The sequence below is a fragment of the Pseudomonadota bacterium genome, assembly GCA_026390555.1.
Taxonomy (GTDB): Bacteria; Bdellovibrionota_C; UBA2361; order UBA2361; family OMII01; genus OMII01.
On the sequence record JAPLFS010000025.1, the window covers coordinates 1 to 57201 of the forward strand.

Genomic DNA, 57201 nt, shown 5'->3' on the forward strand with positions numbered 1-57201 from the left:
CCTCCGGACTCTCCGGCCCTTGAATCACTCTCTGCCGCACTACAGGCCGTCGATGGGTGTCATCATATGGGACAACAGCTCATGATGGTTGGACGTGGAGGCAATTTCAAGCCGGGTCCGATTAAAATCCTACAGGTTATTCAAGATTCGCTGCGACTAGTAAGGTATCTACTTCCAGCACGTATCTCCCTTCACTTCGATCCTACCCCAGACGACATTACGGTATGGGCTGATGCCGTGCAGCTCCAACAGGCATTCATTAATCTAATACTAAATGCGCGTGATGCGATTAGTGCTGCGGGTACGATTCAGATTGCGTGGGAGCGGGTCTCTTATCAACACTCCTCGCAGGCCTCGCAGGCCTTGCAGGCATCACATGCCTCGGGATCGTTTGTGCGGATATCGATTGCAGACACAGGGGCTGGGATCGCTATCGATGATAAAATCGATAGTCGAGGCGCACGACGGCAGCATCTCATTTAAGAGTAGCGCTGCGGGAGGAACAACATTCTTCGTGTTCTTGCCCATATTTCCCAATCAAATCGAGGCGATTCATGTTGATGATATTCACAAATCTATGCAGGGCTCTTCCTCACCAGGGGGGCTTGATTTAGTTATAGCCGAGGATGACGACGCGATACGCTCAATGCTGTTGAGCGTTCTTACATCTATGGGACACCGAGTTGTGGTGGTTCCTAACGTCAGTTCGTTACGTTCTTACCTATTCAACTGCGGCATAACGCCGCATCTAATTCTGCTTGACGATACGATGCCGGATGAGTGTGGTAGCGATCTACTTCCAGAGCTTATCGTCACCTATCCGGAACTACCGATCATCATGATGAGTGGTAGCTCGGAGATTAAAAACTTAATTTCGAGCTATGGTAATAGAGTTAGATTTTTAGCAAAGCCCTTTGCCATTCATGAACTACAGGAGCTCTTCTGCTCACTACTTAAGCGAGATCCTATCGGTTAAGGCTGCTCGATTCCTCGCGACGCTGAAGCTCCTTCTCCTCTTTACGCCGCTCAAGTTCATACTCCCTCTGTCGATTTAGAGCTTCACGCTTTTTTTCATGCTGCTCCCTTAATTTGCGATTGGCCTCCTCTTTATTTCTCCGTTGGAGATCGGCTAACCCTTTTTTATCGAGTACAGGGGTAGGAGTTGCAGGATATATCTGCTCTCTGTACTGACGGGGGACCTGCGCGATACTATCTACAAAGCGAAGGTTTCCAGAGTTGTCCATATAACGGATCTGATCTGCATAGACCGAGGAGGTCACTAACACGCAGCCAGCCACAAAGATCCCTACTCTAAATATTGTCTTAATCATCATCATATCCATGGTTATGCAGGAAACAGCGCGCTAGGCTACATTTTTTATTTTAGCGCCCTCTTAGCTATCTACGTTCTCTCCCTAAGCTTGCTCTGGATCTTCTTTGCAAGCAATACTGAGATCTTACCCGTTGCCGCGACCGCAGCCAGCTCGGCGCTACGTATCCCCTCAACCGTCTTAAAGTGTCGGATTAGCCGATTTCTGCTCTCTGGTGAGACCCCTAGTACGGTATCTAGCACAGAACGAAAAACCCGACGCGAGCGGGTCTGGCGGTGGAATGTAATAACGAAGCGGTGCACCTCATCCCTAATCCTAGAGAGGAAGCTAGTCACCAGATGGCCCTCTTCGAGCGCTAGCGGCTCCTCTCTGCCGGGTATATAGAGCCGCTCAGGCTTACGTTCGACCTCGCGCGCCTGTAGCTCCCCCTCAGTTCGCATCTTTGCAAGTGCTATAATCTCAACGGATAAATTCAACTCATCCCGTGCCTGAAGCGCACTTGAAAGTTGCCCTGCCCCTCCATCGATAACCAAAAGGTCCGGAAGATCTTCCTCACTTATACCGCGCTTGAGGCGCCGCGAAACCACCTCGTAGATCGATGCAAAGTCGTCCGGCTTGCCCTGCTGAGACAGTTTGTACCGCCGGTAAGCCCCCTTGTCGGCGACCCCATCAAAGAAAGCAACCGAGGCCCCAACGGTGTCTGAGCCCTGGAAATTAGAGATATCAACACACTCAACCCGTCGCGGCACCTGCTTAAGCCCTACCATCTGAGCTAGCGCGGAGGCGACCTGTTCCCAGCGCGATTCGTGCGTTAGGGAGCCCTGAAACGCATGCCGCGCATTTAGCTCCGCTATGGAGATAAGGCGTGCCTTTGAGCCACGCTGTGGAAAAGCAACTTCAACCTTATAGCCGGCCCTACCAGCAAGCCCCGCCTCAATCAAAGTTGCGTTCTCAAGCTCGCAGGGTACGAGGATCTCTGATGGAATGTGACGATCGGCCTGATAGAACTGCTGCACAGCCGATTCGAGCAGCTCCTCATCTGAGAGGCGCACATCGTCGAGTATAAAGGACTTCGTCTCTGTGATGCGCCCGTACCTAACCAGGAGCACACACAAAGCGGCCTGAGCACCCTCGCGCACGACACCAAAAACATCGCGGTCCTCGCCACGAAAGGAGGTCAGGGAGCGCCCCTCCTGAAAATTGGTAAGAAGCTCGATCCGGTCGCGCCAAGCGGCAGCCTGCTCAAAATTGAGCCCTGCTGCAGACTCCTCCATCTTTCCGGCTAGCTGTTTAATAGTAGCCGCTGTTTTACCCTGCAGAATTGCGCGCGCCTGCTTTACAAGATCTCGATACTCCTCTGGTTGCACAGGCAAGCAACATGGGGCGCAGCACCGCTTCATCTGATATTCGAGACAGGGGCGCTGGCGATTATAGAGCACAGGGTCCGAGCAGGAACGTAAAGGAACAACTTTCTTAATTACCTCAAGGATATTTCGGAGCTCTCCACTAAAAGCGTACGGCCCATAGTAGGTTGCGCCATCGTTCTCGGGTCTACGAACTAGCTCAATTCGGGGCCACTCTGCGGCTTCATCGATCCTGATAGAGAGGTAGGCCCTGTCGTCCTTAAGACGGATATTATAGCGCGGCTTGTACTTACTAATTAGGTCACGTTCTAGTAAGAACGCCTGCTGCTCCGTCTGTGTAACGATCGTCTCGAAGGCTATCACCCGTTGCAGGAGATATCCGATCTGAAAGCGACCATCACCAGTACCATCACCCGCAAAATATGTTCTTAAGCGCGCGCGCAGGTCCTTGGCCTTTCCAACATAGATTACAACACGCGCGTCATCGCGCATTAGATACACCCCCGGCTCTTCAGGAGCATGGGTTGCCTGAAGCCTTAAATACTCAAGCCGTTCTGCAGTGATGGTTGGATCTATCGCAGTCATCGGATCTTACGCTCTATCTGCACTATAAAAGCATCGGAGGGTACGACCTTGAGCTTTACTCGCATAACAGCACACTGCAATCGCAGCTCTACGCTCATCCCTGCAAGCTTAACGGCATCTTTAGCCGTGCATACCAGGGGAACCCCAGGATGTTGCGCTAGAATTTTTTGCAGATCCACCTCACTAAACGCATGATGATCGGCAAAGGAGGTTTTCCCTAGCAGGGTATAACCGAGTTGCTCTAAGGACTCGAAAAATGTGTCTGGATTCGCTATTCCAGCAAAGGCGTTAACACGACAGGCCCCTAGCGGCTGAGCGCTGGTTAGGTGTTGCACCTCACTAGCTTCAAAAAACGATCGATAGACCGTTGCCGCTGCGGGAAGAGTATTCATCAAACGGGTATCAATTGGAGCCAAGCCTTTGCTATCTAGCACCACACGTCGTTCGGCGATAACGATCATCGCTGCGCGCTTTAGAGCAACCTCGCGAACCTCCCGAAATAGCCCGAGTGGCAATAGCTCTCCCTTTACGAACTCCGTAACAGCGCGCTCATTGCCAGCAAATATAGAGATTATATCAAGATTACGTGCCAGAGCGCGGTGCTGTAGCCCATCATCAAGTAGGATTACATCTCCACTCGCATCGCTCTCTATTAAGCGCGCGCCGGCTGCCCGTGAACGGGCGATATATACCGGAGAGTCCCCTGTTTGGGCCATCAGTAACGGCTCGTCACCGACATCTTCTGCTCTATTCGTAGCGCTTACACGCTGTGGCCCCTTGACGCGCCCCCCGTACCCCCTAGAGAGTATCACCGGCCTCCATCCACGCGCAGCCAACTCAGCCGCGAGATAGAGAGCTAGCGGCGTTTTGCCGTTACCACCTACGGTTACGTTTCCTATGCTAATAACAGGGATTCTGGAACGATAACTTCGTAAGATGCCGAGGTCGTACAGAGATCCGCGCAGACGGGTCACCCCCCAGTAGAGCGCAGCCCATAATTTTAATATAAATCTGGCCATAACGTAACTAATCTTCTGCTTTTCCAATAAGTGTCAGCACCCTATCTGCCGAACCGCGGTGCCGCTCCCATACCTGTTGTCCAGCTAGACCAACCCCCTGTAACGAAGAGCTAGCCTCTGAGCATAACCGTTCAACTAGGTCGCACACATCCCTCTTACTAGAGAGCTCTATAATACCGTGCTGCGCTCGCATCTCATTTACAACCTCACGAATAACAGAGGTATATGGACCAACACAGACCGGAACTCCGTACATGGCTGGCTCACACGGATTGTGCCCACCGATATCGACTAACGTAGCTCCGACAAAGGCGAGGTCCGCGATCGAATAAGCCTCTTCAAGTTTTCCCATTAGATCGAGGATAAGAACCTTTGCTTCGACCTGCTCTCTATCAGATCGCTTGCTCCACTGCTCACACGCAACGCCGAGCTTTTGAGCTCCTTGGATAAAATACTCAAAGCGCTCTGCATGTCTCGGGGCTATAATCACACGCAGATCCATCTTAGCCTGCCACATGCGCTGACACGCCTCGAACCACCAGTACTCCTCTCCTGCCCGAATACTCCCGAGCACAAGGATGCGGCTTTGCGGAGTAATTGCGGTAAAAAACCTCTCTCTTGTCTTATCACGAGATTCAGTTCCCTGTAGGGCGGGTATAGTATCGTATTTTGTATGTCCGGTAACGTGCACACGATCTGGAACGGCCCCCAGTTCAATGTAACGGTTCCGTTGTTCGGCATCAGGTACACAGATCGTCGAGAATGAGGCGATAATAGGCTCAAATATCGAGCGCGCTGCACGGTACCACCGTAAGGTATAATCAGAGACCCTGCCGTTTACTACGGACACCGGCAGTCCGGATAAGAGAACCTGCGATAAGAATACGGGCCAGAGCTCCGTCTCACTTATAATCAATTGCTTGGCTCTAACCTTCGCGAGCGCTCGTCGCACCAGGGGGGCGCTATCGATAGGAATAAGTCTGGTAAGATTAGCGTAGGGGGCCCCGCGTTCTAGTCCAGTAGGTGAGGTTGCGGTTAGTAGGATCTGATCCTGAGCGTAGTGTTCCCTAACCCTTTGTAGGATCGGAATAATTCCCTGCACCTCGCCGATTGAAGCCCCATGAAACCACCACGGCGTTTCAGGCAGGGTCCCCCACTCGCCAAAGCGCTCGCCGTACCGCACACGCCCCCGTTTCGCTGCGAGCAGCGTTAGGGCCACGAGCGGTATTAGCGCGCTGCCGGCCAACTGATAGCCCCTAAAGAGGGGTCCAGTGCCTATCTGCTTGCTCGGTAATTTCATGCAATGCTTCCTGAATTCGCAATCGGGCCTGCTCTCGATCTTCCTCCTGAGAGACCGAGATCGGTGCTCCCAGGATAGCAACACCCCGGGAGAACGGTTTCGGTATAATCATCCTATCCCAGGTCGAGAGCTGCCACCTCCTTTCGGTAGAATATGAGAAGGGAAGGACCACAGCCCCGGTTCTTTGAGCGACTAAGGCTATCCCATCCTTACATTCATAGCGGGGCCCCTTTGGACCATCGGGGGTGAATCCAACGTCTGCGCCGGCCTCTACCCATCGGCACATTTTAAGTAGTGCTGCCAATCCACCCCTAGTTGAGGAGCCTGCAACGCAACTGATACTGAGTAGCCTAACGGCGAAGGCGATTAACCGACCATCACCGTGCTGACTCATTAGCATATAACTAGTGCGTGGGAACGCTCCGCGTGCCCGTCTATATATCATCGGCATCATTAACATACGCCCGTGCCAGAAGGCGATCACGACAGGGGCGCTAGCAGGGGGCGGGGCGCTAGCAGGGAATCCGATATATTCCCACCGTATAGTTGTGTGAATCAGGCGGATAAGGAGTGCGGCGATCCCTCCCAACAACCAGGTTTTAATATTAGCTATAAGGTCTCTGCCACGTGACATGGGGGGTAGTGTAACCACCCATCGCCAAGCCGTCAAAAGATGGTCTAAGGATAAAGGGATGCTGCCTAGTTACATAAAAACAAAGACTTACCTTAGCGACAAACCTCACACGTCGCTATTGCAGCGACCCGCCCGGGAGTAACCAGCGGCATCTTGCTTGAGGATGTATAGAGCGCCTTGCCGTGTGCGAGTATGTTTTTGGGGCCCCTTAACGGTATCTCAATGCCCCCTGGAAATTGCGCTATGACCTGAACCTGCGATGCTATTACATCTCCAATGTTCTTCACCGTAACGCTCAAGAAGCTAAGCTCCTCCTGCCCACGTTTAGTGGATCTTACATACGAGAGGTTACTAGTACGGAGCGTTGTAAGAGCTTTTACTGACGCAATCGTGCTCGCCGGTGCGCGCCGCGGAGTAGCTTCTGCTACCCCTGTCACTACTAGCAGGAAAGTTATGACTATAGGTAAGAGCTGCATGATTACGACCATAGCCCCTACTATCGGAACACCGGGCGTAAAGTTGCGGCGGTTCTACTGCACCGACCGTAGACTCCCTGCAGCAGGCTCCTCGTCCCGGAACTGCAAGGCGTGCAGCCGTGAATACTCAGCTCCCTGTTGCAGCAGCTCTTCGTGCGTGCCGCTCTCAACTATTCGTCCTGCACTCATAACAACGATCAGATCAGCGTCCCTGATCGTCGAAAGTCTATGGGCTATAATAACGCTGGTACGCCCCTGCTCAAGTTTCTCAATCGCTAGTTGAACCTCACGCTCGGCTCGATTATCAAGCGATGCCGTTGCCTCATCGAGGATTAGTACCGGTGCATTCTTGAGGATCGCCCGCGCAATCGCCAGTCTTTGCCGCTCACCACCAGAGAGGGTCATCCCACCCTCACCTACTAAGGTCTGAAAACCATCGGGTAGCTTCTGAATAAAGTCTGTAGCGAATGCGGCCTGCGCCGCTGCCATCACCTGTGCCTCTAACGCTTCAGGATTTCCATAAGCTATGTTGTTATACACCGTATCGTTAAAGAGAAAGGTATGTTGCCCAACTATTGCAAGTTTCGAACGTAGCTGCGCAAGCCCGAGTTCTCTACAATCGATCCCTCCAAAGGTAACCACCCCCTCGGTCGGATCGATAAACCTTGGAATTAGATCCACCAGGGTACTCTTTCCAGAGCCTGAGAATCCAACAAGCGCAACTTTCTTCCCCTGTGGAATCGATAAAGAGATATTTTTAAGTGCACTACTGCGCTCATCACCAGTGGCTCGTGTTGGATATTTAAATGTAACGTTATGAAAGGTGATCTCACAGCTATCTGGGAGTGCTACAGGATGCTTAGGCTCCTCAATAGCAGAGCGCGTATCCAGGATCTCAAAGATCCGTTGGGCACCGGCTAATCCCTGCTGAACCGTAGCATTAACTCGGGTTAGCTTCTTAAACGGTTCGTACATAAGAAAAACTGCGACTAGGAACGCGGTAAAGTCGCCAGAGGTTCTGGAACCTGTGATTACCGAATAACCTCCATAGAGCAGCACCCCCGATATCACGAAGCTCGCGAGCACCTCATTGATTGGGCCAGCAAGCGCGCGCACCCGTTCAGCACGGATGAATGTTTTGGTGAGCTCGCGGTTGCCGTTTTGAAATCGCCCCTGCTCAAACTCCTCTCGGCAGAAGATCTTAACTACCCGGTGCCCCTGCATACTCTCCTGAAAGAGCGCTGAAAGCTGACCGATAGCGTCCTGTCCCCGCTTGCTTAACTTACGCATGCGCTTTCCGATACGCGCGATAGGGAGTCCGGCGATAGGAAAGAAGATAACGGATACGAGCGATAGAACCGGATCAAGATAGATACAGGCACACAGGAGTGCCACAACACGGATAGAGTCCCTAATTATAGCGGCGGTCGAATCGGTCAGGAGCGATCTAATAAGAATAACGTCTGAGGTAACCCGCGAAAGAAGCTCGCCGGTTGAGTGCCGCACAAAGAAATCTGGCGATAGTGAGAGCACGTGTCGATTAACATCGTTTCTCATATCCTCAGTAACACGGTGACCTACGGAGGCCATAAGGAACTGCTGCCAGAAGTCGCAGAACGCTCTAATAACGGCAAAGCCGATAATTGAGGCCGGAAGCAACCACAGTAGATCCTTTTTCTCCTGTGTAAAGACCCCATCTAGGAGATACTTGATCAGAAATGGAACAAAGCCATCCGTCGCTCCAAAGGCAACCATACAGACAAGCGCAAGGGTAAAGCCTTTTTTGTGCGGTCGTAAATAGCGAAGTATCCGTCTATACATCTTTGCCTTTACAGCTCTGCCATATTAAATACCATCTGCGCGACCCGCTCGGATACCGTCGATCCCTCTACGCTCCGCTCTGCATCGTACTCGATCAGAGCAGTTCGAACGTACTTAAGATCCGTAAGCATACGATCCCGAACTGGACCATCGTCGTAAATTGCAAGGAGCTCCTGCGCTAACTCAGCGTCATCAAGCTTAACATGCATTAGCTCTCGCACAGCCCCAGCCTTAATTATGTTTACAGGAGAGTACTCCTTTAACGCCACGAAGGTCCAAACTATCACCTTAGAGAGGCGCGAGCCACTGTAGACCGACACGAAGGGCAGCTCTGCTAAGGCCCCCTCTAAATTACACGTTCCAGATTTTAGTGCAGCGACCCTGGCCCGCTGCATCTCTAGCAACGGGGTGCCGTTACTCCAGTCAATAGCAGCAAATGTTTCAGGTTTGACCGCCGTAATCGCTATCTGCTTGGCAAATTCCTCAGACATATTCGCAGCTAATAGCACGGTTCCACGCAGCTGTGGCTTGACGGATCTCATCCGTTCAAAGGCCCTAAGCATCGGAGGAAGCAACCTCTCAACCTCAAACTTCCTACTCCCTGGTAGAAACAACACGCTCTCATTACGCTGCACCTCGCTCGCTAGCGAGCTATTCTGATCAGCCAGGGGGTGCCCAACGTAAGTAACGCTCTGATACCCGTGCCTTTCGTAAAAATCACGCTCAAAGGGGAAAATAGCTGCGATGCGATCAACATAACGCTTAATCTTCTCAACCCGTCCCGTACGCCAGGCCCACACCTTTGGGGGAATATAGTAGAGCACCTTACACCCGGCCTTCTTAGCGACTCGCGCTAGCCGCAGATTAAAGTCGGGATAATCAACCAGGATAACTACATGTGGTCGCCAGCTTTTAATGAGGGATGACAGGCACCGAAACGACCCTAAAATAGAACCAGCTGAGCGTAGCAGCTCTGAGAACCCCATCGCTGCGCCGGACTTATAGCAATCAACTACTAGATCGGCTCCGGCCTCACGGCACTCCTTACCCCCCATGCCACGAACCTCCGCCTCTGGCATGCGCGCCTTAATGGCCTGCACAACCCGCCCGAGGTGTTGGTCACCGGAAACCTCCCCTGCGCTGATAAGGACCCGTAGGGTCATAAGATACTCCTCACTCTCTCCATCTGTCTCTGGGCCTCTGTTTACCCCATTGAGGCTCCCCCGTATAGAAGTGGGGTGTAACGTCCCGAATTAAATGTGGTTTCTTGTGAAATAGGGGGCTTTGCCATATCCTTTCTTTTAGATACCGTTATAGGACTACCGGTAGGGTATCGTAGTCAAAGAGTCTTAAATATGAAGAGAAAGATCTGTATTACCATATTATCGCTACTGGTTTTTGTGCTCGTTATCCTTGGAGCTGGTGTCGGCTACGTTATTATCCAAGCTAACTCCCTCGTTGAATCACACAGAGCAGAGATTGAGCAGCAGATAGCTAGCGCTATCGGTGCTCCTGTTCAGTTTGGCCAGTTAGATGTCTCGCTCTTTCCATCCCTTGAACTATCGATAGCAGACATCGTTGTTAAAGATCTTAGCGACGGGGTACACGGAGTTACATTCAAAAAACTACGCGCTAAAGCTGCACTGCTGCCACTACTGGCAAAAAAGATAGCGATCCATAACATCACCCTTGAGGAGCCGCATATAGTGCTTATAAAGAGTGCGCATGGTGTGGCAGTAAAAGGGATCGTAGCTAAGCCCCCTGCTAGATCTACTCCTGTGGCCTCTAATCAAACTACCACGCCCCCTTCACCTTCAAAGCTAGATCTATCTATCAATAGAGTAATGATTAAGGATGGTACGATTACGATCCATGACCTCGGTACGAATAAAAAAATATTTCTGCAATCAATTAATCTAGACGCGCAGGTTACCCTTGAAGGTTCCCGCATAGGGATTCCGAAGCTCTCGCTCAGTTTAACTCCTCAGGGCGCACACAACCTAGACCTTCAGGGAGATGCTATCTCATTTGCACAGGCCTCTGGAGATCTAGCCATTCGATCTCTTACGCTAAAATCATTAGCCGGTCAGCTACTTGCTAGCGGCAGAATAAAGACCAGCGCAGGTACCGGACAACTCGCTCTCTCCTCCAATGGAATTGATCTAGCGCCCCTTATGGGAGAGTTAAAGGACCTTGTGCCTAACTTAGAGGTTTACAAGCCAACTGGAGTGCTTGCGCTTGACTCAACCGTTACCTTGCAAGGCTCAGGTGAGCCAACATTAGCGCTTACCCTTACTCCCAAAAACGTAGCGGCAACCCTTCCCGGTGCGATCCAACTCTCTAAAATAGCAGGCGCTATAAATGTCTCTGGAAAGCCCTCAGACCTTATGATTGAGAGCAAGGGGCTTGCCCTAGCGCTGCATGAGGCCCCTCTAAGAACGGATCTATCTATGCGGGTCACTCCGACCGGTGTTGAGCTAACCACATTTATCGTGCGTGGTTTTAGCGGTGAGCTGACCTCTCCATCAGCACTTAAACTTGGCCCACCTATATCATTTAACTCTCAGTCCAAGGCCTCGCAGCTTAATCTTACTCAGATCCTGACGGCCTTTAAGCCTGCTCTGGCTAACTCCATAACCGGTACCCTCGCCACCCTAAACTCTGAGCTCTCCGGAGTTTCGCATGAAGATATTGCTCGTTCGCTACATGGACATGGCTCCTTTATACTTGTCAACGGAGCTCTTAAGGGCACTAACTTGCCGATGGTGGTATTATCCGAGATCGGCACCCTGCCCTTTGTGAGCGGTCTTTTGACCAGTCATATCCCAGATAAATACACGCTCAATCTCAACGCAAAGGATACTGTTATTCAGGAGCTGAGTGGGAGCTACTCAATCGCAAACGGAGTGACCACGGTTAAGGATCTAACGCTGGTAAGCGATATCTGTACCTTTACAAGCAATGGGACGATCTCACTTGACGGTGAGCTGAATCTTAATTCAACCTTTACCTTCTCCCCTGATTTCTCGCTGGGATTAGCAAAGGGTGCGAAGGGGTTGGATAAGGCTCTCAACAACGCGCAGCAACTTGTAATACCGGTCATAATTAAGGGTCGATCTCCTGCGATCTTAGTACTACCGGATGTAACGAAGCTCCTCTTACAAACCCTAACTAAGCTACCACGGGAGGCGATCAACATTTTAGGCGGCGTATTGGGCACAGATCTATCAAAGCCTAAGGGTGGCTCTAAAAAGGGGCTCGGTGGTATCTTAGGGTTCTAGTCAGGGCTGGGTTAGATCTAGTATAATTCCCCTCAGGGGTCGATTTGCGGAGCAAATCGGGGGTGACAACAATAACTATTCACCCCTAAAATAAGCGTCCCCGATCAGGGGACGTCAAGAAAGGTGTGTCTTTAGCACCGATCGCAAGATCGAATCCTTTTAACCACCGACAAGTTTATACTGGGGTGAATAGTTAGGTATCGTATCGATGGAAAACAACGACTTAAACGAAAATCCTGAGAGCACTGAGGCCAAGCTCCCTGAGCCGACCTTTGTTACCTCCCCCGTCAAAAAGAAATCAGCCAAGGATAAGGATGAGCTGGTAGGTGGCTTTGCATTCTTTCTCTCTCTGGGGGCGCTCCTACCGAGCGGGGCGCTACTCTTAGGGCTCTCGCTATTTAATGTTAGGCCAATTCAGATGCAGGCTACTGGCATCTTTGCGGCAGCGTGGTTCGTAGGAATTCTTCTCGGTCACTCGATGATACGGGGACACCTCTCGGTGCTGCTTCACGAGTTCAAGCACTCACTTATATCGAACCTCGTTGGTAACAAAAAAAAGGGGATGCAGATCAATGAGAATTCCGGTCACTTTGAATACTCATATACCAAAAAAACCGCTCACTTTAATGCCTTTATATCTCTTGCCCCCTATATCGTACCGATCTTTACCTTTATCGGAATGCTAGCCTCACTCGGTCTTTTCCGTGACGAGCATTCCATGGCGTGTCTCCTGGTTGGCTTGTGTTACGGAGTTGATACGATCCTAAATATCCGTGATATCTCTCCGATTCAAACCGATATAAATCAGATCCGGGGTGGCTACGGTATCGGACTACTCTATATCTTCGCTTGGAACCTAATCACCGCTGCGTTACTAGCTGCCTGGGTATTTCAGGGTGGCGCTGGAATCCTGATGTTACTCGAACAGGTAACAGCCGCACTGATGCATATCTATCTCTTGATCTCATCTTCGAGGACTACAAGTTGAGGGGCAGGATCGTACGAAACCCACTCCATACAGAGCCCGTGGGGTGGGGCTGTAACTCCAGCCATGCGTCGATCCTTGGCGGCAAGTATCTCGGTAATTGATCGGTCGCGCATCCTGCCGCGCCCGATATCGGTCAGGGTACCTACGATATTGCGTACCATCTGCTTTAGAAATCCGCTCCCAATAACGCGATATACGATCTGGTCACCATCTGGCTGAAAGGCACTAGAAAAGATCTTTCTAACAGTAGTACGCGCCGTACAGGCGGAGTCGCGAAAGCTTGAGAAATCGTGTTCACCAACCAGCATCGACGCGCAGCGCTGCATTAGCTCGATATCCATCTCGTGCCCGATATGCCAGACCCTGCGCGCGTCCAATACGGCTGGCGCAGCTCTTCTTAGAATTCGGTAGGAGTAGAGTTTATGAGTGGCGCACCAACCGGGATGAAAATCGTCAGGAACTACACAGGCCGAGAGCACCGATAGCTCTCCTTTAAGGAGGTGACTCACACCCTGCGTGAGGTGATATAGATCAAGCTCTCCCTCGACCTTAAAGGTCACCACCTGCCCGCGCGCATGCACACCGGCATCGGTTCTCCCTGCTGCTTGCAGAGGAAAGATTGGCCGACGGAGAATTATTTTAATGACCCTCTCAAGCTCGCCCTGCACTGTGCGCAAGTTCGGCTGCTTCTGCCACCCGTGGAACCCCGCTCCATCGTATTCGACTATCAGTTTAATATTGGCCACAATATCTGTCGGATTAGTGCGCTATCAACTTTTCGGCGATCTGTACTGCATTTAAAGCGGCTCCCTTACGAACGTTGTCAGCAACGATCCAGAGGTTAAGTCCGTTATCTACAGACTCATCTCGACGAATGCGCCCAACATGCACCTCATCGGTACCTGCAACATCGAACTGCATCGGATACTCGTCATGCGCGGGATGAATAGCTAGCCCCTCGCTCTCAGAGAGGTGTCTGATAATATCTTCAAGCTCAAAAGGCCTCTCTGTTTCGATAAATACGCTCTCTGCATGGCTATAAAAGACCGGCACTCGAACGGCGGTCGCCGTGATACGGAGGTGTGGTAGGCCGAGGATCTTTCGACTCTCGTGAATAATCTTGAACTCCTCCTTCGTAAAGCCGTTGTCGAGTAGCACATCAATCTGTGGAATACAGTTGAAAGCGATCTGGTGCTGGAAGGCCTCCTGCGGTAGCTCCTGCTGATTAAAGACCGCCAAAGTTTGCCCCCATAACTCATCAAGCGCGGCTTTACCGGCACCTGATACCGATTGGTAGGTAGAGACAATAACGTGCTTAAGCCCCGCTATGCGCTGGATTGTATTCAGCACAGCAACAAGCTGAATAGTAGAGCAGTTCGGATTGGCTATGATCATATCCTCAGCTTTTATCGCCGAGAGATTTACCTCAGGCACTATCAGGGGTACCGCTGGATCCATACGAAAAAAACTTGAGTTATCGATCGCAACTGCGCCGGCCTTAGCTGCAAGCGGAACGTACTTAGCGGAAAGCTCGGCGGAGGTCCCAAAGAGTGCGATATCAACCCCCTCAAAAACATCCTCTGTAAGCAGCTCGACCTCGACCTCCTGATCGTTAAACTTATAGAACTCTCCTGCTGAATCTTTTGAAGCAAAGAGCCTAAGCTCCGCGCATGGAACTTTACGTTGCTCAAGAATAGTTCTCATCTCGCTACCAACTAATCCAGTAGCACCGACTATTGCTATAACGGGAGTTTTTGAGATCTTCTTCATACTGCTACCTGATAGAACTTACGTTTTGGCACCCTCAAGGAGGTCACAAAGCTACTTTAGAACCAACCGAGGCTAGTGGCAAATAACTCACAATCTACCAGTACTACAGGCAAAAAAAGGGGCGCATTAAGCACCCCTTTCAATGTACGAACAGGGGTAGCCTGCCCGTAAGCTCTATTCTATAGATCTTCAGCTCTAGGCTTCTAGGATATCCTTGCGGCGTTTGTCGCGAAGCAGCTTCTCGATCGTGAACGAGGCGAGTCTAAACCCCTCCTGCTCCGTCTTTCCGGCCTGTAGTGCGATATCGGTAATCGCCTCTATTAGGTCCCCGATCGTTGTATCGATACGGGCACTTTGATCTTGCTCTGTCTGGATATTTGGGCTGTCCATAAACTACTCCTAAAAACCGAAGACCTAGAACCTTATGGCTTCAGTATACCTCACACGGAAAGGCCAACCGAAACAAAATAATTTCCGATCGCCCGTGCTGCTAGGATTGAGATGCATAGCAGGGCCTAAAGTTATTCAGTTTTTTATCGATTACGGTAAGTTAGTGAGACTTGGGACAATTAAAGGTGGAAACCCCTCTTTTTGATTGACTTTGAAGGCGTTCTTGTAGCTGAACCCATGCGCGTTGGGCAAGCGATACTCAGCGCACAGAGTGAAGCATAAATGCTAGAGGGGGGAGCAGAGCCTACGCTGCCGCGGCTGTTATAACGTCGATACGCTCCTTGAGCTCCTTACCTACCTTAAAGAAGGGTAACTTCTTGGGTGGAACTGGGATCTTCTCGCCGGTCTTTGGGTTACGACCTTCGTAGGCTCCGTACTCCTTGACTACGAAGCTTCCGAATCCGCGGATCTCTATACGACCACCACTGATCAGGGTATCTCGCATCTTGCGATAAATCAGGTTAACAACCTCCTCTGACTGAATAACGTTGATCTGAGAACGTTGCGAAAGCTTCTCAATAAGTTCTGATTTATTCACGTAAACCCCTATAATTGAATGACCGTTATCTGGTCCTCATTTATTATCCGCCAGTCAAGGCAACCTGAGTAGATGTTCTTCGGCGTCCATGACACATACTCATCTTATAACCTAACCACTTAACAACACGAGTATATAATCAGTATGATGAAACTCTGTCAAAAGTGATTGCATCAATAATCGAATTTATTTTAAGAAAGATATAATTGTGCTATCCTGTATAACACTGGTTGCGCCTGGCTGCTTGGCGGGCGCCGCCCCCTTTTTGACCAGGCACTTAACTTGGCATAATCCTTCCGATGCTTTACCCTAGAATAGCCGATGCCAACCTCCAATAGCCCTACTACATCCAGAACCTCAAAGCCCACCATTATCTCCATCCGGAAGCAGGAGAACAACTTTCAGCGCGCTGAGGTAATTAAGCGCAATCGGGAAAAACGCACCCAACACGCTCAGTTTCTGGTTGAGGGGGTGGCCCAGATCAATATAGCAGTCAAACATGGCTGGCGGGTCTACGCCTTTATCTATGCTGACGATCGCGCCCTCTCCTCCTGGGCAGAGGCCCTGCTGGACTCCAACATAGCAGAGCAGCACTGGGAGCTATCCGCAGATCTATTGGGGGCCCTTAGCGATAAGGACGAGCCATCAGAGCTGCTTGCAATCATTGAGACACGCACCCTTACCCCTAGCGCCATCCAGCCCAAGCAGGACGGCCTGGTGGTTGTTTTTGACCGTCCGAGCAGCCCAGGCAACCTCGGATCATCAATTCGTTCGGCGCACGCCTTTGGCGCAGATGGTATTATCATAACGGGCCATGCCGTAGATATCTACGATCCATTCGTAGTGCGGGGCAGTATGGGAGCGATCTTCGGCATGCCGGTTAGCACGGCACCCTCTCATACCGATGTGCAAGCGTGGGTGGCCGCTGCACGGGCAACGGGATTCAACTACAAGGTCGTGGGTAGCAGCAGCAGGTCAGAGGAACAGCTCTCTCAATGTGCCCTCTCTGGGCCTACCCTGCTTGTACTTGGCAACGAGACGGTTGGCATGTCTCGGGGATACAAGGAGATGTGTGACACAACTGTGACGATCCCAATAGTAGGTGAGCTCTCTTCAATAAATGTTAGCTGCGCAGCCTCTATACTGTTATATGAGGTATCTCGGCAGCGGGCTGCCGATAACCGTGGTGCAAATTAAGTAATTGTCCTAATAAGAAGGTGCCTATGAAACCGATGCCTCACATTATCTCGTACATGACCCCTCTGCCACATTCAATTGAGGCATCCCGATCTATCCAGGAGGCGCGTGCGATCATGAACAGTGAGAGTATTCGTCACCTGCCGGTTGTCTCCGAGGGACAGCTCGTAGGCATGTTATCGGAGCGCGATCTAAAACTTGCGTTTGCAATCGCTGCAACGACCGAGTCTGAGGAGTCCCTGACCGTTGGAGATGTATGCAATCTAGAGGCCCTCGTTGTCGAGTACGATACCCCGATTGATCAGGTACTCCTGCAGCTTTCAGAGCTACGCGTTGGCTCGGCGCTCGTTACCCGTAACGGAAAGCTGGTGGGGATACTAACAACATCGGATATCTTCCGTAGCTTTGCCGAATTTCTAAAGATGGCGTATCCGGACGCGTAAATATTCAGCATGTTTTAGCGTTAATGCTGACTAGTTACATTACAACAACTTAAAGATGCGCTCATTACCAGCGCCTGCGCTGCACAACTGGCCATTACGGACCAGCTCTTCAAGCACACCTAGGATATCAGGCTCCTCACCCTGCACGATCGGTCGTTCCTCCTCTTCGTGAACTACGATCAGGTTGTTGAAATACAGCCCATCCTCAGCCTCAGGGTGGCTAAGGGCCGCTATAATCTGCTTTTTAATTGAAGATGTGTTTGTCATATGGATCTCTCGCTGATTATTCCTCACTAATAACTAGGATACCACTTCTGGACCCCTCCACCAAAGACAGGAAGAGCTATTCATACTTAAAATATCCTAAATATCGGCTAGGACCAATACAATTCTGCAGCCATTCCATCAGGGGTCTATTTGCGGAGCAAATCTGAGGTGAATATTTACAAATTTCATATAGTTGCGGGCATGGTGATTGAAGATACTTATTTAACCATATACCCTACCTCTACATGCAAACACCCAAACCAACCGCCCTCGCCCTTATCCTGGCGATAGTGTACCTAATCTGGCCTATAGATTTAATCCCAGACCTCTTTGGCCCAGTGGGCCGCATAGATGATCTACTTGTGATCGCCTTGGTTGCTTGGCAGGCCTATAAATATGCGCGCGCTCAAAAAACCCCTAACACTGAAAACTCTACTCCCCCCAATATGGAGGAGCACAACAAAGATGCGTATGAGATCTTTGCTCTTCAGAAAGGGGCCTCTAGTTCTGAGATCGAGGCGCGCTATAAGGAGCTGGCGCGCCAATATCATCCCGATAAGGTGGCGCATCTAGGGATTGATCTACAGAAGTTAGCGCATGAGAAGATGATCGAGATCCAGCGCGCCTATGATGAGCTGTTAGCTAAAGCTACCAGAGGTTAATGCGGAACTAAGAATAATGGCGCGCCCGGAGAGGATTGAACTCCCGACCCCAAGTTTAGGAAACTTGTGCTCTATCCAACTGAGCTACGAGCGCCAGCGCCGTGTGCACGATACCAAAATATGCCCCATACGCCAACTAATACGCGGCGCTAGATTAGGGCCCGTTATTTAATCGATTGGGGGTAGAAAACCAGCGGGTTTACAGCAGCGAATCGTCCACTTTCATCCCTGACCCTGGTTTCAAAGTGCAAGTGATTGCCAGTGGCATCCCCACTCTCTCCAACATCGGCGATATGCTCACCCTTTGTCACCTGTTCGCCAACATCGACCCGATTGCGGCTATTATGAGCATAGACGGTCATTAGACCCTCTCCCTTAATAACGACGATCCTCCCGTACTTACCCCACGACCTGCTAGCCATAACTACCACGCCGTCGTGCGCCGCCAGGATAGGGGTTCCAGCTTTAGCCGCCAGATCAACCCCCTCGTGGAACCTGCGCCAACGCCAACCGAAGTGCGAGGAACGTTGAGCTCCCTCTACAGGCGAATCTAAATTGCCTACGTACCCCCGTACCCCTGTAATATCTACCATTCGAGGAGGTTTATTATCATGTTTTTCATCCCCGCTCATACTCGGAGAGACCCTTGCGCCGTTTGATTCAAGGGGCCCAACTGCTGGGATCTTAAGCAGCTGTCCTGCTCGTAGGAGGCTCGGGTTACTTATGCCGTTATAGCGCTGAATATCACTCGGCGAGACCTCAAAGCGAACTCCGATCTCATAGAGGGTATCGCCCCGCTCAACTTTATAACTTCTGTCAGGCTCTGCGCTAGGAGCTAAAAAGGTGCACCCAGTTGCAAGGGTCATGAAGATTACGTGCGGTACAAGCAAGAGTGCTCTGCGCATATACTTTGCCCCCCTAACGAAAATCAATCGCTTCGAACATTACTCGCCTGATACCATCATCAGATCGCTTCCAAATGGTTAAACGGGTCGCGCCATCACTAACTAGAGGTGCAACTAGAACCCCCTGTAAGGCGAGTTGATCGAGCGGTAGCTCACCTTCATCCGAAACGGGATATGAAGCTACGATCGCATCAAATGGTCCGACCTCACCCCATCCCCTTCTGCCCTCTCCCCGTCGCACTACCACACCGTGGTGACCAAGGTTATCGAGCTGCTTGCGTGAGCTCTGTGCAAAAGAGCTCAGCACCTCTACCCCAAAAACCTGCGCTCCAGCAGTTGCCATTACAGCGCAGAGGTATCCACTTCCGAAGCCGAGCTCAAGGATGCGCATGCGCTTACGGATGTTAATAAGCCCCATCATTCGAATAAGGACTGATGGTCTGGTGAGCCACTGTCCATTCACTAATGGCAGCTCCACATCCTTGAACGCTAGAGAGCTGGGGCTCCCCTCTGCAAACCCATCGCGGGAAACTGCGCAGAATGAATTAAAAACCGTGCGCTCAACATCTTCATTGAGAATGCCCGCGCTAATCACCAGACGCTGAACACAATCTCTCCAACGTGGGTCGACAATAATGGATGATATAATGGGCCGTGCTTCCTGCATACCTGCGTGTCACCAAAGGAATCCCGCTTAGGGGGAGGCTTTTTAGGTTAGAACTTCAGATCACCACGAAGAGGCTCGGTTGGAAAGGGATCAAATGATCCCTTTTCGGCCTAATTAACCTTAGCGATTCCAAGTTTCTGAAAAAGAATAGGGGGTTGCGACAACGGCCGATCAACCGCCGATATATTAACGACATCTTCCCAGGCAACCTCCTTAGCATCCCTGCCAAATGCCGCTACGATCTTAGTAGCAGCACCTGGGATGAAGGGCAGTAACATAACCCCAAGGCCGTGAATCGCACGCAGTACGTAAGCTAACGTAACCTTGGTCGTCTCCATATCTGTCTTACGGGTTGTCCAGGGCGCCTTTTCATCTACGTACTTATTACAGTAACGAACGAACTCCATGATCCTTTCAAGGGCGGCTTTAAAGGAGTGCCCCTCAAGCTCCCTAGTAACATCCTCAAAGGTACTGCACAACGCCGCCTCCATGGCACGATCCAGATCCGTAACAAAGGCATTATCAAATGGAGCGACGGTGGCTCCACAGTGCTTAAGCGAGAACGATGTGATGCGATTAACCAGGTTTCCGAGGGCATCGGCTAATTCACCGTTATGCCGATGCTCAAGATCGTCTGGCTTGAAAACTGAACGTGATTTCTCGGATGCTATAGATGTCAGATAGTATCGGAGGGTATCAGGATCTCCGCCAGCCTCAAGATAATCGCCGATCCAAACAGCTGTGCCGCGCGATTTTGAGATCTTCTCCACCGCTCCGCCCGGTACCTGCATATTAAAGAAATGATTTACGATCACACCGCTTGGCAACCTGATGGATCCCTCCGCCTCCAGCATCGCTATCCAGATGATACAGTGGAATACGGTATTGTCTTCGCCGATGAAGTGATAGATCTCGGCATCATCCGAGCGCCACCAGGCGTCCGCTGCCGCAGGGGGTTCGCCCTGCTGCATACAGAGCTCCTTTGTAAAGGAGAGATATCCAATCGGCGCATCGAACCAGACGTAGAGCACTTTATTCTTGGCATCCGGATCATCTAGAGGTACCGGAATACCCCACGAGATATCACGCGTCATGGCGCGCTTGACCAACCCCGTTCCGAGCAGTCCCCGCACATAGGCCTTAGTTTGAGCACGTACATGTGAATTTTCGAGCCAAGCCTCAACCTGTGTCGCGAACCTAGACAAATCTAGGAACCAATGCACGGTTTCCCTAATAACCGCCGGCTCTCCGGAGATCTCACTTCTTGCGTTCTTAAGGGTATCAACGTCGAGCATCTTTCCGCAGTTCTCACACTGGTCGCCGTTCTGATCAGTGGCCTTACAGTATTCGCAGCTGCCCTTTACATATCGATCGGGTAGAAAGGCGCTGCGCGCCTCATCATAGAACTGCCGCTCACTCTGCTTCTCGAAGTATCCCTTATCGTAGAGCACCTTAAAGAAGCGCTGACTCTCCTCGGCATGAACCGGGCAGACGCTAGTACCACTATAGATATCAAAGGTAATACCCATGCCGGCGAAGTCCTCGGCCTGTTTGGCGCGGTAGAAGTTTGCTACCTCGGCGGGGGTCTTGCCCTCCTTTTCTGCGGAGATCATAAGTGCTACGCCGTGATCGTCCGAGCCACATATAAACCGCACCTCAGCCCCGGTCATACGCAGGTAGCGAACGTAGATATCTGCAGGGATATAGGCCCCACCGAGGTGCCCAACGTGCGGGCGATTATTAGAGTACGGAAGTGCTGCGGTCACTAGGACCTTACGAGCCTTGCCTGATCTTTGAGCATTAGTCATGGGGTAAATTCCAACTCGGATACCCACCCAAGCCTACGAAAAGCGGCTTGGGTCATCGGCACCATTTATAGTAGTATGATCTAACGCTCTCACGGGGATTCTGTAAACCCTGCTAAGGGGTTCAGCTCAACTTCTTTAGCTCGAAAAGCGCAGATAGCTGCACAGATAGCTGTGTTTTTGCAAAAATATGGCCGCTATGGACAACTATTACAAGATTCTTGGGGTAACAACGGCTGCTACGGCAACTGAGATCCGGCGTGCCTATCGCATCCTGGCACGCCGTTACCACCCTGACCTAAACCCAGGCAAGGCGAGTGAGGACACCTTTAAGAAGATAGCGCAGGCGTACTCTATTCTTTCCGATGCCGAGCAGCGACAACAACACGATGCCGCACTTGAAAGTACTAAATCATCCTTCGCCACGGCCTTTGATCGAGCCCATAGAACCTATCGCAAGAACCAACAGAGGGCCCCCTCATCTGCGCAACCACCCCCAATAAAGCCTGCGCCGCAAGCTACTCCACAAGCAACTCAGCAAAAGCCCCCTCCGCATACACCTAAAGCGCACCCCCATAAGGCCAAAAAGATCGACCTATCCAGCATCGCCCGCTCCTCCCGTCAAACGCTGCGCGCTCTCAGAAGAGCTATCTTCAACGACTCCTCAAAGAGCGCTGTAACTGCCAACCAGATCACTCAAGTATCGCTCCTTGAGCTCTCCATCTCTATATACGATGCGATTCAAGGGGTACGTCGAACCGTTGAGCTCACCGACGCTACTGGCGAGCCACGCAAGATCTCCGCTCATATCCCACCCGGAGTTCGTACCGGAAGCGTCGTTCGGTTTCGTCGTAAAGAATTTCCAACCGAGGAGGTGATTCTTATGATTAGAGTTGCCACCCACCCCTGGCTCTCACTTTCGACTAAGGGGCTCACGATGGAGATTCCGATCACAATTAACGAGGCCGTACTGGGCGGGAAAATTCAGGTCCCTTCACTTGCTGAGCCCCTTTTGGTCAGCATAGAGCCTGGCACTCAAAGTGGTAGCGAGGTGCGTCTTAAGGGCCAGGGGGTAACGTATCGTGATGGGCTTAGGGGGGATCTATTTATTCGGTTTATGGTTAAGATCCCAGAGGGCGCTCAGGCCGAAGGCTTGCGGGAGCGCTGTGCAGAGTTAGACCAGTATTATACGCACCCTATTAGGCAGAATCTCCCTCGGAGTATCTTGAATGAATAGCGAGAAAGCCCTGGTTGATAAGCGATCGATCGCGCCCCTGATCTTCTTTGCAAAAACAATACTCTGTCAGATGATTGCACTGGCTATCTGCATCCTTGCTTGGTCCCTTTATCCGCAGGTTAGCGCGGTGCTAATAGCCGCCTCGATAGCTGCTTTTATTACGGCTAACTTTCTCTCACTCTCTGCACCCTGGAGCGTACTTAATCTATTATTGCCGCTCGGCGCGGCTTGCGCCCTAATGCTCGAAATACCGAACTTCGTATTTCTGGTGCTACTGATAGCCCTGGTTTGTGTCTACGTTCCGGCTTTTTGGACACGGGTGCCATATTATCCAACTCAGCGGGCAGCCTATGCGTTCCTACTGGCAGAGCTTCCTACCGATCGCCCATTTACCTTTATCGATGTAGGGTGCGGTTTTGGAGAGCTATTATTTTTTCTTAGTAAGAAGCGTCCCAATGGTAGTTTTATCGGGGTTGAGATCGGGCCGTTGCCGTTCCTGTTAGCAAAGCTAAGATCTCTTTTTTGCTCAGATGTATCTATTCGCTTTCAAAGTATGTGGCGAACAGAGCTGACACCTTTCGATTACGTTTATACATTCCTATCGCCTGCTCCGATGGAGCGTATCTGGCTAAAGGCGAGCTCAGAGATGCGGCAGGGGGCTACATTTATAAGCAACTCATTTCCGGCTCCAGTTGAATCTGACTCTGTGATTGCACTTAAAGATAGCCGCCGTTCGAGCCTTTACCTGTACCGAATCGGGGCTTGAATACGCTTGGATGTAGCGTTAGCACTGCCCTAGTCGCTTATGCTCTCTTCGCCTGCGCCTCGCCAATCGTTGTGACACGATCTCGCCCCTTAAATCGCTCCCAGGTTATAACAACGGGTGCTACGATAAAAATCGTCGAGTAGGAGCCGCAAACGATGCCAACTACTAGGTAAAGGCTGAGATCCTTAATATCCCCAGCACCAACCAGATAGAGCGCAAGCGCCGAAAAGAGGGTCAACATGTGAGTAATGATAGTTCTCGAAAGGGTAAAGTTAATCGCCTCGTTTACAACATCTGAGATATTGTAGTTTTTCCGCTTCTTGCGCTCCTCTCTTACACGATCAAAGACCACCACCGTGTCATTCACCGAATAACCTATGATCGTCAGTGCGCCCGCCAGGGTGGCCATACCTATTAGGTGTCCAGATGCCAGATAGACCCCGGTAGCGATAATTACATCGTGAAAAAGTGCTATGATTGAACCGAGGCCGATAGCAAACTCAAATCTAAATATGATGTAGAGCATGATCCCTACCAATCCAAGCCCAATAGCTAATATGGCGCTACGCTGCAGCTCCTTGCCAACGGTCGGACCAACGAAATCTGTTTTCTCAATTTTAGATACATCGCCGAAAGCCGCTTTGAGCGCTGTCTCAATCCTGGTACGAACGATCTGCGGATCAGTACTCTCGCCTAACCGTACCGAGTACTCATTCTTCATCCCTTGGAAGGCCTGAACGCGCACCTCAGGAAGCCCCTGTGCGGCTAATCCAGCTCGGATCTTCTCACTGTTAAAGTCGCCCTGGAACTCGATCAGGAACTCATGCCCACCGAGGAAATCTGTGCCGTATTTCGTATCACCCTTCGAAATAAAGACCCAGATAGACCAGATAACACATATAATAGAGATTACCGCACAGAGATATCGCTTCCCCATGAAGTTGATCTTAGCTGAGCTTGAGATTAGCTCTTTCATGACTGACTCCCTACGCTACTAAATTTACTGAGCCTTTAAATTGATAACCCCTTTTCCCCCTTGAGCTCGAAATAATCGAAGCACAATCGCGCTACATACACGGCGCAGAAAAGGGTTGTTACTATGCCGATCGAAAGGGTTACTGCAAAGCCTCGCACTGCGCCGGTACCGAAGTAGTACAGGAGCGTTCCCGCCAAGAGCGTTGTAACGTTAGCGTCAAAGATCGCACTGAACGCCTTCTCAAAGCCGGTATGTACGGCTAGATCCCGACTAACGCCGCTACGAATCTCATCTCGTATGCGTTCGAATATGATAACGTTAGAGTCAACAGCCATACCGATCGTTAACGCAAGACCTGCCAACCCAGGTAGGGTTAAGGTTGCTCCGAACAACGAAAGGCAGCCGATCATAAGCACTGCATTGAGAGCTAGCGTAACAACCGCCACCATGCCGGACTTTACGTAGTAGATCACCATAAAGAGCGCAATCGCAGTGAACCCGATCGCCATTGCAAGAACCCCCTTCTTCACTGACTCAAGCCCAAGGGTTGGACCAACGGTGCGCTCCTCCATAATCTCTAATGGCGCTGGCAACGCTCCAGATTTAAGAACTACCTTTAGCTCACGTGCCTCATCCATATTAAAGCCAGTGATCTCCGCGTCCCCGCCCGTAATAGCTGAGTTAATCGTAGGGGCGGAATTAACAACCCCGTTCAGAACGATCGCAAGTCGCCGCCCAATATTCTCTGCGGTAACACGCGCGAATGTCTGAGTGCCCTGGGGAGAGAGCTTGAGAAGAACTCGCACCTGGCCGTTCTGATCGATATCAACCCGCGCATCGCTGACAGCATCACCGGTCATTACGGTCTGATCCTCAACGATCATGGGCTCTCCGTTCTTGCTGCGCAGACTCACTGTACCGATACCTGTGCCGGTAGTGGCAGATGGCACCAGTCGGAATTCAAGCTTAGCGACGTTTCCAACAACTTTCTTTACCGCTGCGATATCCGATACACCTGGCATCTGAAGAATAATGCGGTCCTCGCCAGACTTCTGAATAAGGGGCTCTGCTACGCCGAACTGATCAACCCTACTGCGCAGCGTCTCTATGGCTTGCTCGATCGCCTCGTGCTCAATCTTTTTTGCAAGTAGTGGCGGGATACCGAAAACAAGGCGCGGCTGCGGTCCATCCATCTCTTGCCGTAAGAGGGTTAAATCCGGCTCCTTCTCTATTACCGTATTCTTTGCCGCTTCAAGTGAAGCTTCTGTAAGCAGGCTTATCTGTAATGTAGTATCCGGTGACACAGCAGATCTAACTACTGCGATACGTTTAGTGCGCAGCTCGGAACGGATCAAAGCTAGCGAGGATTGCAATCTGCTTTTTACCGCCTCCTCCGCTTTTACCTTGTAGACAAGGTGCACACCGCCGCTGATATCCAGGCCCAAAGAGATCGGCTTTGTAAACCATTTCTGCGTAAAGTTATCGCGCAAGATAGTCGGTAGCAACGACAGTATCGCTGCCAGAGTTACCACTGTGACGATAAGGACCCTCTGAAAGATATCTTTTCCCATGACGCTCCGTTACAAAAAGTTAGGCGGCTTCCGCCTTCTTTCCATCCATGCTCTCCATGCGTGCGATATACGCAGGTACGAGTCGGATCTTTACATTCGTAGCGATCTCAAGCAGTACGTACTCCTTTTCAATCCCAACGATGCGTCCGACGATACCGCTTGTTGTTACCACCGAATCTCCCTTCTTAAGGGTGTCGACCATAGTTTTATGCGATTTGTTCTTCTTATCCTGAGGACGAATTACCATCGTCCAGAAGATCAGGTAACAGATCGCTAGCATCGGAGCCATGCTTATTAAGGAGCTCAACAGCGTTGGTTGATCTGAAGCTGCTGCGGCACCCTGCGCTGCAGCATCAAGCGGTGAGAGCATTAATGCCCCACAAAATAGAACGAAAATAGCTAATATATATTTAGTCTTCATATGTAAACACCCATTAAAACAAGCATTTGAATTATCATATCTGGGCGATTAGCGCACTATACTTTGAACTATCAGCTAGCAGTAAAAAAGCCCTTAAGGGTACCTGGCAACTCATGCGAAATGGTTGCCTCACGCCCGGGGCCAACGCTTATTAGGCTAACCGGGCAATCAACCAGCTTTGATATCCCCTGTACGAACACCTTTAAGCTCTGCGGCAACTCCTGCCAACTCCTCACCCCAGTTATATCGGCATCCCACCCCTCAAAATCTACGTATTGCGGCTCCAGCCCATCGTATTCGTATGCTAATGCTGGAAGGTCGTGCTGTAGCTCACCTTTAATGCGATATCCGGTACATACCTTTATTGAGCGCATTCCGCTTAGAACATCTAGCTTCGTCAGCACCAGGCTATCGATGCCACTGATTCTAACGGCCCTCTTAAGGGCAACGCAATCGAACCAACCGCACCGTCTTGCACGACCTGTAACGGTTCCGAACTCATGCCCACGTGTGCGCACCTCATCCCCAACAGCGGACTCCATCTCGGTCGGAAATGGCCCCTCTCCGACCCGGGTTGAATATGCCTTAGCAACTCCAAGCACTGAATCGATCATCTTGGGGCCTATGCCAACCCCGATTAGTGCCGCCCCTGCGATGGTCGAGGATGAAGTTACGTATGGATAGGTGCCGTGCATCTGATCAAGTAGCACTCCCTGCGCCCCTTCAAAAACCACACGCTCGCCAGCTCTAATGGCGTCATAAATCAAGCGACTTCCGTTCGCCACATATGGCGCGAGGATAGAAGACTCCTCTTCGAGCTTAGCCCACACTGAGTCAAAATCAACCTGCGTATCGCTATCAAGAACATACTTCAGGATCTTGTTTTTCTCCTCAACGTGGGCCCGTATTCGATCCTTCATCAGGTGTGGCGCGAGCAGGTCGGCGCATCTAATACCGGAGCGTTGGCTGCGATCTTCATACGCTGGCCCAATACCTCTGCCGGTAGTACCGATGCGTTGTACCCCACGCGCACGCTCGCGCGCCTTGTCGGTCAGGATATGATAGTCAAGAACGAGATGCGCATCTCGATCTATAAATACTCGAGCAGGCGAGATATCAACACCAGCCTGGCGTACCCGCTCCATTTCAGAGATTAGAACAGAGGGATTAAGAACCACCCCCGCTCCAAGCAGGCATTTAACCCCTGGCCTAAGAACTCCGCTCGGCAGAAGGCTTAACGCCGTCTTTACGCCATCTACGACGATAGTATGCCCGGCGTTATTACCACCCTGAAAGCGTACGACCCACTCTGCGTGCTCTGTAAGCACATCGACGATCTTGCCCTTACCCTCGTCTCCCCACTGCGCTCCAACAACTATTATTGCAGACATCTTTCCCCCAGTATGTGCTCAACCCACGTAGTTATATCACGTAGGAGAGCCTAGTTTCAGTCCAAGATTGATCTCAAAATCGATGCTCTGATCAGGATTAACCCGCAGCAGCCCCAACGTATCACTAGAGCCCTCAACGCCGTACATAACAACCCCTGGCTTCTCCCTTAATCCGGTCATAAACGCAGCCTCTTCCAGCGCTCGCAGCGAATTACGCTGACCGTTATGCAGCGCTGCCGCTACTGCAGGCGCTAGCTCGATGCGGGGAAGGTGTGGCACTAGCACCGACCAATCCTGCACCAGCTCCCAAGATACCTCTGTAATCTGCACAGCTCGATCTACCGACAAAACCCCAGACCGTTCTCTCCGTATGGTTGCGACAGCAGCACCACAACCGAGCGCATCTCCAAGATCACGCGCAACCGAACGTACATAAGTTCCGGGAGAGCACTCCATCCGATACCCGATCAGATCAGGCGACAAAGATAAAAGCTCTAAGCGGCTTACCTCAACCTCTCTTGCTTTAAGTTCGAATTCCTCCCCTAAACGTTGCATCTTATGTGCACGTTTTCCACCGACCTTAACGGCACTAACCTTTGGAGGGACCTGCTGAATATGTCCAATGAACCTCTGAGCACACTCATGAATCTGTTCGAAACTAGGGATATCCTCCGAGCGACTCAAGACCTCCCCAGCTAGATCATCCGTGGACGTTCTAACCCCAAGCTTAATCGTTCCACTATAGACCTTAGTACCATCTGCTGCGTATGAGGCTATGCGGGTGGCGCCGTTTATAAGAATAACTAGCAATCCAGTGGCATCGGGATCCAAGGTCCCTGCATGTCCGACCCGTGCGGCCTGTAATATATGTTTAATACGCGCGACCACACCAGCAGATGTGATACCAGCGGGCTTATCGATCAGAAGTATACCGTTATGCATGGCCTGTTGAGAGAGCATTACTCACCTTATCACGTAGCTCACTCTTGAGAAGATCCAGCCCCTTGCGCCACCTAAATGCGGCTGCTGGCTTGTGTCCACCACCACCGAAAGATTGTGCTATGGCCGCTACATCGACCGCACCAAGACGTGATCTGAGGCTAACACGCCACATATCTACGTCCTGTTTGAAGAGCACCGATACATTTACCCCTTCGATATCACGCGCCCGCTCCGCCAGGGAGTCGGCGTCGAGTAGCTCCGCGCCGAGGCGCTTAAGCATCTCCTGAGTTACCGTTACCTCGGCGAATGCGCCGTTGTTAAGAATATTGATATTAATCATCGCCTCAGCTTGCAACTTTATTGCAGGCAGGGAGTGATTGGCGAAGAGCTCCTGAGTTAGTTTGTCAGGACGAGCACCGCGCTCCATAAGATCATGCGCAGCTAAGAAAGTTTTTGCGCTCGTGCTCTGATATCTAAAGGACCCTGTATCCCCTATTATCCCCGCCAATAAACACGCCGCTACATCGCTCGTGATAATATCATTACGTGAAAGACGGCGTTCAGCTTCCTTTAGCAGATTAAATACAAGCTCAGAGGTAGAGCTAGCACCATCAACAACGTAGTTTATCTGCCCAAAGTTAGTATTTGCGTTGTGGTGATCGATATTGATGACCTTTTTTGCAGCACGCACATACGGGACTAATAATTCTCCAACTCGCTCAAGTGCTCCACAATCACACACCACAAGCACATCATCTTCAGCGAGTGGCGGTGGAATGGTGGCAGACACATCTTTGGCACCAGGAATCACTGCATAGCGTGGGACAAATCCGCTCTCGTTATAAACTACAACCGAGATACCTAGTTGCTTTAGGGCTGCCGCTAATCCACACGAAGAACCGTAGGCATCGGCGTCCGGACTAGTATGTGAGAGAACTACAGCGCGCTTACTGCTGTGCAATAGATCAAGCACGTCATCTATGACGGAGCCGTTACTCATTGGGGATCCGAGGCCTTAACCCTCTCCATAAGACGCTCAACCTCCTCTACCGTATCGAGCGTATCGTCGTAATAGAATCTAATGGTAGGCACAAAACGGATGTCGAGCTTCTTTGCTATAGTATGCTTAAAGTGCCCCTGTGCGGCCCGAAAGGCTACCTCTACCTCAGCAATGCGCGCTTTACGATCGATATCCGAGGGGAATGAAACAACCCAGTATACCTTACCCATGCGCAGATCGGGCGAGATCATAACGGAGGTGATCGTCACGAGATTAAAACGGGGGTCAGCCGTATAGTTCAGGTGCTGCGCCACTAGCTCCTTGATCCTCTCTGCAATCTGATATACTCGACGACTCTCGGCCATATCTACCTTACATCCAATTCAGGGATGCTACCTAAAGGGTCGCAGCGATCTCTTTATACTCAAACACCTCTACGACATCTCCAATCTTCACATCGTTGAAGCCCTCAAGGCCGATACCGCACTCAAAGCCAGCTTGCACTTCACGCACGTCATCCTTAAAGCGCCTTAGGCTAGACATCTTGCCCTCATGAATAACACGGCTGTCACGCAGCAAGCGGGCGTTAGCATTTCTGCGAACCAAACCACCTGTAACGTAACAACCAGCTATTACACCGATCTTAGGAATACTAAAAGTGTCACGAACCTCTACACGTCCAAGACTGGACTCCTGCTTAATAGGCGCTAACAAGCCGAGCATGGCGTTCTTCATATCGTCCAAGAGCTCGTATATCACACGGTAGAACCGGATCTGTACGCTGGACTTCTCGGCTTCAGCCATAACACGCGGCTCTCCTCGCACTCCGAAACCAACTATGATGGCGCGTGATGCGATCGCAAGCTGCACGTCGCTTTCATTAATACCGCCAACCGCTGAGTGCAGAACTCGCACCTTAACCTTATCTCCTGAGAGCTTCTCAATAGAATCCTTAACGGCCTCTACAGAACCCTGTACATCCGCCTTAAGAATTACATTAAGCTCCTGAGCGGCCTGGCCGCTTGCTTTCTTGGCAAACTCTTCAAGGCTAATTGGACCTGTTGCAAGCGCACGTTGCTGCTGCTGCTTTAGCTGCATACGGTTACTTGCAACCTCGCGAGCATCAGATTCACTCGCAAGGGCGAGAAAATCATCTCCCGAGTCCGGCATACCGGTTAGCCCTGTAATCTCAACTGGCACAGATGGGCCCGCAGCCTCAATCTTATCACCCTTGTAATTGTTCATCGTTCGAACTCGGCCATACTCTGAGCCGCTTACAAAGTTATCTCCAACCTTGAGCGTTCCTGCCTGAACGAGCACCGTAGCAACCACGCCGCGCCCACGATCCTGCCTGCTCTCGAGAATCGTACCCTTCGCACGACGCTCTGCATTAGCCTTAAGCTCCTTGACCTCTGCCAGTACCAGAATGCCATCTAGCAACTCAGGGATACCGTCACCCTTAAGTGCAGATACGCGGCAGAACATGGTGTCTCCACCCCAATCCTCCGGTTGCAGGCCTAGCTCTGCCAACTGAGTTCGTACGCGATCCGGATTAGCATCCGCCTTATCCATCTTATTAATAGCAACGATCAGCGGAACCTTCGCAGCCTGTGCGTGGTTAATAGCCTCCCTCGTCTGCGGCATCACTCCATCATCCGCCGCAACAACCAGCACAACGATATCTGTAACTTGAGCTCCGCGCGCGCGCATAGCTGTAAATGCCGCGTGACCAGGCGTATCAATAAACGTAATGACTTTGCCCCCTGCAGTGGTCACACTGTAGGCCCCGATATGCTGCGTAATTCCACCCGCCTCCTTGGCTGCAACTGCGGCGCTGCGAATTTTATCGAGCAAAGAGGTTTTACCGTGATCAACGTGTCCCATAACGGTAACTACCGGTGGGCGTGGTTGTAGGTTTCCAACCTCCTCTTCAACAATATCCTGAATAATGTCCTGCTCGTTAAACTCGACATGCTTAACTTCATAGCCCAACTCGTCGGCTACGATAGTAGCGGTATCTTTGTCGATCGCCTGATTGATCGTTGCAAGGATACCTAGACCAAGCAGTTTAGCAATAACTTCGCCTGACTTAAGACTCATCTGCTTAGCAAGTTCCCCAACCGTTATTGAATCCCCTAATTCAATAACGCGCTTGGCGACCTTAAGCTTTTCAAGGTCAGATCCTCGCATCCCTGTGGGATTACCCCTCTGTCCCCTTTGCTTTGGGCGACGGTTCTCTCGACCACCATAATCAACTAAATCGACACTACTGATCTCGCGCTTGCGTCCCTTTTTAATTCCCTTCTTTTGCTGACCCTCGTCCTCATCAACGATAATGGGTCGCGCAGCTACGACAGGCACACCCTTAGTAGGCCGTTTCACTTCAACTGCACGTACGATAACTCGGCGCTGTGGAAGCTCGATCTTACCCAGAATACGTGGGCCAGGCCTATTAGTACTAACAACTCCAGCCTGCTGTGGCTGTTGCAATACTGACGCCGCTGTTTCTTTAGCCTTGCTACCTGCTGCACCCATAGATTCAAGCGCTGTTGTCTCTATCTGCTCCTGGCTAGAATTCTGCTCCTCTTTTGCAGCCTCAACATGCTGCGGTAAGGCATTGGTCTGCTCAGACTCACTCAGATCCCAAGCGTCTCCAGCAAGTGCTGCTGCGGGCGATGTTTGCGCATTTAAATCATCTTCGGCCTGAATCTCATTCGGTACCATTGTCTCAAATGTGGTCTCAACTGTGGTCTCGCCTGTGGTCTCAGCTGTATCGACCGATCGGCGACGACGAATTACGCCGCCTGCCCTTTTTTCTACAACCGTATCGGTTGCTCCCGTGGCTAGATCAACTCTACGTGTCACCGTTTCCGAGTTTTCGTTCTTGGATATACCCAGCGCCTGCCGAATAAGGGCTCTGCGGATCGCATCGGACTCATCTGCTTCGAGCGAGTGTGAATGCGAGCTCTTACCGCGAATACCAAGATCCTGAGCCTTCGCAAGAACGACCTTGTTCTCGACTCCGAGCTCTTTTGCTAGTTCATGAATTCTTATCTTTGACATGTGCCTTTCTATATCTTGCTAGCGCCTATCGCCTACTGTTGCTTCGTTACTCGATCCATCAGGCGAACTACCGTTAGCCTTAACTGCTCTATATTGAGTATCCCCTGCGAGATGCGTAACGCTCGCTCCCATCTCGCCGCCTGTCCCATACGGGATATGCATCCGATATCAGGGTGCACATAGGCTCCCCTGCCGGGTAACCGCTGTCCCTCATCCCAAACCAATACGCCTTCACATAAAACCATGCGCAGAAGGCTCGCCTTGCTCGCCTTAGAGCGACAGATCAAACATGTCCGCTCCGAAACTCCCAAGCTCTCCCCCTACGACTCCTTATCCCTACAGAAGCGGCGCAGCGCGATTAGTTCCACTCTTGAGGAACGAATCAGCTGCCGCACGAATCTGCTCAATATCTCCATCCTCAATGCCGCTCACCAGACGGAGAGCATCATCTTCGGCCTCTACAACTTTCTGAATCGTCTTATAACCGGCTCCGATTAACATCTCTCGAATATCAGCGGTAATAGGCAGCCGATCTAGATCCGATAGCGTCTCACTCTCTGCTACAGCAACCTTATCGAGCTCATCTCCCATCTGCTCGGCATACGCCCTAGCATTCTTATGAATCTCGGAAGCCTGATCCTGAGAAAGTCCCTCAACCTCAAAGAGCTCCTCAAGCGCAACATCTGATATCTCTCGAACACCACGGTAGCCGTGCTGAAAGAGCAGCTCGGCATGCATAAAGTCGATACCTGGAATTGCACTGAGAGCAGCACGCGCTCTGCGCGCCTCCTCTTCGGCAACCGACACGCTTCGAACATCGATACGCCAGCCAGAAAGCTTGCTCGCGAGCTTCACGTTCTGTCCACGGCGACCGATTGCGAGTGAGAGTTGATCATCAGGAACGATAACCTCCATGGAGTGTTGCTCCTCGTCCACAACTACGCGGCTAACCTCTGCTGGCGACAATGCGCGCGCAACGAAGGAGGGCTCGTCAGGTGTCCATGTGATAATATCGATACGCTCTCCACGCAGCTCCTGCACAACAGCCTGTACGCGAGAGCCCTTGATACCAACGCAGGCACCAACCGGATCCACTCCGGAGTCGTTTGAATATACAGCGATCTTAGCACGCTCACCTGGCTCACGAGCAACGGCTTTGAGCTCAATGACGCGATCGGCGATCTCAGGAACCTCAAGCTCAAAGAGCTTCTTAAGAAGATCTGGATGGCTACGAGTAAGGATGATCTGCGGTCCTCGTGCTGAACGGTCAACGTCAAGTATCATTCCACGTAGGCGATCCCCTGGGCGATAACGTTCACGTTGAATCTGCTCACGCTTCGGCAGAATTGCCTCAGTGCGTCCAAGATTCACCACGATGTTACCACGCTCAAGTCTGAGCACGATGCCGTTAATAAGATCGCCCTTAGAGTCCTTGTACTCCTCGAATATAACTCCGCGCTCTGCGTCACGAACCTTCTGCATAATGACCTGCTTTGCGGTCTGTGCGGCGATACGACCGAGCACCTCTGTATCGAGCTTTTTACCGAGCTCATCACCGATCATTGCGTCTGGATCAACCTCAGCACGGGCCTCCTTAAGCAATATCTGAGTATCGTTATCCTCAACCCGTTCCACTACGACCTTAAACTGGACCACTTCGATCTCTCCAGTCTCCTCGTTAAACTTGGTCTCAAGATTTAAGTTGTGCCCAAAGTGCTTACGAGCCGCGGATAACATCGCAGACTCAACAGCCTCAATCAGCACCTGCTTATCAATACCCTTATCACGCCCCATTTGGCTAAGGATTGCATTAAGGTCAAAGTTTGATGACATACCTATTTCCTCATCTATTCTCGTCAATCAGATCCCACTCACCATCTTTGTGGCGAGAGGTCGCTACTCAAATTTAAAATCGATCCGTGCCTCTTTCACATCGCACAGGCTAACTGAAACAGCCCCGCTCTTCTCCTCTCCATCGATCTCAAGCGTTTCCCCAATTACTGATCTTAATAGCCCAGTAACGGTCTGGCTGGTCTTATCTCCGCTGTTATTTTCACCGCGAAACTTAACCCGCACCCGCTCACCAATCGCACCCTCAAATTGTTCGACTCGACGCAACCGTCGATTGACTCCTGGGCTTGAAACCTCAAGCAAACAGTTGTCTGGAATCAAACCATCGTTCTCATCGATATCGAGCAAACGCTTGCTTACTCGAACACACTCCTCAAACAACACCCCTGTGCGTAATACCTCTGCAGGCAATACTGTACCATCTTCGCTTATCGGCGCAGCAGGCTCAACGCTCTGCGCATCCTTACTACGATCTCGAGTGATATATACTCGCAGCAGCCCGCGGCCCTCGGATTCACCGCCCTCACCTGGCATGTCTATATCAAACAGCTCGACTCCCTCTTCAAGCGCTACCGCATGGATAACGCTCCATAAAGAGCTTTGTTTCACTGTTTGCGTTTGGCCAACGGCCATACTGAAGCACCCTATTTAATAATTATGGATGATCACTAATGATCACCAAGCTGCCCGCACTGCGGACACAACCCATGCGCTGCCACCTTTCGCGTGACCCTGATAAACCAATAGTGTAACAGGATAACGTAACGGACATGAGACCACGCCCGCCCAGCAGAGATCTGCCAGAGTTAATAACAGGTTATCATAAGGTGGCGTGACGTTCAACTCTGTCGAGGTGCGGTAAATATCGCACTATCAAGTGACATTCTAGCGTTATTTTAGCTAGTTAGGCGTCTGAGCACAAACGCTATGGGTTGAAAGCACCCTGGCGCATGAAAATCAGGCTCAATCCCATCAATACGATTTGAGGAGAGAAATCGTTGTCGTGGCTTATGCATAATGCCCGAAACATGTATCAGTGAATCCGGCTCAAGAGAGACCTCAAGACTAGAGATCTCAACACCAAAAACCATACTCCAGCCCACCTTTGATTGCACAACTTCTAGCGCTACTAGCTGCGGGCGCTTTGTGATCGGAGCCCGCGTGCGATATGAGTTCAACAAAACCGTCCACCACGCACCTGCCGGACTTATATTAAACTCTTGGTAACGCCCACTGCTCTCCTTGATAAAGAGCTCGACAACATCGCGTTCCCATAGCCCCTCGACAAATTCACCCTTTGAGAGCGTGCTATCATAATCAGGGAGAGCGGGAAGTGTGCCTACAAACCAGAGCGTTTTAGGATCGCGTGCAAGGCTCCATTTAAAGGGCTGCGGCAGCGCTATGCCGTTCCAGCATGAGTCAATGGCCTGTGTCGGAAGCGCGCTAACATCGGATACCGACAGAAGCTGCGAGGAGTTACTAACGCTAATCGTCACATGTTCTCCACGTTCGTTAGCCGGTTGCTGCATGAAACATTCGATTGAGCGCACGTGCTTCTCGTAGATGAAAATCCACGAGCAACGTCGCTTCCTGACCCCGCTCAAATGCAAGACCAAGCGCGGCCTGCGCCATTAGAAGTGGCGAATTGTGATTAGCTCTCCATTCTTCACGCTTTGAATCCCAGGCAAAAGCCTCCGGCAAAATACCGGAAGGAATCTGGTAGTCACGCCCCTTCCCCAATACATGCAAGGTCTCTGGTCGAGGGGTTATAAAGGATATGGCGCGTTTCATATGTCGATCCGCATAAACGAAAGATTCAACCTCACGCGCACCAGACTCGACAAAGCGCCTATAGAAGTATGCGGCCAGTAAGGGATCAAAGAGGCTCCACTCTGCTGGGCGCATATCGGAGCTTCGCGCAGCGAACTCGCCCCTATCCCCCTTGTCCGGATTTTGAAAGTAATCTTGGCCCACGTAACGATCTGGGCCCTCTCTCTCATCCATCTCCCATCGACGAAAGCCCGCCTCGCCCATGTTGCGATAGACCGTACGCAGGATCGTATTTTGACGCTCTATCTTCAAATTGCAATCAAAGGGATAGAGCAACAACGCCATGGCAGAATCGCACGGACGTCGATCGCACTCAGTTGCATATCCAGATTGAGGGATCCGATCCTCTACGGTCTGGGTACAACGCTCTAAGGTCTCCTCTAACTGCTCACGAAATGCGGCACCATCCTGGACACCGCCATATTCAACCGGTAGATGCTCCCATCCCTCTCGCTCGTGAAAAATCTTGGCTTCATGCAGACCGGCAACTACGATTCCAACACTCGTTGCGCGTCGCCACTCCCGAATATCCTCCCATGGTCCATAATCAAGGGTGTTATGAACTCCAGCTCCAAAAAACATCTTGATGGTTGCAGGCAGGATTGAATCCTTCGCGTTCTGATCCGGATCGATGCTTCTCAGGTCAAAGCGCGGGTAGTTCCCTATCTGGCCATACCTCGCATCCTGATTAGCAAAGCGATACGGAGCCCAGACCATCGCACCTAATGCATCAAGTTGCTGGTGCCCCCAATCGTGATCGCAGAAGTTAAGCTCCCCGTGATTGCCAACAGAGAACTTAACGTGTGGCCCGTTATTTCCATCTAGAAATAATTGACGACGCTCTTCAGGAGAGCCCCAGTGAAATTGCAGGATCTTTCCGCGATGATCCTGACCACCGGTGAAGCTCCAGAGATTCTTTATGATCTGCTCTGCTACATCAGAGAACCCTGCTCGGTTAAGCGCCGTGGCGGTAATGATGCTGTCTCTGGTCCACATATTGCGTGAATAGTCTTCGCAGTGATGCGCTCCCTCAAAGGACCTCATCTGAGGATTAAGAGCCGCCGTTACGGAGCCGGTCTTAAAGCCTATTAGAGAGAGATCCAGTAGGGGGTGAGAGAGAACTTGATGAAGATCATTAATACTTAGGGGCTTTACCTTACGTATAAATGGCTCCAGAGGGTGCCCATCGACCAACTGCTCGCACATTGGGATTGAGCTAACCGCAGGAAACCCTAGAGATTTAAAGGTTGAGAACGGTTGTGGATGATAGATATCACTTGAGTTTTTTGGCTTAAGAAGCCCCTCCGCTAAGTCACAGTGCCATTGGCGCTCTGAAACCCCTGCTGACATCCTTCGGTGTTGTGCATTCACTTGCATTAGCCGACAAACCTCCAAAAAAAGCTCTGTAGGTAAGCCTAGCTATTGAAGCGCCATCCACCAAGAGGAAATAGTTAGTACAGTGTTGGAGATTATTGCAGCTATTTGATATTACTAAGTATTTATATTGCCCGTGTGCTATTTGCTAAATAGCCGTTTTAGCAGATGTGACTATCCGGCATATTCTGTTATATTCAATACGATGTATTGTTTTGGGTAGATGGTGGTAACTGCTTCCACACGGATCGAGGGCTATCGGCCGGTGTGGGAGTAGTGACGTTAGAACCTTAGGTTTTTTAAAGGAGTCGACAGATGATTAATGATCATGCGCCGTTCCATTTTTCAAAGCCAGATAGTAATAGTAGTTGTCCTGTATGCTCATCCAGAAAGCATACAGTACCCCTCTGCTGTTCAATCGCCTGCGAAGAGGCGGTAACCGATGCCAAGGAGAATATCCATTGGCTGCGAGTTACTGATTCTGAATTGCATGCTGAGTTGCACGAACTTCAAGAGAAGTTCGGGCGGAACGAGCTCCGATATCGGCAGGTGCTCATCAAATTCCAGAAAGCCGGCGAAAAGTGGTGGACTCACTACACTTCTGCTGAGGACAAATTCGGGCAAGATTGGTGGGCCGAAGAGATTGAGAGAAAGATTTCTGCATTGATGCTCAGACTTTATTTACGCCACTGCAATCTGGATAAGAAATGGCGAGTTTTAAAAAAGAAGGCAAAGAGTTCAGAGCAAGAAATTGCTAAGCTCGAGGCCATCTTAAGTAAGGTTGAGTAACCCAGGGGAGTGTATCGTTAAATCGTTCCTCTGGAATGATCTATACGTCACACTCCCCTCTTTAAACGATCCTCTGCCATCAACTCTGCAACATTCAGTTCAAACCGCAGATCCCCATTCGGGTCTACGATTTCAGTGGAATAATGGCCGATTGCCCGCGCACAGGAGCCAACCCCCGCTACAACTACAAGTACAACGATTATAAGGAGCCCGATACGTCGAACCCTGCGGCGCTGATCATCTTCAGAGCGTACTTGAGGTGCGTTATTCATACGGGGTAGTCTTAGCTCTTTTCATACCTTAGGCGCGGAAGCCCTAAGATGCGCTCTGCAATGATATTGCGCTGGATCTCAGAGCTACCCGCGGCGATAGTGCGCCCACGTGAATAAAGGTAGTAATGTACTATCGCTGCGGCTTCTCCGGAAACCTCCCCAAGGGCTGCTTTACTACCAACCAGCGCAACACCCAATTTACAGAGCCGTTGAAAACCCTCGCTCCACAACAGCTTGTCAATTGAGCCCTCTGGGCCGGGAGTATCTCCAGGGGTGTACTTCATAAGGTGCGAATACGCCAAGGCGCGCGTTGCACAGGCATCCACAACCGCACGAGCCAGTTCAACACGGTGACTAGCGGAGGCCGTCGTTGCAAATTCTGTGAGCATCTTATTTAGCGCTACCTCTGATTGTAACTGCCTTGCAAATGTTAGCACCACACGTTCAAACATCAGGGTAGAGATAGCGATCTTCCACCCCTCACCCTGCTGTCCCACAAGCTGCTCTGCGGGAACGAATACCTCATCAAAGAAAACCTCATTAAACTCTCGGTCTCCACTAATCTGCTGCAAGGGCCTAGTTCGTATTCCGGCAGATTTCATATCAACCAGAAGATAGGATAGCCCTTCATGTTTTTTTTCTGCCTCGGAGGTGCGGCATAACACAAAGCACCAATCAGCTATATGCGCGAAGCTGGTCCAAACCTTCTGTCCAGAGAGCTTGTAGCCACCATCAACCGGAACTGCTCGCGCTTTAACAGCGGCGAGATCGCTACCCGCCCCGGGCTCAGAGAAGCCCTGACACCAGATATCGTCGCCCGAAAGTAGCCGTGGAAGAAAACGCTCGCGTTGCACCTTTGTGCCGTGCGAGATAAGGATCGGTCCAACCATCGTCAGACCAAAGAGACCGAGAACCTGCGGAGCAGAGACCCGCACCAGCTCCTCCTGCACTATGGCCTCTTCTACGAGGGAGAGTCCACGACCTCCGAATTCAACGGGCCAGTGGGTAGCTAGCCAACGCCCATCTGCAAGTTGTCTCTGCCAAGCACGCCCGACCCGCTCGAACTGCTCAAGCGATGTATCCGCCGTCTCTACAGGGGGTGTATTATTTGCTAACCAATCACGTAAGGTTTTACGAAACTCTTCGCTCTGCTCTGAGAGGGCTAATCTAAGCACCTAATCAATCTCCGTAACTATTAACCTGGTGACAAAAACTCTACAGCTTTCTCCAGGCATGTTGCATAGGCTTCAAGAGATCATCTGCCTCTGCTGGTCCCCACGTTCCAGCTTCGTACTGTTTTAACGGTGGCGCATCAGGTGAACTCCATGCCTTAAATATAGGCGCAAGGAGATCCCAGGACTCTTCGATCTCATCGTTACGGGTAAAGAGGGTTGCATCCCCCTTCATTACATCGAGCAGTAAGCGCTCGTAAGCCTCCGGTGAGGCGACTCCAAAGGAGCTATCGTAAGTAAAATCCATTTCAACTGGCCTAACCCTCATGCGTGGGCCGGGGGGTTTTGCGCTAATCCTTAGAGACATGCCCTCCTTCGGCTGGACCTGAATTGAAAGCACGTTATGCTCAAGCTCGCCCACCTGGCGCCCCTTAAAGAGTGAGTCAGGTGCCTTAATAAAGAAGATAGTTATCTCAGTAATGCGCTTAGGTAGCCGCTTTCCTGCGCGGATGTAGATCGGAACTCCACTCCAACGCCAGTTATCGATCTCAAGCTTTAATCCAACGAAGGTTTCTGTCTTAGAATCATTGGATACATCCTTCTCCTCGCAATACCCAGGTATCGACTCGCCTGCGATAAGCCCACCAGTATACTGAGCACGCACCGTATTCTTATGCACCTCTTCCGGTGTCATGCGCTTAATAGAGCGTAGAACCTTAGCTTTTTCGTTACGGATACTGTCGGCATCACTAAGCGATATCGGCGGCTCGATACAGAGCAACGCCAGCATCTGCAGCACATGGTTCTGAACGATATCGCGCAGGATGCCGTTCTGATCGAAGTACGCCGCGCGATTTCCGATACCGATATCCTCACAGACCGAGATCTGAATATGATCCACGTACTTTCTGTTCCACAACGGCTCAAAGATACCGTTAGCGAAGCGAAAGACGAGGATATTTTGTACGGTCTCCTTTCCGAGATAGTGATCGATACGATAGATCTGTTCCTCTGCCAAACTTTGACGGATAATTTTATTAAGCTCTCGTGCAGACTCAAGGTCGTGCCCAAAGGGCTTCTCGACTACGACAGATGTGCGACGACTCGACGTCGCAAATTCCTCTATCAGCCCCACCTCCTTAAGATTAGAGGCGATTGACCCAAAGAACTGTGGCGCCATCGCTAGATAATATACGTAGTTGAACTGCTCCGTATATTCGTGGGAAACCTCGTGCATGCGCTGCTTAAGAAGTTCAAAGTCGCTAAGAACCTCTCCGTTACACGGCTGATAGAAGAGATTCTTTGCAAACTTACTCCATACCTCTGGGCTAATCTGGCGTCGGGAGTATCTCTTGATTCCCTCATATACCTTGGCCCTAAACTCATCATCGCTCAACTTTGAGCGTGATGAGCCTATTACTATGAAGTTCTCTGGAAGATATTGATCCTCGGCTAGATTACAGAGCGCTGGAATAAGCTTGCGAGAGGTGAGATCTCCGCTAGCTCCAAAAATCACCAATAAAGTAGCTGGTGGTCGAACGATTCTATTTGTAGGATCTTCCACTAAATTCTCAGTCACTATGCGCCCTCGTTAGTTACACCGCCCTAAATATACTGCCGCTATATATTCTGCCGCTTGGTATCAATCGACGCCAGCAGCTCTTTATAGGAATCTGCAAAGCTCTTAACCCCAGCAACCTGAAGATCCCTCAGAAGATTATCGGTCACAACACCCAGTGAGTTAACCTTTGAAATTAAGCTCTCTGCCTCTTTTAGCCCATTATGCAGCCTTGGCTCGATATCTCCACCTGCCAAAAGGGCCTTAACGGTCCCCGGCGGCATGGTATTAACCGTATCTCGTCCCGCCAGCTCTTCCACGTACATGACCGACTTAAAGGCTGGATTCTTGGTACCTGTGCTCGCCCAGAGCGGTCGTTGAACTAGCGCCCCCTGATCTTGGAGGAGCTTAAATCTCTCTGAACCAAAGATGCGCTCAAAAGCCGCGTACGCTAACTTTGAGTTCGCTATGCCAGCCTTACCAAGAAAGAACTCCTTCTCTCCTGCCTGCGCTTTTCCACCCTTAACCAGCTCATCAAAACTTTTTTCTACGCTGGCATCCACTCGTGACACGAAGAAACTGGCAACGGAGGAGATTCCCTGCAGCGACTCGCCCTTTCTGGCGCGCGTCTCAAGGGCAGAGAGATAGGCGTTCGCTACCTGCTCGTATACCTGCGTTGAAAAAATTAGGGTAATGTTTACATTAATCCCCTGCTCAAGCACGGCCTGAACAGCAGGGATACACTCCGGCGTTGCCGGAATCTTGATCATGATATTAGGGCGGTTCAGTTTCTTCCAAAGGCGCAGCGCTGCCTCAACCGTTCCCTTTCCATCAGCAGAGAGGTACGGAGATACCTCGATACTCGCATAGCCATCTCCAGTGTTAGTTGCGTCGTAGACCGGCCTGAGAAGATCGGCCGCTGCTGCAACGTCACGTACCATCAGCTCCTCACAGAGCGCCTCCGTTGGCAGCTCTTTAAGCTCAGGCTGTTTCATATCCTCATCGTAATTACTGGTATCAGCGATGGCCTGCTTGAAGATCGTTGGATTGCTGGTAAGGCCAGATACTCCTTCCTGGATTAGGGAGCTTAACTCGCCTGAGCGCAAAACATCTCTAGAAAGATTGTCGTACCAAACGGACTGTCCGAGCTCATTAAGGGCGAGGATCTGTGGATTCTTAGTATGTGACATGAACTTTTCTCCTGAACCTGAACTAACCGATAGGATATACTGAATTATCGCAAAATACTAAAGCTATGAACGCACGATCCGAGGGATATCCATAGCACCTGGATAGGAAAGCACGTTTCTTCTGCGATTGCGGTAGAACTGGTAGGTGGTCATCAGGCAGTGAAAGGCATAAGGGATGCCGTTTACATGGCAGATCTCATTACCATAGTAGGTTGGAATTGGGCTCTCTGCTATTCTAAAATTCCGTTCTGCCATGGCGAGGATAATCTGGGTATCGAAGTGCCAATTGTTTGTAAACGATTCAAATGGAATCCGCTTGAGAGCATCTACGGAGTAAAGCCGGTATCCAGAGTGGTATTCAGAGAGCTGCAGGCCAGACATGTGATTCTGGCAATAGGTCAGGATCCTGTTTCCTAAGAACTTATAGATCGGCATTCCTCCCTTAAGAGCCGCTGTAGAGGTAGCCATACGGGATCCAAAGACCATCTCGGCCTCTCCCTTTACAAGCGGCTCAAGTAAGGCGGGTAGAGCTTCAGGCGCGTACTGACCATCACCGTGCACGAGCGCCACTATATCAAAGCCGCGGTCGATCGCGTACTGATATCCTACCTTCTGATTGCCCCCGTAGCCCTGGTTCTTTTTATTTCTATGAACCGTAAGCTTCTTGATATCAAACTCAGCCTTGTAGCCAAGTGCAGCATAGTAAGAGTTGTCCTGGCTGCAATCATCAATAACAAAGATCTCCTCTACCGCCTCGTATATCTCAGGTGGAATACGAGCGATGGTCTTGTTGAGGTGATGAACCGCGTTGTACGCGATTATAAAGATCCCGATTCGTGGCTTACTCATGCAATTAAGGTTCCTACTAGATCGTATCCAGAGATCTCTGTTATCGCAAGGCGCCCCATATGTCCAGGCTCAATGATTCCGAGCCCCTCAACCACATCGTTAATAAGCACAGAGCCGTCGACCTCAGGGGCCTGAAAGCGTGTACGCGCAGAGAGCAGCATCTCGGTCTCTTCGTGCGGACCTTCGACTAGAACATCAAGCTCCTGCCCGATATACTCCCTATTGCGAGCGACTCGAACCTTCTGCTGCGCCAACATCACACGGTCACGCCTAGCGCGCTTCTCCTTATCTGAGATCTGGTCCTTCATATCGAAGGCAGCGGTTCCCTGCTCCGGTGAGTAGGTAAATACCCCCACGCTTTCAAAGTGTCCATCAGCGACAAAGTTCTCAAGATCCTGAATATCTTGTTCGGTCTCTCCAGGAAATCCAACTATAAAGGTAGTACGGAGCTTAATTCCGGCCGCCTTTGAGCGCACATACTCAACAAAGCGTCTAGAGCCGTAGCGACCGATCGGCCTCTTCATCGCCTTAAGAACATCCTCACTTGCATGCTGGAGCGGCACATCGAGATACTCGCATACTGAGGGTAGATCCATGATTGCAGCTAGAAGTTCATCATCAACCCCTACAGGATAGGCGTATAAAAGACGGATCCAGGGCATCGCCTTGGTATCATCTAACGTTCGCAAAAGATCGACCAGACGACCGGAACCATTGTCATTACCGAAGGCGGTTAGATCCTGGGCAACTAGGTTGATCTCACGCACACCCTGAGCACCTAACGCCTGGACCTCGCGCGCAACCGATTCGATCGAACGACTGCGCATCGCTCCGCGAATCTGCGGAATGATACAGAAGGCGCACGGTCTATTACACCCCTCCGAAACCTTGACGTACGCCATATGTCGGCGCGATGCGAGATGTCTAGGCATCGTGTCGTCGTAAAGAAAGTATGGGCGCGCGCCCTCATGTAGAATATCTCGCAGCGAGTCATCTGTACCGAGTGCTGCCTGACCAACGCTGAGCAGCCCATCAAGTGCGATAAAGGAATCCACCTCAGGGAGCGCTTTGCGAATATCCCCCTTGTAACGCTCGACCATGCAGCCAGCAACGAGCAACCGACGAAGGCTGCCTGATTTTTTAAGTTCAGAGAGTTCAAGAACACAGTCAACGCTCTCCTTAACGGCGCTCTCAAGAAAGCCGCAGGTGTTTATGATCGCCACGTCAGCTCTGCTGAGCTCGTTTACGATCTCAAATCCGGAGTTCCTAAGCACCCCTATCATAACCTCGGAATCGACCTGATTCTTGGCGCAGCCAAGAGTTACGACGGCGGCTCGACCAGCAAAGACGACCTTGCCGTCGAGCGCTTGTGGCTCGTTAATATTCACCGCCACAGAGGAGCAGCTGGTTGCTTGGCCATCATTAATGGGAAGTATCGATAAGGCTGACTTCATACAACTAGATCTAATGAGATAATCCGTTTCTTCTCCTCAACCCATACACGGTCAAACCCCGCCAACCATAGGGGGGCAGAGCGCTAGTGAATGCGTCGGTCCATTACATCTACACCTTTTGGGTACTCTAAAACAAATTTTAGAGCATCTATTGAGCCCGACCCTACCCTCAGTTTGTCAAATATAATGGCGGTTACATTACCACCTAAGGACTTGATTTTAGCACCTTTTGGGAGGTTTTGAGCCTCGTCTATTAGGAGCTCAAACCCATCTAAAGAATCTTTCTGGTCCGCCGCAGTTTTTGAGGGCTGTGGGGAGAGGGTTAGCACCACCCCCTCAGCTCCACGACAGGCCCCCTTAAGCTCAAAATCGCGGCTCAGATTGCCTATTCCCATCATAAATGAGACCGGCAGGTTCGAGAGCAATACCTGCCCAATATCGTCGATTAAGATCTGTTGTTTATCGATCTGATAGAGCCAAAGCTCGCGCTCGCGGATTACAACCTCCTGCTCTCGGGGCTGCTTGTAGCTCCAACGCATGCGGCCGGGCTTGGCGAAGATCATCTCGCCTGAGCTAACCTCCCCCTCATCAAGTGCTGCCACGTAGGAGTCCTGCTTAAAGGAGCCCTCAAGGGATTCGATCTGTGAATAGCGGGCCTGTACCTTCTCAAGTAGGGTGCGCCCCTGCTCACCGGTCAACTTCCCCCCAGTTAAGCAGCTAAAGGCCTGCGTCTGAGCTGTAGCAGTTGAGCTTATAATAATTGAGCTTATAATAGTTGAGCTTATAATAACAAAGCTGAGAAGTACGCTGCGCGAGATAATTGCTTTCATTGTGATCATTTATAACTGGACTCAACCGTACTCTATCACGTACGTGGATGAGCGCCAGGCGTCGCCTGGGCTCCACGTATCTGGGCGAGTAGATGGTCAATTCGACTATTAACCACCCGAGCGAGATCGGGGCGACGGATTCGGGCATGGTGATAGAAGGTGCTGGCTAACTGCGGCTCGGTGCTCTCAGTTAGCTCTGCAAGAAGGTGCAGAGCCAGCCACTCACGCTTTGAGCAGCTCTGGATTGAGTGTTCCAAAAGACTGCGGGCGCTGGCGTTGTCATTATCTCTAAGTGCTGCGATAGCTAGCACCAGGTAAGGAAGCGGATTTGTAGGTACTTGTTCATTAGCATTGCAAAATTTCTGCTTCCAACTGGCCGGCATCTCACGCAGTCGGCGTGCGGCTTCGAGTACCTCCTCCACCGGATAGAGATCTGGATTTGCAATCATTACGAGGTGCAAATTATGTGACCAATTTCCGAAAATAAAGGAGTGATAAAGCCCACTCTCGGTCTGACGATGGCGAAAGAACGGCTTATTAAAGCGGTGTACTGCGATGCCCTCCTGAGCTGCTCTGATAAAGAAGCTCCAATCTTCATTAAATGGCAAGCCCAGATCGAACCCTCCCACAGCGCGCCAAAGATCCCGATCCATCATACAAAATGAAGCCGCGATGCAGTTAGCGTAACGTATTCCAAATGGATCAAAGGCTGGCGGCTTCCACTGAGTTTCCTGAACTCCAAAGACATCAACATCGCTATAAACTATTCGAGCCCCAGTGCTGCGCATGGCGTTAATCGCCTCGACTATAAATCCTGGCAGCATGATATCATCTGGATCTTGAGAAACGATGACAGGACTAGATGCGCGTTCGATCAGAAAATTTCTGCCGAACGAAACTCCCATATTTTCACCGGTAAAGATCTTGATATCTACGTTAGGATTCTGATCAGCTATAGATTGTAAAACCTCGCGCGAATCATCGCTACTACCATCATCTCTAACTAAGATCTCAAGGTTCGGGTATCTTTGCTGCATGACGCCCTCGATTCCCTCTCGCAGAAAGGGCGCCTTATTAAAAAGTGGCATTATCACGCTAACGCGTGGGGTTGAGGTTTGAAGCTCTTGTGCCAGAGTATTTGTCATAGAAATCCTTTCTAACCAGCTCCTCAGAGCGCCGCCAGCCTATAATTGGATTAGATGGGAGATAACTCAACAATGCTTCCAGAAATCTCTCAAATAAACAGATAGTTACCCAAACAAGTAGCTGCATTGCGCCGAAACCTTTACCGATCTTTTTTCATCATAACGATATGAGCGCTACACGCCGTCAGGACTTACCCCTTTATCTCCTAATCCACAGCGATCATCCCCTCGATCCGTTAGGTCCCAACAGTGGTGCTGAGATGGCCTCTCTTAATCAAGCGCGTGCGCTGGCGCGTTCTGGGCGCACTGTATGTCTCGCTGCTCGACTCAAGCAACCGATAACCATCGACCAGGGCGTTACCTTTATAGATCTCGGCCCAACCTATGATATCGAGCGTGCACTTGATTGGGCTGATGCGCAGGGCCCTTATGTTCTGCTGGCCGCGGGCAAGGCCTTTGCTCTTCTCCTTTCACGTCGCAGAACAAGCTGTATCAGACGGATCTTTATAACGCACGACAGGAGCGCCGGAGACTCCGGACTCAGGCCAGAGCTACTCGAACATCTCTGTGATCAGATCCTCTGTGTTTCGAACGCACAGCGAGACAAGTTAGCGCTTGAGGGGGCACCGATTGAGCGCATGACGGTAATTCATAACGGGGTAGATTTTGAGATCTTTAAACCCTCTCCCCCTGAGAGGCACGATCCAAATCGGCTTGTATTTTTAGGTGCTCTGGTAGCTGATAAGGGCCTGCACCTTTTGATCGAGGCGTTTATAAACTTAAAACCACGCTATCCCAAGCTTGAGTTAGATGTATTTGGAAGCTCTTCACTCTGGTCACGCGCTGAATACCTCAATATCGAGGAGCTCAAAGGTGCGCTGCCCGAACTTAGATTCCACGGCAACGTCTCACAGAGGGAGGCCGCTAACGCACTCGCCACGGCGGGAATCTGCGTTGTGCCCTCAATCTGGTTTGATCCCTTTCCTCTAACCTCATTAGAGGCGCAGGCCTGCGGCACCCCTGTCGTAGCCTTTAACGTTGGTGGGTTAGCTGAAGGGATCGCACACAACAGCACCGGATGTATCGTCGATGAGGTATCACAAGAGGCGCTCACCATAACGCTCGATGCGTTACTCTCGGATCCGAAGCGCCTGCACTTCATGTCAGAAAATTGCACCTCCTGGACAACGCAGCGCTTTAGTTGGGAGAGCGTTATTTCAAAGATTACGGCGTTGTGTGAGCCTCAAATTAGTTGATCTCTATCGTCAATCCAACTTGCTCAAATAAAAACTGTTCTGCAGATATTCTGGAGCGGGCGACGGGACTCGAACCCGCGGCATCTTGCTTGGGAAGCAAGTACTCTACCAACTGAGCTACACCCGCCTGTTTCGGCAACGTATTCTTACAAGTATCCCACGACGGTATTTTGGTACCGTACCTTCCGGGTCCAGCGGCGCAGCCACCCTGGCCGTCCTGCAAATCTTGGCTACGCCAAGTTTATAGAGGAACAAATAGAGTCCACCTTGATCCTAGCGGGTCCAGGGACGCAGCCACCCTGGCCGTCCTGCAAATCTTGGCTACGCCAAGTTTGCAGAGGAGCAAAATGGAGCGGGTGAAGAGATTTGAACTCTCGACCTCTTCCTTGGCAAGGAAGCGCTCTAGCCAACTGAGCTACACCCGCACTAGGTGATTGAAGTACTGCACCCTAGGGTAAATGTCAAATCTCATAGACCCACTACGTTACTGTAATAGCCTAGATATACATAATATATGGTTGTGGTCTCCATAAGGATTTAGGTAAAATGATCGGGATGTTATAGGATAATGAGGTTAGGAGAGCTGGTATGAGCGATTCATGGGACGACCGACGCAAAGCGCAGGAAGATGGATACTTTGAGAACCTGAACAAGCAGGCCTTGGCCCGCCTTGCCCTTAAAAAGGAGCAGCCTGCTCGCTCTAGCCCAGCTACGGGAAAGCCGATGGAGCACATCACGATCATGGGGGTCGTCGCTGACCGTTGCCTAGAGTCGGGGGGTATCTGGCTCGATGCCGGAGAGCTCGAACAGATCCTGCATGCGGCCAAGGGCAGCTCCGCATCTTTACAGGATTTTGTTGGGACGCTTCCGACTATTAACCCCGGAGCTGGTAACCCCGGAGCTGGTAACCCCGGAGCTGTAAATACCGGAGCTGGTCCAGTTACTAGTGGCCAAAAAAGTCCGATAACGGGCGAGCCCATGCAGCAGGAGAAGATCCTAGGAATTACGATTGAGCGCTGCAAAAGCTCCCAGGGCATCTGGCTCGATGCTCGCGAGCTTGATCGACTGATCCGCTCATCGCATCAATCTCTTGCCAGCTCGGTAGCTGAGTTTTTCTCAATGGTACTCGGTAGAAAATAGTCGCCGCGCTCATGTTATCTGGCGCACGTTTTACCGCACCTTTAGGACGATCTTTCCTATATGTTCGCTACTCGTCATGCGGAGGTGCGCCTTGTGCGCTTCCCTAATATCAAAGGTAGAATCAACTATAACTTTCAGAGCACCGGTAGAAAATGCGGGCAGGAATTGCTCAGAGAATTGAGAGATTAGATCAGCTTTTTCCTGATCGCTGCGGCTTCTTAAAACTGAACCGATAATACGGGCCCTTTTACGCATCAGGGTTGGAATATCTAGAGAACCTGTTGTCCCACCCATCGAGGCTATCATAACTAGCCGCCCCCTGTGCGCCAGAGAAGAGAGGTTCCTTGCAAGGTACTCCCCGCCTATACAATCAAGGATCAGATCTACCCCCTGGGGAGCCCAGCCCTTAAGAGCTTCTGCAAAATCCTCTCTTTTATACTCAATGGCTAAGTCTGCTCCGATCTCCAGACAGCGCTTGGCCTTTTCATTATTTCCAACGGTCACTGCAACGAGAGCTCCCCGTAGTTTGGCTAACTGGATCGCCGCCGTACCGACACCACTTGAACCTCCATGAATCAGGACACGCTCTCCTGCGCGCAATTCCCCCTCACAGAACAGATTAACAAAGGCGGTGATAAAAGCCTCGGGTAACCCCGCCCCTTCATCAAATGACAACTCAACGGGGAGTTGCATGATATGCTCAGCCGGAACTACAACGCTCTCCGCATATCCCCCTCCCACCAGAAGCGCACAGACACGCTCCCCTATAGACCACCGACTTACCGCACTTCCCAGCTCCTTAATAACACCAGCAACTTCAAGCCCGAGCACCTTTGAGGCCCCTGCAGGTGCTGGATACCTTCCAGCGCGTTGCATGAGGTCAGCTCGATTAACACCTGCGGCATGCACCTCAATTATTACATCACGCTCGCCGCAGAGCAGCTCTGGAACTTCAATCCGAGAGAGCTCACGATCAGGCGAACCCTCGTTAACATGTACGACCTTCATCTTATCTCTTTTGTAGGATATACGATGGAAACTCCACCGACTCGCTGCTCAATATCTTGTAGCCACTCAGGCCTTAGCGCAAGCGGAAGTTCAAATTCAACCTTGCGTTGTTTGTATGGGTGATGGAATCGCAGCGCATATGAAACAAGCCGCAAGTCCTGCGCCTGCGCTCCTCCATATAGGGGATCTCCAACGATCGGCAGCCCCTCGGCCGCACAGTGTACCCTGATCTGATGGGTCCGTCCGGTTAACGGCTTGACCTGCAGTAACGCACGGCCCTCTAGGTTGTGATTATAGCTCTTAAGCAGAAGTATCTTGGTATGCGCCAGATCCCCGCCCTCCTCAACAACCCTTCGTAGCACAGCATGTCGCCTATCCCTGCCTAGTGCATGCGTAATGTCGAGCTCCTGCCAAGCTGGAACGCCCCCTACCTCACAGAGGTAATACTTTTCAATGCTGCGTTTCTCGTACGCTTTTTGAAGGTGGCGATTCATACGATCTGAGAGCGAGAATATTAATAATCCGGCAACAGCGGTATCGAGTCGTGAAGGTGTGTGAACCGCTCTTGCAAGGTGCGCTCTTAGGTAGCCAGCTAGATTAAAGCGCTGCTGATCTCGCGCCGCCATCGTGGGCAATCCCGCTGGCTTATATGCGATCCCAAGATCCTCATCCATATAGACGATCATCTCGGGTGAGAACTGAGGATAGAAGCTCTCTGCCTCTGAGAGCGCGAATTTTGGCTCGTAATATTCGAGCTTACACGGCGCCAAGATCGGTGTATCTGGGTGTGCAGGAGCTCCCGCCACATAAATACCACCGAGCGCAAAGCGCTCGCTCCAACTACCTGGATCTATATGCTCAAGTCGCCTAGCCAGCTCCTCAATACAGGTAGCTGCATGCTGATTCTCTGCTGCTACATGCCAGACCCAGTAGCGACTAAAGAAGCTCGATTGTATACGATCTCTCTCGATTTCAGTCATTTATCGCACTTTTAAGCATTTTATGCGCCCCCGTCTAAGCTAACACACATAACGTTACCTGTGGGAGGCGGTCTCTTTAAAGGATTGCTTCAAAAATACCAGAATAGCGTAAACCTCTTGGAGGGCCAGCTTGGTCCTGCAAGGGGTTTATGTCTAAACCTCCTAGTTCGAAGGCGCCATTGAAAAGGAGTTCAGCATGGTGCGAGTTCAGGGCAGTAGGGTGTTGGTTCGTAACGGCATGTATCCCTGGGATAACGAGGAATTTCTCCTCGAAGATCTCTTCTCTTCTGCTGATCGAAAGCTTTCGAGCTTCTCGGTTGCTGGGGTTGAGTTCCAAGGAAATACGGCTGGTCTTTTCGTTGATTTTGGCGAGCATACACTCACCATCAACGGACTGACATTCGAACCGTACCGGAGAACCATGTTACTTACTCGCCAAGGCGATAAGTATCAATGGACTCTCCTGCAGGATTCACGCATTGCTAATTCAGCTGCTGCGTGATCGGATTTAGGGGGCAGTTTTCTGGTGGTTTTTATATTGATTCTCTAAGGTTTTCACCTCAGAGACTGCCCCCACCCTTTAATTTAGATCGGCCTCTTACTTAAAAGATTCGTAAGCTCAAGGGCACGTTGTGCGTTCATAAGAGATAAGATCTGCCCCATGCGCTTCTCTGGCATACGTTCAATTAATGAAAGTGTTACCTGAATATCCAACTGTTCAAGCAGGTGCGCGGCCTCTGGTGGATTCATCGAACCGTACACATTCGCCAACTGTTCTAACTGACCGTTACGTTGCTTGTCCCCCTTATCGCGCTCCCCCTTAAGCCTCTCTGAGATCGCCTTTAGCTCCGTCAAACGACCGGTAAGATCTCTATTACGAGCTGTTGCCTCCAGCTCATGCTGTTCAAGGCGCGCACTCCTCTCCTCAAGCTCAACCCTGCGACTATCGAGAGCCGTAAGAACTTTAACCTCTTCCTTACTCCACTGTGGCCCCCTGGGTGCTGTGATAACGGCAGCTTGCGCAATCTCAACTGTACTGACGCCACTGGCCTCAAAAGCAGAGAGCGTAATCTTTGCACAACAGAGCAGCCCAATCATCGTAACGGCGATCGCCTGTCCCTTCATAGTCCGCGTTTGGGCTGCAGAGGAGTTTCTTAGAGGTGCTAAATCATCAGCAGTTGTGGCATTTAAACTTGACGATCTATGGGTTGCATTGCTCTTAGTGGGCCGAGCTATCTGCCTAGCGGTCGCGCTGTTGGCCTCTGGACGTAGAGCTCCTGAGCGCTCGCCTGTGGTCTTATCACGGGCCTTCATTGTGTTCATGGCCTTGTTGAGGTCATCGTACAACTCTTGTGCCTGTTCCTTAGTTAATCTCTTCTCTGTCATAGAAATACTCTCTATTAATCTCTGCTGCCAATCCCTTGGCCAATCCGTTGTATGGCAAGCTCATCAAGTTGCCTGCCATCTTCTTTGAGCTGCTGCTCCGTGTACTCCTCTCGTCTCTTCTGGCGCAACATCTCAAGCGCCTTAGCCTCCTTACTGGCCTCAATGTAACGCTCCTTGACCTCCTCAACCTGCTTGATAGCAGCAGCAACCCGTTGTTGCTGCTGTTCCATAAGCTGTTTAAGACGGACGCTGTAGTCACCAAACATCACAAGCTCACTAGCAGAATATGTGCCACCCTCTTCTATCTTTATTTTGAGGGATTCCTGCTCTAACCTAGCTAAAACCTGCAACTCATCATCACGTTCATGATTTTTACGGACAAGTTCTTGACGCAACTCGTCACGGAACTGCTCCCTAATATCTAGCACCCGCTGCAACCTAAATGAAAAGCGTCGCATACATTATCCCTGTAGGATCTGCCCCATTGCGAGCCAGCTCTGTTGCAGAGATACCGGTACATCTGTTCCCTGTTTAAGGAATTCCTGAACCCGCTCGATGCGCTGTACAGCCCGATCAACTTTCGGATTCTGCCCAGGTTTATAGGCACCGATAGTGATCAGATCCTCTGTATCCTGATAAGAAGCTATCATCTCACGTATCTCATTCGCCATTTTGCTGACCTCGGGGTCAACGATATCACTCATTACGCGCGAGATACTCTGTAGCACATCGATCGCTGGATAGTGTCCACGCCCAGCTAATCGACGACTGAGAACGATGTGGCCATCCAGGATACCCCGCACGGCATCGGCTACCGGCTCGTTCATATCATCGCCCTCAACGAGCACGGTGTATAATCCGGTAATACTGCCAGCTCCTTCACACGTTCCGGCACGCTCAAGAAGTTTTGGTAACATCGCAAACACCGAAGGGGTGTAGCCACGCGTGCTTGGTGGCTCCCCTGCCGCGAGTCCTACTTCACGTTGCGCCATGGCCAGGCGGGTAACTGAGTCTACCATCAGGTTAACATTCTTTCCCTGGTCCCTAAAGAACTCGGCTATCGCTGTGGCAAGAAACGCCGCACGAATACGCAGCAGCGCTGATTGATTTCCGGTAGCAACTATCACAACCGACCGTGCTAGCCCCTCTGGCCCAAGGTCACGCTCAATAAATTCACGCACCTCTCGACCTCGCTCTCCCACAAGCGCAATCACGTTTACATCACTCCTTGAGTGTTGCGCCACCATGCCCAGCAGGGTGGATTTTCCAACCCCCGAGCCCGCCATAATCCCGATACGTTGCCCCTTTCCTACAGTTAACAATCCATTCATCGCCTTGATACCGAGATCAAGGGGCTCCGTAATACGTACTCGTGACACGGGATTAGGTGGATCCCGATAAAGCGGAACGACCTGCTCCATCAGAGGGAGTTCACGTCCATCAAGGGGATTTCCTAGAGCATCGATGACACGCCCCTGTAGCTGATTCGATACCCGCACATTGCAATTTCCTTCAACCGCGGTAATACAAAATCCTGGCGCTATGCCCTGCGTCTCTCCAAAGGGCATAAGGAGCACCCTATTACTGCGAAAGCCGATCACTTGGGCCTGCACTGACTGCGCACCGTTCTTGATAGTAACGTGAGAACCGACTGGGACCTGCGGTCCGGAGCCCTCTATCAACAACCCTCGAATATCCGTAACCTTGCCCCGCAATTCAAATAGGCTGGAGCGCTGCACTATCTCCCCTGCTCGATCAAAGATAGTATCCATTACCCCTCTCCGCGAGTTACTAATATCTGAGCACGGATCCGCTCCCAGGCCTGCTCAAGATTAAGATCTACCTCGCCCCCTGTCGTAACAACCACACAACCGATATGAATAGAATCGTCGGCTTCAAAGCTCCAGGCTGCATCGCTTTCTGCGCCCAGTGCAGCCGGTTTTATATTTTGAAGAAACTCGAAGTCCCGTGTACCAACACGAATATGCTTAATTTGCGCACTACCTGAAAGAGCTATCGCCTCCTTTACAATCGGAAGGATATAATCAGAGGAGCTCTCAACCACAGAACCGATTAGCTTGCGCGCTATTAATAGCGCCAACTCAGCAGCCTTCTGCTCGGTCGTTGTAAGGCTCTCTGAGATCTGCACACGCATATCATCAAGGGTGGTGCTTAGCCTTGCTTCAAGCGCCTTCAGGTTTTCTTCTGCCTCAGTACGTGCAGAGTTCCTGCCCTCTTCCAATCCGCGCGTATATGACCCCTGAATCAGCGCTGCCTGTTCTGCCAGCTCCCTCTGTTTACGCTGCTCCTCTAGCTGCTCCTCTCTTACTCGCAACTCTAGCTCTCGTGCCGCCGCGTCAACATCCTGCTGTTGACATTGAAACGCATCCACACCCCCCCATTCGGGGCCATTGTTAGCGGGCATAATCCCGCTATAGTCCTCAAACATCGGATCGCGTAAGCGCTGCTTGGTACTCAAGGTCTCGGCCTGCAGTGGGGCGAACCCACTACTCCCTAGCTTCTCCTCATTCAAAACGAGCCAAGTTGTTTGAACATATGGCGTGGGCTCGTACGGTGATATCGTTTCCTCATCGTTCGACCCTCTTTCTGTAGCTTCAGATACTATGTCCACTATTATAGCCTACCGTCATTAATCCAATATCTGATCAGAAGTGCCGCCTGTTGTGGATTCTCCTTCACAAGTCTTGAGCTTTCCGCCATAATCTCTCCTAGCTGTTCAAGATCTATGCTAGAGTCTAGATCATACAGCCCTCCACCTCCTCTACTAGCACCGGAAGCACCCCTTTCTCCGCTCGTCTCTATCCCAGCACTAAGCTTTGATTCGGCCTCTTGAACTCCGCTAGGAAGAAGCCGCGCAAGATTAACTTCAGGCTCGTTACTAGTTGTAAGAAATTTAACCATCGGACGGATAACAACAAAGACAAAGAGCAGTAGCGCCAATATCGGTACCGCCATGGCTCCGAAGCGATAGATCATATTAAGCTGATCTGCCTTTTCAAGCTCAACCGCAAGACCTTCATCCGGTGTATAAAACGGAACATTTTCAACCGTTACAACGTCTCCACGGCTAGTATCATATCCGATCGCTGACTTAACTATCCCCTCAACCTGGCTCATCATCTCCTGAGAGATGGCTTTGTAATCCTTAGTAGTTTTGCCGTTGGGCTTTCCATCGGCACCGAGCTCAGGTATCTCTGTGTACTTTCCATCGATCAAAACAGCGGCTGATAAGCGCACTAATTTGCCCCGTGCTTGTGAGCTTTTAACGATTGCTCGCGACACTTCAAAGTTTTTAACCCTCTCTTTACGCATGTTCTGCTCAGCACCTGCATCTGGAGAGGCGAGAAGTTTTGGATCGTTTGATAGGTTGCTTACCGTGCCCGGTACACCGCCACGCGCTCCAGACCCCGCGCCTTCTTCGATACTGCGCTCTGAACGCACCACCTGTCCGCCTGGATCATAACTCTCCTCCTCTCGCTCATTCGAAGAGAAGTCTAGGTCGGCAGTTACTCGCGCTACAACTCGGCTTGGTCCAAGGACCTTAGCAAGCATCGCCTCAATCCGCTGCGTATAGCCCTTCTCAACCTCACGCGCATACTGCAATCTGGTAGCGTCTGCTCCTAAGTCATCACCATCAGCCTCTTTTGGAGTAAGCAGGTTTCCGAATACATCTATGATGGTAATGTTCTCAGATTTTAGTCCCTCGACGCCGTTGGCAACAAAGTTAGTGATCCCTAGGATCTGCTTCTTGTCTAGCTCTGCTCCGGCACGGAGCTTTAAGAGCACAGAGGCAGATGGCTCCTGTGCGTTCTTTGCAAAGATAGTTTTTTCAGGTTGTGAGATATGAACACGGGCTGAAACAACTGACTCAAGCGCCATGATGGTGCGCTCAAGCTCGCCCTGCAGTGCCCTCTGCTTTTTAATCACCTCACCAAGTGTTGTCGTCGCAAAACTAGTTCCGTCGAAGAGTTCAAAGCCAACGCTGCCCGTCTTTGGAATCCCCTCAGAAGCAAGGCTAAGGCGGAGCTCATGCACAGACTCTGGAGGAGATACTGATATTGTGCTCCCCTCGACTCGATAAGCGGCCTTAAGGTCCTTAAGGCGCTCAACAACGGCTGCGGCATCACCCGAACTGAGGTCCGAATAAAGCACGGTGTAATCGGGCCGTGTGGCCAACTTCGATACGTACACTATCGCTGAGATTGAAAAAACAAGCAGGAATGGAA

57 protein-coding genes and 3 tRNA genes (1 of these 60 only partly in view) are annotated in these 57201 nt (G+C 51.0%); 13 read left to right on the forward strand and 47 right to left on the reverse strand.

The annotated features are described in order from the left end of the window. The coding region (locus NTV65_02465) for a hypothetical protein (GenBank protein ID MCX6114067.1) at positions 1-483 on the forward strand (483 nt) is incomplete at its 5' end. After that, positions 437-976 carry a response regulator gene (locus tag NTV65_02470; protein ID MCX6114068.1) on the forward strand — a complete coding sequence of 180 codons (540 nt, stop codon included), beginning with the start codon at positions 437-439 and terminating at the stop codon, positions 974-976. The genes NTV65_02465 and NTV65_02470, both read left to right, overlap by 47 nt. Here the strand turns inward: NTV65_02470 and NTV65_02475 are convergent. The 8 genes from NTV65_02475 to lpxB all read right to left on the reverse strand — a co-directional run bounded on the left by NTV65_02475 (position 966) and on the right by lpxB (position 9693). Beyond that, positions 966-1331: a hypothetical protein gene (locus tag NTV65_02475; GenBank protein ID MCX6114069.1), complete on the reverse strand. Its 366-nt coding sequence runs from the start codon at positions 1329-1331 to the stop codon at positions 966-968. The genes NTV65_02470 and NTV65_02475 overlap by 11 nt on opposite strands. 71 nt (positions 1332-1402) lie before the next feature. Continuing rightward, positions 1403-3280, reverse strand: a complete 1878-nt coding sequence (uvrC, locus tag NTV65_02480; protein ID MCX6114070.1) for an excinuclease ABC subunit UvrC — start codon at positions 3278-3280, stop codon at positions 1403-1405. Beyond that, positions 3277-4299 (reverse strand): tetraacyldisaccharide 4'-kinase, encoded by a 1023-nt coding sequence (lpxK, locus tag NTV65_02485; protein MCX6114071.1) that lies wholly within the window; start codon positions 4297-4299, stop codon positions 3277-3279. Before lpxK ends, uvrC begins: the two co-directional genes overlap by 4 nt. Positions 4300-4306: 7 nt before the next feature. After that, entirely contained in the window at positions 4307-5599 is a 1293-nt protein-coding gene (locus NTV65_02490; protein ID MCX6114072.1) for a hypothetical protein, read from the reverse strand. Next, on the reverse strand, positions 5556-6233 hold the full coding sequence (locus tag NTV65_02495; protein ID MCX6114073.1) for a lysophospholipid acyltransferase family protein: 678 nt from the start codon (positions 6231-6233) through the stop codon (positions 5556-5558). The genes NTV65_02490 and NTV65_02495 overlap by 44 nt, the downstream gene beginning before the upstream one ends. A gap of 92 nt (positions 6234-6325) precedes the next feature. Continuing rightward, the gene (locus NTV65_02500; protein ID MCX6114074.1) at positions 6326-6721 is read right to left on the reverse strand and encodes a hypothetical protein; all 396 of its coding nucleotides are present in this window, start codon (positions 6719-6721) and stop codon (positions 6326-6328) included. A 42-nt stretch (positions 6722-6763) separates the two neighbouring features. After that, entirely contained in the window at positions 6764-8530 is a 1767-nt protein-coding gene (locus tag NTV65_02505; protein ID MCX6114075.1) for an ABC transporter transmembrane domain-containing protein, read from the reverse strand. An 8-nt stretch (positions 8531-8538) separates the two neighbouring features. Continuing rightward, positions 8539-9693 carry a lipid-A-disaccharide synthase gene (lpxB, locus tag NTV65_02510; GenBank protein MCX6114076.1) on the reverse strand — a complete coding sequence of 385 codons (1155 nt, stop codon included), beginning with the start codon at positions 9691-9693 and terminating at the stop codon, positions 8539-8541. Positions 9694-9885: 192 nt separating this feature from the next. Here lpxB and NTV65_02515 point away from each other — a divergent pair, with 192 nt between their 5' ends. Then, positions 9886-11811 carry an AsmA family protein gene (locus tag NTV65_02515; GenBank protein MCX6114077.1) on the forward strand — a complete coding sequence of 642 codons (1926 nt, stop codon included), beginning with the start codon at positions 9886-9888 and terminating at the stop codon, positions 11809-11811. Positions 11812-12019: 208 nt separating this feature from the next. Beyond that, positions 12020-12799 carry a hypothetical protein gene (locus NTV65_02520; GenBank protein ID MCX6114078.1) on the forward strand — a complete coding sequence of 260 codons (780 nt, stop codon included), beginning with the start codon at positions 12020-12022 and terminating at the stop codon, positions 12797-12799. Here the strand turns inward: NTV65_02520 and truA are convergent. From truA to NTV65_02540, 4 genes are all read right to left on the reverse strand, one after another. After that, positions 12763-13545, reverse strand: coding sequence for a tRNA pseudouridine(38-40) synthase TruA (gene truA, locus NTV65_02525; GenBank protein MCX6114079.1), 783 nt, complete (start codon positions 13543-13545; stop codon positions 12763-12765). The two genes, NTV65_02520 and truA, sit on opposite strands and share 37 nt — an antisense overlap. Positions 13546-13558: 13 nt before the next feature. Beyond that, positions 13559-14569, reverse strand: a complete 1011-nt coding sequence (locus tag NTV65_02530; protein MCX6114080.1) for an aspartate-semialdehyde dehydrogenase — start codon at positions 14567-14569, stop codon at positions 13559-13561. A gap of 195 nt (positions 14570-14764) precedes the next feature. Next, positions 14765-14959, reverse strand: a complete 195-nt coding sequence (locus NTV65_02535; GenBank protein ID MCX6114081.1) for a hypothetical protein — start codon at positions 14957-14959, stop codon at positions 14765-14767. 304 nt (positions 14960-15263) lie between these two features. Further along, positions 15264-15557 (reverse strand): integration host factor subunit beta, encoded by a 294-nt coding sequence (locus NTV65_02540; GenBank protein MCX6114082.1) that lies wholly within the window; start codon positions 15555-15557, stop codon positions 15264-15266. Positions 15558-15878: 321 nt separating this feature from the next. Here NTV65_02540 and NTV65_02545 point away from each other — a divergent pair, with 321 nt between their 5' ends. Together NTV65_02545 and NTV65_02550 are read left to right on the forward strand one after the other, a co-directional pair. Continuing rightward, positions 15879-16754 carry an rRNA methyltransferase gene (locus NTV65_02545; GenBank protein ID MCX6114083.1) on the forward strand — a complete coding sequence of 292 codons (876 nt, stop codon included), beginning with the start codon at positions 15879-15881 and terminating at the stop codon, positions 16752-16754. A gap of 26 nt (positions 16755-16780) precedes the next feature. Beyond that, complete coding sequence (locus tag NTV65_02550) at positions 16781-17197, forward strand: CBS domain-containing protein (GenBank protein MCX6114084.1); 417 nt, start codon at positions 16781-16783, stop codon at positions 17195-17197. A gap of 39 nt (positions 17198-17236) precedes the next feature. Here the strand turns inward: NTV65_02550 and NTV65_02555 are convergent, their stop codons facing one another. Next, positions 17237-17464, reverse strand: coding sequence for a hypothetical protein (locus tag NTV65_02555; protein ID MCX6114085.1), 228 nt, complete (start codon positions 17462-17464; stop codon positions 17237-17239). A gap of 245 nt (positions 17465-17709) precedes the next feature. Here NTV65_02555 and NTV65_02560 point away from each other — a divergent pair, with 245 nt between their 5' ends. Then, positions 17710-18126: a DnaJ domain-containing protein gene (locus NTV65_02560; GenBank protein ID MCX6114086.1), complete on the forward strand. Its 417-nt coding sequence runs from the start codon at positions 17710-17712 to the stop codon at positions 18124-18126. A 17-nt stretch (positions 18127-18143) separates the two neighbouring features. Here the strand turns inward: NTV65_02560 and NTV65_02565 are convergent. From NTV65_02565 to metG, 4 genes are all read right to left on the reverse strand, one after another. Then, a tRNA-Arg gene (locus tag NTV65_02565) sits at positions 18144-18220 on the reverse strand. Between the two features lie 70 nt (positions 18221-18290). Continuing rightward, positions 18291-19031 (reverse strand): M23 family metallopeptidase, encoded by a 741-nt coding sequence (locus NTV65_02570; GenBank protein MCX6114087.1) that lies wholly within the window; start codon positions 19029-19031, stop codon positions 18291-18293. A 13-nt stretch (positions 19032-19044) separates the two neighbouring features. Further along, on the reverse strand, positions 19045-19698 hold the full coding sequence (locus NTV65_02575) for a hypothetical protein (protein ID MCX6114088.1): 654 nt from the start codon (positions 19696-19698) through the stop codon (positions 19045-19047). Between the two features lie 110 nt (positions 19699-19808). Beyond that, complete coding sequence (gene metG, locus NTV65_02580) at positions 19809-21506, reverse strand: methionine--tRNA ligase (GenBank protein ID MCX6114089.1); 1698 nt, start codon at positions 21504-21506, stop codon at positions 19809-19811. A 196-nt stretch (positions 21507-21702) separates the two neighbouring features. On the opposite strand from metG, the gene NTV65_02585 reads away from it, so the two are divergent. Both NTV65_02585 and NTV65_02590 read left to right on the forward strand, forming a co-directional pair. Then, on the forward strand, positions 21703-22740 hold the full coding sequence (locus NTV65_02585) for a DnaJ domain-containing protein (GenBank protein MCX6114090.1): 1038 nt from the start codon (positions 21703-21705) through the stop codon (positions 22738-22740). Continuing rightward, a complete protein-coding gene (locus tag NTV65_02590; protein ID MCX6114091.1) occupies positions 22733-23506 on the forward strand; it encodes a class I SAM-dependent methyltransferase in 774 nt (257 codons plus the stop codon). The genes NTV65_02585 and NTV65_02590 overlap by 8 nt, the downstream gene beginning before the upstream one ends. A gap of 37 nt (positions 23507-23543) precedes the next feature. Here the strand turns inward: NTV65_02590 and secF are convergent, their stop codons facing one another. The 13 genes from secF to NTV65_02655 form a co-directional block, all read right to left on the reverse strand. Next, positions 23544-24482, reverse strand: coding sequence for a protein translocase subunit SecF (secF, locus tag NTV65_02595; GenBank protein MCX6114092.1), 939 nt, complete (start codon positions 24480-24482; stop codon positions 23544-23546). Between the two features lie 35 nt (positions 24483-24517). Next, the gene (gene secD / locus NTV65_02600) at positions 24518-26053 is read right to left on the reverse strand and encodes a protein translocase subunit SecD (GenBank protein ID MCX6114093.1); all 1536 of its coding nucleotides are present in this window, start codon (positions 26051-26053) and stop codon (positions 24518-24520) included. A gap of 19 nt (positions 26054-26072) precedes the next feature. Then, positions 26073-26423, reverse strand: a complete 351-nt coding sequence (gene yajC, locus NTV65_02605) for a preprotein translocase subunit YajC (protein ID MCX6114094.1) — start codon at positions 26421-26423, stop codon at positions 26073-26075. A gap of 122 nt (positions 26424-26545) precedes the next feature. Further along, positions 26546-27865 carry an adenylosuccinate synthase gene (locus tag NTV65_02610; GenBank protein MCX6114095.1) on the reverse strand — a complete coding sequence of 440 codons (1320 nt, stop codon included), beginning with the start codon at positions 27863-27865 and terminating at the stop codon, positions 26546-26548. A 36-nt stretch (positions 27866-27901) separates the two neighbouring features. Then, positions 27902-28825, reverse strand: a complete 924-nt coding sequence (gene truB / locus NTV65_02615; GenBank protein ID MCX6114096.1) for a tRNA pseudouridine(55) synthase TruB — start codon at positions 28823-28825, stop codon at positions 27902-27904. Continuing rightward, a complete protein-coding gene (locus NTV65_02620) occupies positions 28800-29807 on the reverse strand; it encodes a bifunctional oligoribonuclease/PAP phosphatase NrnA (GenBank protein MCX6114097.1) in 1008 nt (335 codons plus the stop codon). The genes truB and NTV65_02620 overlap by 26 nt, the downstream gene beginning before the upstream one ends. Next, positions 29804-30172, reverse strand: coding sequence for a 30S ribosome-binding factor RbfA (rbfA, locus tag NTV65_02625; protein ID MCX6114098.1), 369 nt, complete (start codon positions 30170-30172; stop codon positions 29804-29806). The genes NTV65_02620 and rbfA overlap by 4 nt, the downstream gene beginning before the upstream one ends. 31 nt (positions 30173-30203) lie before the next feature. Then, positions 30204-32870 carry a translation initiation factor IF-2 gene (gene infB, locus NTV65_02630; protein ID MCX6114099.1) on the reverse strand — a complete coding sequence of 889 codons (2667 nt, stop codon included), beginning with the start codon at positions 32868-32870 and terminating at the stop codon, positions 30204-30206. Positions 32871-32902: 32 nt separating this feature from the next. Next, entirely contained in the window at positions 32903-33157 is a 255-nt protein-coding gene (locus NTV65_02635; protein ID MCX6114100.1) for a YlxR family protein, read from the reverse strand. Positions 33158-33206: 49 nt separating this feature from the next. Next, positions 33207-34703, reverse strand: coding sequence for a transcription termination factor NusA (gene nusA, locus NTV65_02640; GenBank protein MCX6114101.1), 1497 nt, complete (start codon positions 34701-34703; stop codon positions 33207-33209). Positions 34704-34766: 63 nt separating this feature from the next. Further along, the gene (locus NTV65_02645; GenBank protein ID MCX6114102.1) at positions 34767-35354 is read right to left on the reverse strand and encodes a hypothetical protein; all 588 of its coding nucleotides are present in this window, start codon (positions 35352-35354) and stop codon (positions 34767-34769) included. A gap of 263 nt (positions 35355-35617) precedes the next feature. After that, the gene (locus NTV65_02650; GenBank protein MCX6114103.1) at positions 35618-36217 is read right to left on the reverse strand and encodes a hypothetical protein; all 600 of its coding nucleotides are present in this window, start codon (positions 36215-36217) and stop codon (positions 35618-35620) included. Between the two features lie 16 nt (positions 36218-36233). Next, positions 36234-37928 carry a hypothetical protein gene (locus NTV65_02655; GenBank protein MCX6114104.1) on the reverse strand — a complete coding sequence of 565 codons (1695 nt, stop codon included), beginning with the start codon at positions 37926-37928 and terminating at the stop codon, positions 36234-36236. A gap of 312 nt (positions 37929-38240) precedes the next feature. On the opposite strand from NTV65_02655, the gene NTV65_02660 reads away from it, so the two are divergent. Continuing rightward, positions 38241-38714, forward strand: coding sequence for a hypothetical protein (locus tag NTV65_02660; protein MCX6114105.1), 474 nt, complete (start codon positions 38241-38243; stop codon positions 38712-38714). Positions 38715-38761: 47 nt separating this feature from the next. Here NTV65_02660 and NTV65_02665 read toward each other — a convergent pair whose 3' ends face one another. The 8 genes from NTV65_02665 to NTV65_02700 all read right to left on the reverse strand — a co-directional run bounded on the left by NTV65_02665 (position 38762) and on the right by NTV65_02700 (position 47184). Further along, positions 38762-38986: a hypothetical protein gene (locus tag NTV65_02665; protein MCX6114106.1), complete on the reverse strand. Its 225-nt coding sequence runs from the start codon at positions 38984-38986 to the stop codon at positions 38762-38764. Between the two features lie 11 nt (positions 38987-38997). Continuing rightward, positions 38998-40161: an acyl-CoA dehydrogenase family protein gene (locus tag NTV65_02670; GenBank protein ID MCX6114107.1), complete on the reverse strand. Its 1164-nt coding sequence runs from the start codon at positions 40159-40161 to the stop codon at positions 38998-39000. Between the two features lie 40 nt (positions 40162-40201). Further along, complete coding sequence (gene zwf, locus NTV65_02675; GenBank protein ID MCX6114108.1) at positions 40202-41737, reverse strand: glucose-6-phosphate dehydrogenase; 1536 nt, start codon at positions 41735-41737, stop codon at positions 40202-40204. Positions 41738-41778: 41 nt separating this feature from the next. Further along, a complete protein-coding gene (gene tal, locus NTV65_02680; GenBank protein MCX6114109.1) occupies positions 41779-42906 on the reverse strand; it encodes a transaldolase in 1128 nt (375 codons plus the stop codon). A gap of 63 nt (positions 42907-42969) precedes the next feature. After that, positions 42970-43755: a glycosyltransferase family 2 protein gene (locus tag NTV65_02685; protein MCX6114110.1), complete on the reverse strand. Its 786-nt coding sequence runs from the start codon at positions 43753-43755 to the stop codon at positions 42970-42972. Further along, positions 43752-45209: a 30S ribosomal protein S12 methylthiotransferase RimO gene (rimO, locus tag NTV65_02690; GenBank protein MCX6114111.1), complete on the reverse strand. Its 1458-nt coding sequence runs from the start codon at positions 45207-45209 to the stop codon at positions 43752-43754. The genes NTV65_02685 and rimO overlap by 4 nt, the downstream gene beginning before the upstream one ends. 83 nt (positions 45210-45292) lie before the next feature. Beyond that, a complete protein-coding gene (locus tag NTV65_02695) occupies positions 45293-46039 on the reverse strand; it encodes an outer membrane lipoprotein carrier protein LolA (protein ID MCX6114112.1) in 747 nt (248 codons plus the stop codon). 35 nt (positions 46040-46074) lie between these two features. Then, complete coding sequence (locus NTV65_02700) at positions 46075-47184, reverse strand: glycosyltransferase family A protein (GenBank protein MCX6114113.1); 1110 nt, start codon at positions 47182-47184, stop codon at positions 46075-46077. A 167-nt stretch (positions 47185-47351) separates the two neighbouring features. Between NTV65_02700 and NTV65_02705 the strand changes: the two genes are divergently transcribed. Then, positions 47352-48440 carry a glycosyltransferase family 4 protein gene (locus NTV65_02705; GenBank protein MCX6114114.1) on the forward strand — a complete coding sequence of 363 codons (1089 nt, stop codon included), beginning with the start codon at positions 47352-47354 and terminating at the stop codon, positions 48438-48440. Positions 48441-48491: 51 nt separating this feature from the next. On the opposite strand, the gene NTV65_02710 is transcribed toward NTV65_02705, so the two are convergent. Then, positions 48492-48567, reverse strand: a tRNA-Gly gene (locus NTV65_02710). A 221-nt stretch (positions 48568-48788) separates the two neighbouring features. Beyond that, positions 48789-48865, reverse strand: a tRNA-Gly gene (locus NTV65_02715). A 163-nt stretch (positions 48866-49028) separates the two neighbouring features. Between NTV65_02715 and NTV65_02720 the strand changes: the two genes are divergently transcribed. After that, complete coding sequence (locus NTV65_02720; protein MCX6114115.1) at positions 49029-49580, forward strand: zf-TFIIB domain-containing protein; 552 nt, start codon at positions 49029-49031, stop codon at positions 49578-49580. A 30-nt stretch (positions 49581-49610) separates the two neighbouring features. Here the strand turns inward: NTV65_02720 and NTV65_02725 are convergent, their stop codons facing one another. Beyond that, positions 49611-50588, reverse strand: coding sequence for an NAD(P)H-quinone oxidoreductase (locus tag NTV65_02725; GenBank protein MCX6114116.1), 978 nt, complete (start codon positions 50586-50588; stop codon positions 49611-49613). Continuing rightward, complete coding sequence (locus NTV65_02730) at positions 50585-51568, reverse strand: RluA family pseudouridine synthase (GenBank protein ID MCX6114117.1); 984 nt, start codon at positions 51566-51568, stop codon at positions 50585-50587. The genes NTV65_02725 and NTV65_02730 overlap by 4 nt, the downstream gene beginning before the upstream one ends. Positions 51569-51764: 196 nt before the next feature. Here NTV65_02730 and NTV65_02735 point away from each other — a divergent pair, with 196 nt between their 5' ends. Further along, positions 51765-52070, forward strand: a complete 306-nt coding sequence (locus NTV65_02735; protein MCX6114118.1) for a hypothetical protein — start codon at positions 51765-51767, stop codon at positions 52068-52070. Between the two features lie 83 nt (positions 52071-52153). Here the strand turns inward: NTV65_02735 and NTV65_02740 are convergent, their stop codons facing one another. The 5 genes in view from NTV65_02740 to fliF are tightly spaced (at most 14 nt apart) and all read right to left on the reverse strand, a layout consistent with a single transcriptional unit that may run on beyond the window. Next, positions 52154-52954: a hypothetical protein gene (locus NTV65_02740; protein MCX6114119.1), complete on the reverse strand. Its 801-nt coding sequence runs from the start codon at positions 52952-52954 to the stop codon at positions 52154-52156. Between the two features lie 14 nt (positions 52955-52968). Continuing rightward, positions 52969-53412: a flagellar export protein FliJ gene (gene fliJ / locus NTV65_02745; GenBank protein MCX6114120.1), complete on the reverse strand. Its 444-nt coding sequence runs from the start codon at positions 53410-53412 to the stop codon at positions 52969-52971. A gap of 3 nt (positions 53413-53415) precedes the next feature. After that, the gene (locus tag NTV65_02750) at positions 53416-54726 is read right to left on the reverse strand and encodes a FliI/YscN family ATPase (GenBank protein ID MCX6114121.1); all 1311 of its coding nucleotides are present in this window, start codon (positions 54724-54726) and stop codon (positions 53416-53418) included. Beyond that, positions 54726-55586 carry a FliH/SctL family protein gene (locus NTV65_02755; GenBank protein MCX6114122.1) on the reverse strand — a complete coding sequence of 287 codons (861 nt, stop codon included), beginning with the start codon at positions 55584-55586 and terminating at the stop codon, positions 54726-54728. Before NTV65_02755 ends, NTV65_02750 begins: the two co-directional genes overlap by 1 nt. 2 nt (positions 55587-55588) lie before the next feature. Continuing rightward, on the reverse strand, positions 55589-57201 hold the 3' portion of the coding sequence (fliF, locus tag NTV65_02760; protein MCX6114123.1) for a flagellar basal-body MS-ring/collar protein FliF. 85 nt of this gene lie beyond the right edge of the window; the window shows 1613 of its 1698 coding nt (coding positions 86-1698); the start codon falls outside the window, past its right edge; it ends in the stop codon at positions 55589-55591.

What these genes read in the sequence shown, in the direction of transcription:
- yajC (MCX6114094.1), bottom strand. Translation starts at nt 26,423, where the DNA reads ATGCTCTCACCGCTTGATGCTGCAGCGCAGGGTGCCGCAGCAGCTTCA.
- NTV65_02665 (MCX6114106.1), bottom strand. Translation starts at nt 38,986, where the DNA reads ATGAATAACGCACCTCAAGTACGCTCTGAAGATGATCAGCGCCGCAGG.
- lpxB (MCX6114076.1), bottom strand. Translation starts at nt 9,693, where the DNA reads ATGACCCTACGGGTCCTTATCAGCGCAGGGGAGGTTTCCGGTGACCAA.
- NTV65_02725 (MCX6114116.1), bottom strand. Translation starts at nt 50,588, where the DNA reads ATGAAGGTCGTACATGTTAACGAGGGTTCGCCTGATCGTGAGCTCTCT.
- rbfA (MCX6114098.1), bottom strand. Translation starts at nt 30,172, where the DNA reads ATGGCCGAGAGTCGTCGAGTATATCAGATTGCAGAGAGGATCAAGGAG.
- NTV65_02740 (MCX6114119.1), bottom strand. Translation starts at nt 52,954, where the DNA reads ATGACAGAGAAGAGATTAACTAAGGAACAGGCACAAGAGTTGTACGAT.
- NTV65_02495 (MCX6114073.1), bottom strand. Translation starts at nt 6,233, where the DNA reads ATGTCACGTGGCAGAGACCTTATAGCTAATATTAAAACCTGGTTGTTG.
- NTV65_02730 (MCX6114117.1), bottom strand. Translation starts at nt 51,568, where the DNA reads ATGACTGAAATCGAGAGAGATCGTATACAATCGAGCTTCTTTAGTCGC.
- secF (MCX6114092.1), bottom strand. Translation starts at nt 24,482, where the DNA reads ATGAAAGAGCTAATCTCAAGCTCAGCTAAGATCAACTTCATGGGGAAG.
- NTV65_02545 (MCX6114083.1), top strand. Translation starts at nt 15,879, where the DNA reads ATGCCAACCTCCAATAGCCCTACTACATCCAGAACCTCAAAGCCCACC.
- NTV65_02590 (MCX6114091.1), top strand. Translation starts at nt 22,733, where the DNA reads ATGAATAGCGAGAAAGCCCTGGTTGATAAGCGATCGATCGCGCCCCTG.
- lpxK (MCX6114071.1), bottom strand. Translation starts at nt 4,299, where the DNA reads ATGGCCAGATTTATATTAAAATTATGGGCTGCGCTCTACTGGGGGGTG.
- NTV65_02655 (MCX6114104.1), bottom strand. Translation starts at nt 37,928, where the DNA reads ATGCAAGTGAATGCACAACACCGAAGGATGTCAGCAGGGGTTTCAGAG.
- truB (MCX6114096.1), bottom strand. Translation starts at nt 28,825, where the DNA reads ATGCTCTCTCAACAGGCCATGCATAACGGTATACTTCTGATCGATAAG.
- fliJ (MCX6114120.1), bottom strand. Translation starts at nt 53,412, where the DNA reads ATGCGACGCTTTTCATTTAGGTTGCAGCGGGTGCTAGATATTAGGGAG.
- metG (MCX6114089.1), bottom strand. Translation starts at nt 21,506, where the DNA reads ATGACTAATGCTCAAAGATCAGGCAAGGCTCGTAAGGTCCTAGTGACC.
- NTV65_02520 (MCX6114078.1), top strand. Translation starts at nt 12,020, where the DNA reads ATGGAAAACAACGACTTAAACGAAAATCCTGAGAGCACTGAGGCCAAG.
- NTV65_02735 (MCX6114118.1), top strand. Translation starts at nt 51,765, where the DNA reads ATGGTGCGAGTTCAGGGCAGTAGGGTGTTGGTTCGTAACGGCATGTAT.
- NTV65_02695 (MCX6114112.1), bottom strand. Translation starts at nt 46,039, where the DNA reads ATGAAAGCAATTATCTCGCGCAGCGTACTTCTCAGCTTTGTTATTATA.
- NTV65_02470 (MCX6114068.1), top strand. Translation starts at nt 437, where the DNA reads ATGATAAAATCGATAGTCGAGGCGCACGACGGCAGCATCTCATTTAAG.
- NTV65_02700 (MCX6114113.1), bottom strand. Translation starts at nt 47,184, where the DNA reads ATGACAAATACTCTGGCACAAGAGCTTCAAACCTCAACCCCACGCGTT.
- NTV65_02475 (MCX6114069.1), bottom strand. Translation starts at nt 1,331, where the DNA reads ATGATTAAGACAATATTTAGAGTAGGGATCTTTGTGGCTGGCTGCGTG.
- tal (MCX6114109.1), bottom strand. Translation starts at nt 42,906, where the DNA reads ATGTCACATACTAAGAATCCACAGATCCTCGCCCTTAATGAGCTCGGA.
- NTV65_02555 (MCX6114085.1), bottom strand. Translation starts at nt 17,464, where the DNA reads ATGACAAACACATCTTCAATTAAAAAGCAGATTATAGCGGCCCTTAGC.
- NTV65_02490 (MCX6114072.1), bottom strand. Translation starts at nt 5,599, where the DNA reads ATGAAATTACCGAGCAAGCAGATAGGCACTGGACCCCTCTTTAGGGGC.
- rimO (MCX6114111.1), bottom strand. Translation starts at nt 45,209, where the DNA reads ATGAAGTCAGCCTTATCGATACTTCCCATTAATGATGGCCAAGCAACC.
- NTV65_02750 (MCX6114121.1), bottom strand. Translation starts at nt 54,726, where the DNA reads ATGGATACTATCTTTGATCGAGCAGGGGAGATAGTGCAGCGCTCCAGC.
- NTV65_02720 (MCX6114115.1), top strand. Translation starts at nt 49,029, where the DNA reads ATGAGCGATTCATGGGACGACCGACGCAAAGCGCAGGAAGATGGATAC.
- NTV65_02620 (MCX6114097.1), bottom strand. Translation starts at nt 29,807, where the DNA reads ATGAGTAACGGCTCCGTCATAGATGACGTGCTTGATCTATTGCACAGC.
- NTV65_02505 (MCX6114075.1), bottom strand. Translation starts at nt 8,530, where the DNA reads ATGTATAGACGGATACTTCGCTATTTACGACCGCACAAAAAAGGCTTT.
- NTV65_02535 (MCX6114081.1), bottom strand. Translation starts at nt 14,959, where the DNA reads ATGGACAGCCCAAATATCCAGACAGAGCAAGATCAAAGTGCCCGTATC.
- NTV65_02570 (MCX6114087.1), bottom strand. Translation starts at nt 19,031, where the DNA reads ATGCGCAGAGCACTCTTGCTTGTACCGCACGTAATCTTCATGACCCTT.
- uvrC (MCX6114070.1), bottom strand. Translation starts at nt 3,280, where the DNA reads ATGACTGCGATAGATCCAACCATCACTGCAGAACGGCTTGAGTATTTA.
- NTV65_02500 (MCX6114074.1), bottom strand. Translation starts at nt 6,721, where the DNA reads ATGGTCGTAATCATGCAGCTCTTACCTATAGTCATAACTTTCCTGCTA.
- NTV65_02585 (MCX6114090.1), top strand. Translation starts at nt 21,703, where the DNA reads ATGGACAACTATTACAAGATTCTTGGGGTAACAACGGCTGCTACGGCA.
- NTV65_02560 (MCX6114086.1), top strand. Translation starts at nt 17,710, where the DNA reads ATGCAAACACCCAAACCAACCGCCCTCGCCCTTATCCTGGCGATAGTG.
- NTV65_02515 (MCX6114077.1), top strand. Translation starts at nt 9,886, where the DNA reads ATGAAGAGAAAGATCTGTATTACCATATTATCGCTACTGGTTTTTGTG.
- infB (MCX6114099.1), bottom strand. Translation starts at nt 32,870, where the DNA reads ATGTCAAAGATAAGAATTCATGAACTAGCAAAAGAGCTCGGAGTCGAG.
- NTV65_02575 (MCX6114088.1), bottom strand. Translation starts at nt 19,698, where the DNA reads ATGCAGGAAGCACGGCCCATTATATCATCCATTATTGTCGACCCACGT.
- NTV65_02550 (MCX6114084.1), top strand. Translation starts at nt 16,781, where the DNA reads ATGAAACCGATGCCTCACATTATCTCGTACATGACCCCTCTGCCACAT.
- NTV65_02660 (MCX6114105.1), top strand. Translation starts at nt 38,241, where the DNA reads ATGATTAATGATCATGCGCCGTTCCATTTTTCAAAGCCAGATAGTAAT.
- secD (MCX6114093.1), bottom strand. Translation starts at nt 26,053, where the DNA reads ATGGGAAAAGATATCTTTCAGAGGGTCCTTATCGTCACAGTGGTAACT.
- NTV65_02530 (MCX6114080.1), bottom strand. Translation starts at nt 14,569, where the DNA reads ATGAAGAAGATCTCAAAAACTCCCGTTATAGCAATAGTCGGTGCTACT.
- NTV65_02705 (MCX6114114.1), top strand. Translation starts at nt 47,352, where the DNA reads ATGAGCGCTACACGCCGTCAGGACTTACCCCTTTATCTCCTAATCCAC.
- nusA (MCX6114101.1), bottom strand. Translation starts at nt 34,703, where the DNA reads ATGTCATCAAACTTTGACCTTAATGCAATCCTTAGCCAAATGGGGCGT.
- NTV65_02685 (MCX6114110.1), bottom strand. Translation starts at nt 43,755, where the DNA reads ATGAGTAAGCCACGAATCGGGATCTTTATAATCGCGTACAACGCGGTT.
- NTV65_02610 (MCX6114095.1), bottom strand. Translation starts at nt 27,865, where the DNA reads ATGTCTGCAATAATAGTTGTTGGAGCGCAGTGGGGAGACGAGGGTAAG.
- NTV65_02645 (MCX6114102.1), bottom strand. Translation starts at nt 35,354, where the DNA reads ATGGCCGTTGGCCAAACGCAAACAGTGAAACAAAGCTCTTTATGGAGC.